The 57238-nt window shown below is 73.0% G+C and carries 51 protein-coding genes and 1 riboswitch (1 of these 52 running past the window's edge); of the genes, 19 read left to right on the forward strand and 32 right to left on the reverse strand.

Annotated elements, in window-relative coordinates:
• Nucleotides 1–509, forward strand: partial view of an aminotransferase class V-fold PLP-dependent enzyme gene (locus AB0L21_RS01605; RefSeq protein WP_365781557.1) — the end only. 553 nt of this gene lie to the left of the window's left edge; 509 of the gene's 1062 nt are visible here — the last part of the coding sequence; the start codon falls outside the window, past its left edge; it ends in the stop codon at nucleotides 507–509.
• Between the two features lie 62 nt (nucleotides 510–571).
• Here the strand turns inward: AB0L21_RS01605 and thpD are convergent, their stop codons facing one another.
• From thpD to AB0L21_RS01630, 5 genes are all read right to left on the reverse strand, one after another.
• Nucleotides 572–1465: an ectoine hydroxylase gene (thpD, locus tag AB0L21_RS01610; protein WP_365781559.1), complete on the reverse strand. Its 894-nt coding sequence runs from the start codon at nucleotides 1463–1465 to the stop codon at nucleotides 572–574.
• Nucleotides 1466–1471: 6 nt separating this feature from the next.
• Nucleotides 1472–1876 (reverse strand): ectoine synthase, encoded by a 405-nt coding sequence (locus AB0L21_RS01615; protein WP_351247419.1) that lies wholly within the window; start codon nucleotides 1874–1876, stop codon nucleotides 1472–1474.
• Nucleotides 1877–1896: 20 nt separating this feature from the next.
• Nucleotides 1897–3168: a diaminobutyrate--2-oxoglutarate transaminase gene (gene ectB / locus AB0L21_RS01620; RefSeq protein WP_365781561.1), complete on the reverse strand. Its 1272-nt coding sequence runs from the start codon at nucleotides 3166–3168 to the stop codon at nucleotides 1897–1899.
• Between the two features lie 13 nt (nucleotides 3169–3181).
• A complete protein-coding gene (gene ectA, locus AB0L21_RS01625) occupies nucleotides 3182–3700 on the reverse strand; it encodes a diaminobutyrate acetyltransferase (protein WP_365698874.1) in 519 nt (172 codons plus the stop codon).
• A gap of 330 nt (nucleotides 3701–4030) precedes the next feature.
• Complete coding sequence (locus AB0L21_RS01630; RefSeq protein WP_365781563.1) at nucleotides 4031–5131, reverse strand: aminotransferase class V-fold PLP-dependent enzyme; 1101 nt, start codon at nucleotides 5129–5131, stop codon at nucleotides 4031–4033.
• 138 nt (nucleotides 5132–5269) lie between these two features.
• Here AB0L21_RS01630 and AB0L21_RS01635 point away from each other — a divergent pair, with 138 nt between their 5' ends.
• The 5 genes from AB0L21_RS01635 to AB0L21_RS01655 all read left to right on the forward strand — a co-directional run bounded on the left by AB0L21_RS01635 (nucleotide 5270) and on the right by AB0L21_RS01655 (nucleotide 9915).
• Nucleotides 5270–6118, forward strand: coding sequence for a transporter substrate-binding domain-containing protein (locus AB0L21_RS01635; RefSeq protein ID WP_365698876.1), 849 nt, complete (start codon nucleotides 5270–5272; stop codon nucleotides 6116–6118).
• Nucleotides 6115–6948 (forward strand): amino acid ABC transporter permease, encoded by an 834-nt coding sequence (locus AB0L21_RS01640; protein ID WP_365698877.1) that lies wholly within the window; start codon nucleotides 6115–6117, stop codon nucleotides 6946–6948. The genes AB0L21_RS01635 and AB0L21_RS01640 overlap by 4 nt, the downstream gene beginning before the upstream one ends.
• Entirely contained in the window at nucleotides 6945–7739 is a 795-nt protein-coding gene (locus AB0L21_RS01645; RefSeq protein ID WP_365698878.1) for an amino acid ABC transporter ATP-binding protein, read from the forward strand. The genes AB0L21_RS01640 and AB0L21_RS01645 overlap by 4 nt, the downstream gene beginning before the upstream one ends.
• Nucleotides 7740–7756: 17 nt before the next feature.
• Entirely contained in the window at nucleotides 7757–8848 is a 1092-nt protein-coding gene (locus AB0L21_RS01650; RefSeq protein ID WP_365781565.1) for an amidohydrolase family protein, read from the forward strand.
• A 155-nt stretch (nucleotides 8849–9003) separates the two neighbouring features.
• Nucleotides 9004–9915 (forward strand): SCO1860 family LAETG-anchored protein, encoded by a 912-nt coding sequence (locus AB0L21_RS01655; RefSeq protein WP_365781567.1) that lies wholly within the window; start codon nucleotides 9004–9006, stop codon nucleotides 9913–9915.
• Between the two features lie 299 nt (nucleotides 9916–10214).
• Here the strand turns inward: AB0L21_RS01655 and AB0L21_RS01660 are convergent, their stop codons facing one another.
• Nucleotides 10215–10811 carry an NAD(P)H-dependent oxidoreductase gene (locus AB0L21_RS01660; RefSeq protein ID WP_365781569.1) on the reverse strand — a complete coding sequence of 199 codons (597 nt, stop codon included), beginning with the start codon at nucleotides 10809–10811 and terminating at the stop codon, nucleotides 10215–10217.
• Nucleotides 10812–10924: 113 nt separating this feature from the next.
• Between AB0L21_RS01660 and AB0L21_RS01665 the strand changes: the two genes are divergently transcribed.
• A complete protein-coding gene (locus AB0L21_RS01665) occupies nucleotides 10925–11755 on the forward strand; it encodes a helix-turn-helix transcriptional regulator (protein WP_365698882.1) in 831 nt (276 codons plus the stop codon).
• A 9-nt stretch (nucleotides 11756–11764) separates the two neighbouring features.
• On the opposite strand, the gene cobC is transcribed toward AB0L21_RS01665, so the two are convergent.
• The 6 genes from cobC to cobM are packed head-to-tail and all read right to left on the reverse strand — an operon-like array spanning nucleotide 11765 to nucleotide 18085.
• Complete coding sequence (gene cobC / locus AB0L21_RS01670) at nucleotides 11765–12859, reverse strand: Rv2231c family pyridoxal phosphate-dependent protein CobC (protein WP_365781571.1); 1095 nt, start codon at nucleotides 12857–12859, stop codon at nucleotides 11765–11767.
• Nucleotides 12849–13772 (reverse strand): sirohydrochlorin chelatase, encoded by a 924-nt coding sequence (locus AB0L21_RS01675; RefSeq protein WP_365698884.1) that lies wholly within the window; start codon nucleotides 13770–13772, stop codon nucleotides 12849–12851. The genes cobC and AB0L21_RS01675 overlap by 11 nt, the downstream gene beginning before the upstream one ends.
• Nucleotides 13769–14359 carry a precorrin-8X methylmutase gene (locus AB0L21_RS01680; protein ID WP_365698885.1) on the reverse strand — a complete coding sequence of 197 codons (591 nt, stop codon included), beginning with the start codon at nucleotides 14357–14359 and terminating at the stop codon, nucleotides 13769–13771. Before AB0L21_RS01680 ends, AB0L21_RS01675 begins: the two co-directional genes overlap by 4 nt.
• Complete coding sequence (gene cobJ, locus AB0L21_RS01685) at nucleotides 14356–16038, reverse strand: precorrin-3B C(17)-methyltransferase (protein WP_365781573.1); 1683 nt, start codon at nucleotides 16036–16038, stop codon at nucleotides 14356–14358. The genes AB0L21_RS01680 and cobJ overlap by 4 nt, the downstream gene beginning before the upstream one ends.
• Nucleotides 16035–17270 carry a precorrin-6y C5,15-methyltransferase (decarboxylating) subunit CbiE gene (cbiE, locus tag AB0L21_RS01690; protein ID WP_365781576.1) on the reverse strand — a complete coding sequence of 412 codons (1236 nt, stop codon included), beginning with the start codon at nucleotides 17268–17270 and terminating at the stop codon, nucleotides 16035–16037. Before cbiE ends, cobJ begins: the two co-directional genes overlap by 4 nt.
• Entirely contained in the window at nucleotides 17267–18085 is an 819-nt protein-coding gene (gene cobM / locus AB0L21_RS01695; protein WP_365698888.1) for a precorrin-4 C(11)-methyltransferase, read from the reverse strand. The genes cbiE and cobM overlap by 4 nt, the downstream gene beginning before the upstream one ends.
• 82 nt (nucleotides 18086–18167) lie before the next feature.
• Here cobM and AB0L21_RS01700 point away from each other — a divergent pair, with 82 nt between their 5' ends.
• Nucleotides 18168–18896 (forward strand): ZIP family metal transporter, encoded by a 729-nt coding sequence (locus tag AB0L21_RS01700; RefSeq protein WP_365698889.1) that lies wholly within the window; start codon nucleotides 18168–18170, stop codon nucleotides 18894–18896.
• 11 nt (nucleotides 18897–18907) lie between these two features.
• Here AB0L21_RS01700 and cobI read toward each other — a convergent pair whose 3' ends face one another.
• From cobI to AB0L21_RS01750, 10 genes are all read right to left on the reverse strand, one after another.
• Complete coding sequence (gene cobI, locus AB0L21_RS01705; protein WP_365781578.1) at nucleotides 18908–19657, reverse strand: precorrin-2 C(20)-methyltransferase; 750 nt, start codon at nucleotides 19655–19657, stop codon at nucleotides 18908–18910.
• Nucleotides 19654–21030, reverse strand: coding sequence for a cobyrinate a,c-diamide synthase (locus tag AB0L21_RS01710; RefSeq protein ID WP_365781580.1), 1377 nt, complete (start codon nucleotides 21028–21030; stop codon nucleotides 19654–19656). The genes cobI and AB0L21_RS01710 overlap by 4 nt, the downstream gene beginning before the upstream one ends.
• On the reverse strand, nucleotides 21030–21629 hold the full coding sequence (gene cobO, locus AB0L21_RS01715) for a cob(I)yrinic acid a,c-diamide adenosyltransferase (RefSeq protein WP_014671916.1): 600 nt from the start codon (nucleotides 21627–21629) through the stop codon (nucleotides 21030–21032). The genes AB0L21_RS01710 and cobO overlap by 1 nt, the downstream gene beginning before the upstream one ends.
• Nucleotides 21629–23635, reverse strand: coding sequence for a putative cobaltochelatase (locus tag AB0L21_RS01720; RefSeq protein WP_365781582.1), 2007 nt, complete (start codon nucleotides 23633–23635; stop codon nucleotides 21629–21631). Before AB0L21_RS01720 ends, cobO begins: the two co-directional genes overlap by 1 nt.
• Nucleotides 23632–27282: a cobaltochelatase subunit CobN gene (gene cobN, locus AB0L21_RS01725; RefSeq protein WP_365781584.1), complete on the reverse strand. Its 3651-nt coding sequence runs from the start codon at nucleotides 27280–27282 to the stop codon at nucleotides 23632–23634. The genes AB0L21_RS01720 and cobN overlap by 4 nt, the downstream gene beginning before the upstream one ends.
• Nucleotides 27279–28787, reverse strand: coding sequence for a cobyric acid synthase (locus AB0L21_RS01730; protein WP_365698895.1), 1509 nt, complete (start codon nucleotides 28785–28787; stop codon nucleotides 27279–27281). The genes cobN and AB0L21_RS01730 overlap by 4 nt, the downstream gene beginning before the upstream one ends.
• Nucleotides 28784–29728 (reverse strand): cobalamin biosynthesis protein, encoded by a 945-nt coding sequence (locus AB0L21_RS01735; protein WP_365781586.1) that lies wholly within the window; start codon nucleotides 29726–29728, stop codon nucleotides 28784–28786. Before AB0L21_RS01735 ends, AB0L21_RS01730 begins: the two co-directional genes overlap by 4 nt.
• Before the next feature lie 100 nt (nucleotides 29729–29828).
• Nucleotides 29829–29970, reverse strand: a riboswitch (cobalamin riboswitch).
• A gap of 158 nt (nucleotides 29971–30128) precedes the next feature.
• The gene (locus AB0L21_RS01740) at nucleotides 30129–30356 is read right to left on the reverse strand and encodes a hypothetical protein (RefSeq protein ID WP_365698897.1); all 228 of its coding nucleotides are present in this window, start codon (nucleotides 30354–30356) and stop codon (nucleotides 30129–30131) included.
• A gap of 34 nt (nucleotides 30357–30390) precedes the next feature.
• A complete protein-coding gene (locus tag AB0L21_RS01745) occupies nucleotides 30391–31644 on the reverse strand; it encodes an inorganic phosphate transporter (protein WP_365781588.1) in 1254 nt (417 codons plus the stop codon).
• A 143-nt stretch (nucleotides 31645–31787) separates the two neighbouring features.
• A complete protein-coding gene (locus AB0L21_RS01750) occupies nucleotides 31788–32621 on the reverse strand; it encodes a lysozyme (RefSeq protein ID WP_365781590.1) in 834 nt (277 codons plus the stop codon).
• A gap of 190 nt (nucleotides 32622–32811) precedes the next feature.
• On the opposite strand from AB0L21_RS01750, the gene AB0L21_RS01755 reads away from it, so the two are divergent.
• The 3 genes from AB0L21_RS01755 (at nucleotide 32812) to AB0L21_RS01765 (ending at nucleotide 36464) form a co-directional block, all read left to right on the forward strand.
• Complete coding sequence (locus AB0L21_RS01755; RefSeq protein ID WP_365781592.1) at nucleotides 32812–33567, forward strand: class II aldolase/adducin family protein; 756 nt, start codon at nucleotides 32812–32814, stop codon at nucleotides 33565–33567.
• A gap of 133 nt (nucleotides 33568–33700) precedes the next feature.
• Nucleotides 33701–34828, forward strand: coding sequence for an alpha/beta fold hydrolase (locus AB0L21_RS01760; RefSeq protein ID WP_365781594.1), 1128 nt, complete (start codon nucleotides 33701–33703; stop codon nucleotides 34826–34828).
• Between the two features lie 217 nt (nucleotides 34829–35045).
• Nucleotides 35046–36464, forward strand: a complete 1419-nt coding sequence (locus AB0L21_RS01765) for a hypothetical protein (RefSeq protein ID WP_365781596.1) — start codon at nucleotides 35046–35048, stop codon at nucleotides 36462–36464.
• Between the two features lie 37 nt (nucleotides 36465–36501).
• Here the strand turns inward: AB0L21_RS01765 and AB0L21_RS01770 are convergent, their stop codons facing one another.
• Nucleotides 36502–36918, reverse strand: a complete 417-nt coding sequence (locus AB0L21_RS01770) for a VOC family protein (RefSeq protein ID WP_365781598.1) — start codon at nucleotides 36916–36918, stop codon at nucleotides 36502–36504.
• Between the two features lie 251 nt (nucleotides 36919–37169).
• On the opposite strand from AB0L21_RS01770, the gene AB0L21_RS01775 reads away from it, so the two are divergent.
• From AB0L21_RS01775 to AB0L21_RS01790, 4 genes are all read left to right on the forward strand, one after another.
• Nucleotides 37170–37895 (forward strand): hypothetical protein, encoded by a 726-nt coding sequence (locus tag AB0L21_RS01775; protein WP_365698905.1) that lies wholly within the window; start codon nucleotides 37170–37172, stop codon nucleotides 37893–37895.
• Between the two features lie 59 nt (nucleotides 37896–37954).
• Nucleotides 37955–39553, forward strand: a complete 1599-nt coding sequence (locus AB0L21_RS01780; RefSeq protein ID WP_365781600.1) for an ABC-F family ATP-binding cassette domain-containing protein — start codon at nucleotides 37955–37957, stop codon at nucleotides 39551–39553.
• A gap of 335 nt (nucleotides 39554–39888) precedes the next feature.
• Nucleotides 39889–40110, forward strand: a complete 222-nt coding sequence (locus AB0L21_RS01785) for a helix-turn-helix domain-containing protein (RefSeq protein ID WP_004002281.1) — start codon at nucleotides 39889–39891, stop codon at nucleotides 40108–40110.
• Between the two features lie 117 nt (nucleotides 40111–40227).
• Complete coding sequence (locus AB0L21_RS01790; RefSeq protein ID WP_365698907.1) at nucleotides 40228–41031, forward strand: enoyl-CoA hydratase/isomerase family protein; 804 nt, start codon at nucleotides 40228–40230, stop codon at nucleotides 41029–41031.
• An 876-nt stretch (nucleotides 41032–41907) separates the two neighbouring features.
• Here AB0L21_RS01790 and AB0L21_RS01795 read toward each other — a convergent pair.
• From AB0L21_RS01795 to AB0L21_RS01820, 6 genes are all read right to left on the reverse strand, one after another.
• Nucleotides 41908–42663 carry an SDR family oxidoreductase gene (locus AB0L21_RS01795; RefSeq protein ID WP_365781602.1) on the reverse strand — a complete coding sequence of 252 codons (756 nt, stop codon included), beginning with the start codon at nucleotides 42661–42663 and terminating at the stop codon, nucleotides 41908–41910.
• Between the two features lie 5 nt (nucleotides 42664–42668).
• A complete protein-coding gene (locus tag AB0L21_RS01800; protein ID WP_365781604.1) occupies nucleotides 42669–44453 on the reverse strand; it encodes a glycoside hydrolase family 15 protein in 1785 nt (594 codons plus the stop codon).
• Nucleotides 44454–44704: 251 nt separating this feature from the next.
• On the reverse strand, nucleotides 44705–45535 hold the full coding sequence (locus AB0L21_RS01805; protein WP_365698910.1) for an SURF1 family protein: 831 nt from the start codon (nucleotides 45533–45535) through the stop codon (nucleotides 44705–44707).
• A 16-nt stretch (nucleotides 45536–45551) separates the two neighbouring features.
• A complete protein-coding gene (locus AB0L21_RS01810) occupies nucleotides 45552–45785 on the reverse strand; it encodes a hypothetical protein (RefSeq protein WP_365698911.1) in 234 nt (77 codons plus the stop codon).
• A 99-nt stretch (nucleotides 45786–45884) separates the two neighbouring features.
• Nucleotides 45885–46868 (reverse strand): DEDDh family exonuclease, encoded by a 984-nt coding sequence (locus AB0L21_RS01815; RefSeq protein ID WP_365698912.1) that lies wholly within the window; start codon nucleotides 46866–46868, stop codon nucleotides 45885–45887.
• A gap of 165 nt (nucleotides 46869–47033) precedes the next feature.
• On the reverse strand, nucleotides 47034–47360 hold the full coding sequence (locus AB0L21_RS01820; protein ID WP_365781606.1) for a hypothetical protein: 327 nt from the start codon (nucleotides 47358–47360) through the stop codon (nucleotides 47034–47036).
• 1011 nt (nucleotides 47361–48371) lie between these two features.
• Between AB0L21_RS01820 and AB0L21_RS01825 the strand changes: the two genes are divergently transcribed.
• Together AB0L21_RS01825 and AB0L21_RS01830 are read left to right on the forward strand one after the other, a co-directional pair.
• Nucleotides 48372–49082: a VIT family protein gene (locus AB0L21_RS01825; protein WP_365698913.1), complete on the forward strand. Its 711-nt coding sequence runs from the start codon at nucleotides 48372–48374 to the stop codon at nucleotides 49080–49082.
• A 174-nt stretch (nucleotides 49083–49256) separates the two neighbouring features.
• Nucleotides 49257–50303 carry a zinc-dependent alcohol dehydrogenase family protein gene (locus AB0L21_RS01830; protein ID WP_365781608.1) on the forward strand — a complete coding sequence of 349 codons (1047 nt, stop codon included), beginning with the start codon at nucleotides 49257–49259 and terminating at the stop codon, nucleotides 50301–50303.
• A gap of 44 nt (nucleotides 50304–50347) precedes the next feature.
• Here the strand turns inward: AB0L21_RS01830 and AB0L21_RS01835 are convergent, their stop codons facing one another.
• From AB0L21_RS01835 to AB0L21_RS01845, 3 genes are all read right to left on the reverse strand, one after another.
• Nucleotides 50348–51730, reverse strand: a complete 1383-nt coding sequence (locus AB0L21_RS01835; RefSeq protein WP_365781610.1) for a CoA transferase — start codon at nucleotides 51728–51730, stop codon at nucleotides 50348–50350.
• A 63-nt stretch (nucleotides 51731–51793) separates the two neighbouring features.
• A complete protein-coding gene (locus tag AB0L21_RS01840) occupies nucleotides 51794–53311 on the reverse strand; it encodes a S8 family serine peptidase (RefSeq protein ID WP_365781612.1) in 1518 nt (505 codons plus the stop codon).
• A gap of 96 nt (nucleotides 53312–53407) precedes the next feature.
• Complete coding sequence (locus tag AB0L21_RS01845) at nucleotides 53408–54934, reverse strand: S8 family serine peptidase (RefSeq protein WP_365781613.1); 1527 nt, start codon at nucleotides 54932–54934, stop codon at nucleotides 53408–53410.
• A 284-nt stretch (nucleotides 54935–55218) separates the two neighbouring features.
• Here AB0L21_RS01845 and AB0L21_RS01850 point away from each other — a divergent pair, with 284 nt between their 5' ends.
• Nucleotides 55219–55575 (forward strand): DUF485 domain-containing protein, encoded by a 357-nt coding sequence (locus AB0L21_RS01850; RefSeq protein WP_365698918.1) that lies wholly within the window; start codon nucleotides 55219–55221, stop codon nucleotides 55573–55575.
• Nucleotides 55572–57227: a cation acetate symporter gene (locus AB0L21_RS01855; RefSeq protein WP_365781615.1), complete on the forward strand. Its 1656-nt coding sequence runs from the start codon at nucleotides 55572–55574 to the stop codon at nucleotides 57225–57227. Before AB0L21_RS01850 ends, AB0L21_RS01855 begins: the two co-directional genes overlap by 4 nt.
• Nucleotides 57228–57238: the final 11 nt, after the last annotated feature.

Consider the following 57238-nt stretch of genomic DNA (forward strand, 5'->3'; position numbering starts at 1 on the left):
ACGCCTACGACTTCACCGCCAGTGTCTCCTTCAAGTGGCTGCTGGGCCCGCACGGCGCCGCCTTCCTGACCGTCCCCGAGGACTTCGGCGGGCTGACCCCGCTGCTCGCCGGCTGGGTCGCGGCCGAGCGGCCCTGGGACAGCTGCTACGGCCCGGTCGCCGAACTCGCCCGGTCCGCCCGGCGGTTCGACCTCACCCACGCCCTGTTCACCTTCGCGGGTCTGCGGCGCTCGCTGGAGCTGATCGAGGAACTCGGTGTGGACGCCGTCCACGCCCATGACATCGCCCTCGCCGACCGGTTCCGCGCGGGTCTCGCCGATCTCGGCCACGAGCCGGTGCCCGCCCCGGGCTCGGCGATCGTCTCGGTCCCCGGACTCGGCTCCCGGCAGCCCCAGTTGAGCGAGGCGGGTATCGAGGTCTCCAACCGCGCGGGCAACCTGCGCGCGGCCTTCCACCTCTACACCACGGCCGCCGACGTGGACCGGCTGCTGGAGGCGCTGTCCGGCTGACACGACCGGGCCGGGACCCCCGTCCCACACGAGGAGGTCCCGGCCCGGTGATCGAGGGGCGGCTACCGCACCGGAGTGAAGTCCCTCGCTCCGATGAACTCCGGCCGCCGCACCGGTGCCGCGAACGGCTCCACCGCCGTGTTCTCCACGCTGTTGAACACGATGAAGACGTTGCTGCGCGGGAACGGCGTGATGTTGTCGCCGGAGCCGTGCATGCAGTTGCAGTCGAACCAGGTCGCCGAGCCGGCCTTGCCGGTGAACAGCCGGATGCCGTACTCGCCCGCCAGCGCCGTCAGCGCCTCGTCCGACGGCGTGCCCGCGTCCTGCATCTGCAGGGACTTCTTGTAGTTGTCCTTCGGCGTGGCACCGGCGCAGCCCAGGAACGTCCTGTGCGACCCCGGCATGATCATCAGACCGCCGTTGGTGTCGTGGTTCTCGGTCAGCGCGATCGAGACGGACACCGTGCGCATGTTCGGCAGGCCGTCCTCGGCGTGCCAGGTCTCGAAGTCCGAGTGCCAGTAGAAGCCGCTCGCGCCGAAGCCCGGCTTGACGTTGATCCGGGACTGGTGGACGTACACGTCCGAGCCGAGGATCTGCCGGGCGCGGCCGACCACGCGCGGATCGCGCACCAGGTTCGCGAACACCTCGCTGATCTTGTGCACCTCGAAGACCGAGCGGATCTCCTTGGACTTCGGCTCCACGATCGAGCGCTCGTCGGCACGGATCGCCGGGTCGGTGACCAGCCGGTCCAGCTCACGCTTGTAGACCTCGACCTCGTCCGGGCCGATCAGCTGGTCGACGGCGAGGAAGCCGTCCCGCTCGTACGCCTGGAGGTCGGCCGTCTCGATCGGGCCCGGGGTGTCCGGGGCGCCCCAGACGACGGGGTCCTGGCGGGGGACGGTCACCTCGGTGGTGCCGCGGGTCGGGTAGAGATCCTTCACGGTGGCGGTGGTCATGGGTTCTCACACCTCCTCGGGCTCGGTGAGCAGCGGGTAGACGCCGTTCTCGTCGTGGTCCTCCCGGCCGGTGACCGGCGGGTTGAACACGCAGATGCAGTGGAAGTCCTCCTTGACGCGCAGCGTGTGCCGCTCGTGCCCGTCGAGGAGGTACATGGTGCCGGGGGTGATGGTGTACGTCTTCCCGGCCTCGTGGTCGGTGAGTTCGGCCTCGCCCTTGGTGCAGACGACGGCCTCGATGTGGTTGGCGTACCACATCGACGTCTCGGTCCCGGCGTACAGGACGGTCTCGTGCAGGGAGAAGCCGACGCGCTCCTTGGCGAGGACGATCCGCTTGCTCTCCCAGGTGCCGGACTTCGCCCTGACGTGCCGGTCGGTGCCTTCGATGTCCTTGAACGAACGGACGATCATGGGGGTGCACTTCCTCCTTGCTAGGCGGTTTCGCGGACGGCGCGGGCGAGGACGCTGAGCCCTTCGTCCAGTTCCTCGCGCGTGATGGTCAGGGCCGGCAGCAGCTTGACCACCTCGCCCTGCGGGCCGGACGTCTCGATCAGCAGCCCCAGTTCGAAGGCGCGGCGGGCGACCCGGGAGGCCCGGGACGTGTCGTGGAACTCCAGGCCCCAGACGAGCCCGCGGCCGCGGTACTCCTTCACATCGGCGAGGTTCTCCTCGGTGACGGAGATGAGGGCCTGTTCGACCTGCTCGCCACGGGTGCGGGTCTGCTTCTCCATGGCCGAGCCGTCGGTCCAGTACGTCTCCAGCGCGGCGGTGGCGGTCACGAAGGCCGGGTTGTTGCCGCGGAAGGTGCCGTTGTGCTCGCCCGGCTCCCACACGTCCAGCTCCGGCTTGAACAGGCACAGCGACATGGGCAGCCCGTAGCCGCTGATCGACTTCGACACGGTGACGATGTCCGGCGTGATGCCGGCCTCCTCGAAGGAGAAGAAGGCGCCGGTACGGCCGCAGCCCATCTGGATGTCATCGACGATCAGCAGCATGTCCTGCCGCTCGCACAGCTCCTTGAGCGCGCGCAGCCACTCGGGCCGGGCGACGTTGATGCCGCCCTCGCCCTGCACGGTCTCCACGATCACGGCGGCGGGCTTGTTCAGCCCGGAGCCCTGGTCCTCCAGCAGCCGCTCGAACCACAGGAAGTCCGGGACCGTGCCGTCGAAGTAGTTGTCGAACGGCATCGGCGTGCCGTGCACCAGCGGAATGCCGGCACCGGCCCGCTTGAAGGCGTTGCCGGTCACGGCGAGGGAGCCCAGCGACATGCCGTGGAAGGCGTTGGTGAACGACACGATCGCCTCGCGCCCCTTCACCTTCCGCGCCAGCTTCAGCGCCGACTCCACCGCGTTGGTGCCCGTCGGGCCCGGGAACATCACCTTGTACGGCAGGTCGCGCGGGCGCAGGACCAGGTCCTGGAAGGTCTGGAGGAAGGTGCGTTTGGCCGTGGTCGACATGTCCAGGCCGTGCGTGACGCCGTCCCGTTCCAGATAGTCGATCAACGCCCGTTTCAGGACGGGGTTGTTGTGGCCGTAGTTGAGTGAGCCGGCGCCGGCGAAGAAGTCGAGGTACGCACGACCGTCCTCGTCGTACATGCGGCTGCCCCGCGCGCGGTCGAAGACGGTGGGCCAGCCGCGGCAGTAGCTGCGCACCTCGGACTCCAGGGTCTCGAAGACGCTGAGGTCGGGCTGGGTGATGGTCACGGTGAATCGCTCCTCAGTGGGCGGTGGAGTCGGTCAACGGGCCGATGCGGTAGAGGACTTCGGGGTCGTGCGGGCCGTCCGGGAACAGGTCGGCGGGGAACAGCACCTCGCGGGTCACCCGTGCGCCGTGCCGCTCGGCGAAGGAGGTGAACAGCCGCTCGGAGGCGGTGTTGCCGGGCGTGATGGTGGTCTCCATCCCGGTGATCCCGTGTTCGGCGACGAGCCGGGCGGTCAGCCCGTCCAGCAGCTTGGCGGCGATGCCGCGGCCCCGGTGGGCGGGGTCGACGGCCACCTGCCAGACGAGCAGGGTGCGGGGGCGGTCCGGCCGCAGGTATCCGGTGACGAAGCCGACCGGCTCCCCGCCCGCACCGCGCGCCACCGCCGAGGTGCCGGCGAAGTCCCGGCACCACAGCAGATAGCTGTAGGAGGAGTTCAGGTCGAGGGTTTTCGATTCCTTGGCGAGATGCCAGAGCGCGGCTCCGTCGGTCGTCGCCGGCCGTTCGATGAGCAGGTCTGCGGGTGCGGCAGTCATGCGGCACGAATTTAGCGAGGCGAATTCGAAAATGCACGGGAGTGATCGCGAGGGTTCCTTGCCTGGTCGGTGAAATGTCCGATGTACCCCGCATCAAATCCGTACAAATTGCACGCGCTGTGGAGTGTGTCACACCCCGGAAACCACAGGAAACCTGTCGGCAAACTCCCCTGTTTAGCTCTGCAAAAAGCGGGAAGAAGAAGATGGGAAGCTATCGTCCGGGGAATTGGCAGAGTTTGTGAAAGTAATTGGAATTCAAGATGTGAAAACGGCCCGCGCGGTGTGCGCGAGCCGTTTTCGTTGCGTTCCGGGGTGATGACCGATTGCTGATTACCGCCAGGCGTTCTCCACGGCCCGGCGGGCGGCGGCCGGGTCCACCGGCAGACCCTGCTCCGCGAGCGCCGCGCCCAGGGCCGCCAGGGAGTTGTGGACCGCGTCCCGCGTCGCGTCGGAGCCGTAGTGGTTGACCCGGATCATCTCCCGGGCCAGGGCGCCGCCACCCGCGGCCAGCGGCAGGGCGGGGTCGGCCGCCAGAGCGCGGGCCACCAGGTCGGAGGCCACCACACCGGCCGGCACCCGGAGGGTCGTGGCGACCGGCGCCGCGTCCCTCTCCTCGTACACATACGGCTCCAGGCCCCCGCCCAGCGCCACCGCGCCGGCCCGCGAGGCCAGCGCCGCGCGCCGGTGCCGGGCCATCACCGACTCCAGGCCCGCCGACTCGATCCGCTCCAGGCACGCCTGGAGCGCCAGCATCTCCAGCTGCGCCGGAGCGTGCGGCAGCGCCTTGCGGCCGGCGTCGATCCAGCGCTCCTTCCAGTCCAGCAGGGAGAGGTAGGAGCGGCGCGGGGCGTGCGGGTTCGCGGCCATCCGGGCCCAGGCCCGCTCGCTCACCGAGATCGCCGACACTCCCGCCGGGCCGCCCATCGCCTTCTGCGCCCCGATCACACACAGGTCCACGCCCCACGCGTCCGGGAGCACCGGCTCCGCGCCCACGGAGGCCACCGCGTCCAGATAGAAGAGGGCGCCCTGCTCCCGTACCACCTCGCCGATCTCCGCGACCGGGTTGGTGTTGCCGGTCGCCGCCTCGGCGTGCACCAGCGACACGAAGTCGATCTCCGGGTGCTCGGCGAACGCCTCCCGGATCTGCTCGGCGCTCACCGCCGTGTGGAAGGGGACGGAGAGGTCGTACACCGTGGCGCCGGCGTCACGCAGCCAGGCGCCGAAGGTCTGCCCGTACGGGCCCGTGATCACGTTCAGGGCCACCGTGCCCGGGCCGGCCGCCGCGCGGATCGCGCCCTCCAGCGGCAGCAGCGCCTCGCCCTGGGTGACCAGGACGTCCTGGCGGGTGTCCAGGAGCCGGGCCACGCCGTCCTCGATGGCGGCGAAGCGCTCGGCACTCAGCGGGGGCAGGTCGAGGAAGGGGTGGGTCACGGCGGTGCTCTCTTCGTTTCTCGGGGGCCGACTCCCCCGATCTTAGGTCGGGGGCCTGTATGGCCATGGGTTTGATTTGAGAGACTCAAACACTTCCTTATAATCGGAACCCTTAGTTCCCCGACAGGAGATCTCCCCATGAAAACGCTCGTCGGGCGCCGGACCCGCCTTCTGGCCGCCACCACCGCGACCGCCGCACTCGTGCTCGTCGCGGCCGGCTGCTCCTCCAGCGACTCGGGGAGCGGCAAGACCACGGTCAAGGGCGTCCACCTGGTCAAGGGCGGTCAGCTGACCACCTGCACCCACCTGCCGTACCCGCCGTTCCAGTCGGAGGTGAACGGCAAGGTGCAGGGCTTCGACGTCTCCCTCATCGACCTCGTCGCCAAGGATCTCGGTGTCAAGCAGCAGATCCTCGACACCCCCTTCGAGAACTTCAAGACGGGCGCCTTCCTGAACTCGGGCGAGTGCGACCTGGCCGCCGCCGGCATGACCATCACCGCCGAGCGCAAGAAGAACGTCGACTTCTCCGACCCGTACTTCGAGGCCACCCAGGCCGTCCTGGTCGACAAGAGCAGCGGGATCGACTCGCTCGCCGACGTCAAGGCCAAGGGCAAGAAGCTCGGCGCCCAGGCGCAGACCACCGGCGAGGACTACGTCAAGGGCAAGGGCTACGACCCGATCTCCTTCGAGTCCTCCGACGCCGTCCTCAACGGCCTGCGCACCGGCCAGGTCCAGGCCGTCGTCATCGACTATCCCGTAGTCCAGGGCTGGCTGAAGGACAAGGCCAACGCGGACAAGTTCAAGGTCGTCGACAACCTCAAGACCGGTGAGCAGTACGGCTTCACCGTCAAGAAGGGCAACAAGGCCCTGCTCGACGCCATCAACAAGGCGATCAAGGACGCCAAGGCCGACGGCACCTACAAGAAGATCTACGAGCAGTGGATCGGCCCGTACGAGGCCTCCGTCGCCTCTCCCGCCGCCTCATGACCGATACGGACACAACCCTCCAGCCGAAGAAAAAGGGACTGACCCGGCGCCAGAAGCGCAGCCTGTCGCGCGGCATCCAGTACGCCGTCTTCGCCGCCGCCGTGATCGCCTTCGCGGTCACGGCCGACTGGGACCGGCTGCAGAACCAGTTCGCCCAGGCCGACATCGCCCAGCGGATGTTCCCGGACGTCATCACGCTGGCGCTGAAGAACACCGTGCTCTACACGCTGTCCGGCTTCGTCGTCGGCCTCGTCCTCGGCATGGTCATCGCGCTGATGCGGCTGTCCTCCGTCGGCCCGTACCGCTGGCTGGCGGGCGTCTACATCGAGATCTTCCGCGGCCTGCCCGCCCTGCTGATCTTCATCTTCGTCGGCGTGGCCGTCCCGCTCGCCTTCCCGGGCACGGAGATTCCGGGCGGCACCTACGGCAAGGTCGCCCTCGCGCTCGGCCTGGTCTCGGCCGCGTACATGGCGGAGACCATCCGCGCCGGCATCCAGGCCGTGCCCAAGGGGCAGATGGAGGCGGCCCGTTCGCTCGGCTTCTCGCCGGCGAAGGCCATGGTCTCCATCATCGTCCCGCAGGCCTTCCGGATCATCCTGCCGCCGCTCACCAACGAACTCGTCCTGCTCTTCAAGGACTCCTCGCTGGTGCTGTTCCTCGGCGTCACCCTGGAGGAGCGGGAACTGTCCAAGTTCGGCCGCGACCTCGCCAGCACGACCGCCAACTCCACGCCGATCCTGGTCGCGGGCCTGTGCTACCTGCTGGTCACGATCCCGCTCAGCTTCGTCGTCCGCCGTATGGAATCCAAGGCCCAGGAGGCGATCCGGTGAGCCGCCCCGAGATCGAGGTCCGCGGACTGCACAAGTCCTTCGGCGACAACGAGGTGCTGCGCGGCATCGACCTGGAGATCGGCCAGGGCGAGGTCGTCTGCGTCATCGGCCCCTCCGGCTCCGGCAAGTCGACGCTGCTGCGCTGCGTCAACCTGCTGGAGGAACCCACCAAGGGCCAGGTCTTCGTCGGCGGCACCGAGGTGACCGACCCCGACGTCGACATCGACGCCGTACGCCGCCGCATCGGCATGGTCTTCCAGCAGTTCAACCTCTTCCCGCACCTGAACGTCACCGAGAACCTCACGCTGCCGCAGCGCCGGGTCCTCGGGCGGGACAAGGAGACGGCCGCGCGCGTCGCCGCCGAGAACCTCGCCCGCGTCGGCCTCGCGGAGAAGGCGGACGCCTACCCGTCCTCCCTCTCCGGCGGCCAGCAGCAGCGCGTCGCCATCGCCCGCGCCCTCGCCATGGGCCCCGAGGTGATGCTCTTCGACGAGCCGACCTCCGCGCTCGACCCGGAACTGGTCGGCGACGTCCTCGCCGTCATGCGCCGGCTCGCGCGGGAGGGCATGACGATGATGGTCGTCACCCACGAGATGACCTTCGCCCGCGAGGTCGCCGACCGGGTCGTCTTCATGGACGGCGGCGTGATCGTCGAGGACGGCACCCCGGACCGGGTGATCGGCGACCCGCAGCACGAGCGCACCCGGCACTTCCTCTCCCGGCTGCTCGACCCGGCGATGGCCGAGGTCGAGGAGGAGACCTCCGACCAGGTGGGGAAGTCCGAGCCGTAGGTCGTTAGGGTGCCAGCATGAGCGATGGTGCGGTGCTGCACGTGAAGGGCCGGGTCCTGGCGGGGCCGGACGACGTCCGTAACGAACTGTGGGTGGTCGGGGGCCGCGTCTCCTACGACCGCCCCGCCGGGGCCCGCGACATCACCACCGTCGAGGGCTGGGCGCTGCCCGGCCTGGTCGACGCCCACTGCCACGTGGGCCTGGGCGCCGACGGCCCGGTCGACGCGGACACCGCCGAGAAGCAGGCACTCACCGACCGCGAGACGGGCACCCTGCTGATCCGCGACGCGGGCTCGCCCTCCGACACCCGCTGGATCGACGACCGCGACGACCTCCCGAAGATCATCCGGGCGGGCCGGCACATCGCCCGCACCCGCCGCTACATCCGCAACTACGCCTGGGAGATCGAGCCCGACGACCTCGTCGCCCACGTCGCCCGGGAGGCCCGGCGCGGCGACGGCTGGGTCAAGCTGGTCGGCGACTGGATCGACCGCGACCTCGGCGACCTCGCCCCCTGCTGGCCCCGCGAGGCGGTGCAGGCGGCCATCGCCGAGGCCCACCGGCTCGGCGCCAGGGTCACCGCCCACTGCTTCGCCGAGAACTCCCTGCGCGATCTGGTCGAGGCGGGCATCGACTGCATCGAGCACGCCACCGGCCTCACCGAGGACCTGATCCCGCTGTTCGCCGAGCGCGGCGTCGCGATCGTCCCGACCCTCGTCAACATCGCCACCTTCCCCCGGCTCGCGGACGGCGGCGAGAAGAAGTTCCCGCGCTGGTCCGCCCATATGCGCCGGCTGTACGAGCGGCGCTACGACACCGTGCGCGCCGCCTACGACGCCGGCATCCCGGTCTTCGTCGGCACGGACGCAGGCGGCACACTGCCGCACGGGCTGGTCGCGGAGGAGGTCGCCGAACTGGTCGCCGCCGGCATCCCGCCGGCCGACGCGCTCGCCGCCACCAGCTGGGCCGCGCGCGCCTGGCTCGGCCGGCCCGGGCTGGAGGAGGGCGCCCCGGCCGACCTGGTGGTGTACGAGGCCGATCCCCGGGCGGACGTGCGCGTACTGGCGGCACCCCGGCGGGTCGTGCTGAACGGGCGCGTGGTCGAGTAGGCGTTCCCGTGACCCCCTCGATCTCGCCCTGCAATCGAATCGACGTGCGGGAAATCCACGTTTGAGTGAAGTAAACCTGGATCGCTGACCGTTCACCCACAGTGGGGACAAGGTTGACGGGTCCCAAGCATGTTCCGTCTGGGGGTCCCACCGCCTTGAACAGCAACAACTTCCGCATGCCCGCACGCCGTCTCACCGTCCTCGCGACGGCCACGGCCCTCGCCTCGGCGCCCGTGGTCCTGGGGGGCGCGGGCGCCGCGCACGCGACCGGTGACCACGGTCGCGCCTCCGCCGTCGTCCTGCGCACCGGGCTCGACGTGTCCCTGCTCAACAAGACCGTGAACGTCCCGCTCGCGGTCTCCCTCAACGAGGTCCAGGCACCGCGGAGCGCCGACCGGACCGCGCTGTCCGCCCGGCTCGACGGCGTGAACGGCGGCAAGCCGTTCACCGTCCTCGGCGCGGACCTCGCCCAGGCCAAGGCCACGACGACCGCGCGGCGCGCCGAAGGCTCGGTCCGGGTCGCCCACGCCAGGCTGCACGTCCCCGGCCTGCCCCTGCTGTCCCTGATCGAGGCCGACACGATCACCGCCAAGGCGACCTGCGAGGTCGGCAAGGCGCCGGTCGCCTCCGCGAACGTCCTGGGCGCCGTCACCGTCCTCGGCCAGCGCGTCACCCTCACCGCCGGCGGCCCGGCCGAGGTGAAGGTGCCCGGCGTCGGCAAGGTCCGCCTCGACCTCTCCCAGCGCAGCACCACGACCCGTACGGCCGCCGCGACCGCCCTCGAACTCAAGGTCGCGGTCAATCCGTTGAAGCTCAACGTGGCCGACGTCGAGGGCACGGTCACCCTGGCCAAGGCCACCTGCGAGTCCCCGATGACCCCGCCCACCAAGACCCCGGTACCGAGTCACGACCCGGCCGCCGGCCCCCGACCCCAGGGCGCCCCCGCCGAAGCGGACCTCGCGGAGACCGGCGGCAGCTCGGCGACCCCGTACATCGCGGGCGGCGCACTGACCCTGCTGCTGGCCGGCGGGGGAGCGGTGGCCGTGGCCCGACGCCGGAAGAGCTGACGGGGGGCGGTGGCTCGGCTGGTACCGGGTCCTGCCGGGGGCTTGCGGTCAGCCGGGGCGGGGAGGGGAGGGGGTCGGTGATGGCCGGCGCCGGTCAGGCCCGGCTGGTGTGGCGTTGCGCGGCTGCGCTGCGCGGCCGGCTGACGTGGCGTCTCCCGGCTGCCCCGGCGCTCTTCCTCGGCGGCCCCGCGTTCCCCGGCCGCCCCCGGGCACTCCCCACCCGTGCCGGGTCCTTCCGGGCCGCTCCGTGGTCCCTCCCTCCCTCCCTCCCGCTGCCGCTGCCGCTTCCCGTCCGGTCCTCACCCCGGGTAGGGCGCCGTCTCCCGGCCCGCCCGGAGCGTGGACGCCCACCAGGCCAGTTGGTCCAGCAGGGTCTTGGCGTAGCCCGGGGTCCCGGGGTCGACGGGCGCGCCGTCCTGCCACGCGGTGAAGTAGTCCGGGAAGGCCAGCCCGTCCCGGACGGTCACCGCGTGCAGTTCGGTCAGCACGTTCTCCAGGTGCAGCACGGCGTGCCGGCCGCCGGCCGCGCCGCCGTAGCTGACGAAGGCGACGGGCTTCGCCGCCCACTGCGTGAAATGCCAGTCGATGGCCGCCTTCAGTGAGGCCGGGTAGCTGTGGTTGTACTCCGGGGTGACGACGACGAACGCGTCGGCCTCCTCCAGGGCCGAGGTCAGCCTGCCCATCCCGGCGGGCCGGGGATAGTCGTCACCGGCCGACTTCGGCGAGGCGGCGGGCAGCGCCAACGGCAGGTCGATGTCGGCCAGATCGACGACGTCCACCTCGAACCCGCCGTGGGCGCGGGCCTGTTCGGCCACCCATGACCCCACGACCGGGCCGAACCGCCCCTGCCGGACGCTTCCCACAAGGATCAGCAACTTGTGCGTGGTGTTCTCCATGCCCACCACCATCGGCCCCCCCGCACCCGGTGACCAGGCCGGGCCCAGGCCGGCCCCCGCAGGGCCACGCTGAGCCCTCCCTCCGTGGCGAACCGCGGACCTATCCTCGCCCCATGGGCACGCCACTGGGGGACTTCATCCGGACCAAGCGCGACAGCATCCAGCCGGAGACGCTGGGGCTGCCGGAGCGAGGCCGCCGCCGGGCACCGGGCCTGCGCCGGCTGGACCTGGCCGCGCGGGCCGGCATCAGCGTCGAGTACCTGACGAGGATCGAGCAGGGCCGGGACCGCAACCCCTCGATCGCGGTGGTCAACGCCCTCGCCGACGCGCTCAGCCTCGACCCGGCGGAACGCGGCCACCTGCGCTACCTAGCGAAGATCACCGGCGGCGAGTGCACCGCCCACACCCGCCCCGCACCGGCCCGCCGGGACGTCCGGCCCTCGGTGCTGCGCACCCTGCGCCTCCTGGAGCCGGGTATTGCCGTGGTGACGAACCGGCTGGGCGACATCCTCGCCCACACCAGCGGCTACGCGACGCTGACCGGCGGCACCGGGCTGCTCGACGCCGACGCCCCGAACCTCACGCGGTACGTCTTCACCGACCCGCGCGCCCGCGCGTTCTTCGCCGACTGGGACGCCGTCGCGGACGAGCAGGCCTTCGACCTGTGGCTCGGCCCGGCCGTCGAGAACTCGGAGTGGCTGACCGCCGAACTGGCGCCCGTGGCGGGCCCCGAGTTCACCCGCCGCCTGAACCGGCATGTGGTGCCCCGGCGCGGGACGCTCCGGCTGCACCACCCGACGGGCCCCGAACTCCGCCTCACCCGCGAGACACTGGACATCTCGGACGATGCCCAGCAGCTCGTGGTGTTCCTGGCGGCCGACGAGGAGACGGAACGGGCGCTGGAACACCTCCGGGACCGCCCGAGACTGCGGGTGATCTCCTGACGGGGCCTGTCAGCCAACCGAGACCGGTGGGCGGGTGGGAGAATCCAGTGCGGCGGACAGCGCCTTCAGGAAACCGTTCACCGTCGCCCGGTCCCGCACCGCGACCCGCACCCACTCCTGTCCGAGCCCCGGGAACGTGTCACCCCGCCGCACCGCGTAACCAAGCTCCCGCAACCGCCGCCGTACCCCGGCCGCCCCCGGCATGCGCACCAGCAGGAACGGGCCCTCCGCCGGCTCCACCACCCGTACTCCCCGAGCGGCAAACGCGGCCAGCCCCGCCACCAGATGCGCCCGGTCCCCGGCGATGCGATGCGCCGCGTGCCCCGCCTCCGCCAGCGCCCTCGGCGCCACACACGCCTCCGCGGCCGCCAGCGCCGGTGTCGACACCGGCCACAACGGCTGGGCCCGCTCCAGCTCGGTGATCACCTCGGGCGCGGCCAGGACGTACCCGATGCGCAGCCCTGCCAGCCCCCAGGTCTTGGTGAGGCTGCGCAGCACGACGAGCCCCGGCACACCGGTCCGCCCGGCCAGCGCCTCCCGCTCACCCGGCACCGCGTCCATGAACGCCTCGTCCACCACCAACGTCCGCCCCGGGCGCGCCAGTCGGACGATCGTGTCCGCCGGATGCAGTACCGACGTCGGATTCGTGGGGTTGCCGATCACCACAAGGTCGGCATGCTCCGGCACGGCCGCCGGGTCCAGCCGGAACCCGTCCTCCTCCCGCAGCAGCACCCGGTCCACGGTGTGCCCGGCGTCCCGCAGCGCGGCCTCCGGCTCGGTGAACTGCGGGTGCACGACGACCGGCCGGCGGACCTTCAGCGCGCGGGCGAGCAGGACGAACGCCTCCGCCGCCCCCGCCGTCAGCAGCACCCGCTCCACCGGCAGCCCGTGCCGCGCCGCCACCGCCGCCCGCGCGGCCCGCCCGTCCGGGTAGGCCGCGAGGGACGACAGCGAGCCGGCGATCTCCTCGCGCAGCCACGGCGGGGGCGTGTCCGCGCGGACGTTGACGGCGAGGTCGACCAAGGCGGCCCCGTCGTCCCGTACTTCGGCGTCCCCGTGGTGCCGCAGATCGTGCCCGGACCCGCCGGTCGCTTCAGTGCGCATGGCTGTGCGAGTGCCCCCCGTGATGGTGGTGCCCGTGACCGTGCCCGTGGTGGTGGTCGTCGTCGTCCGGGTGGAAGTGCGGCTGCTGCGGCAGCCCGACCTTGTCCTCGAAGCCCGGCAGCGCGATCCGGTACACGCACGAGTCGCAGTTCATGCGCAGATCGCCCTTGACGGCCTCCTCGTACCGCTCCATCACCAGGTCCAGCAGCTCCGGCTCGGGCCCGATGACATCGGCGGACCGCACCTCGGTCCCCGGGTGCGCGGCGGCCCACTGACCGGTCTGCTGCCGTACCCGGTCGGGCAGGATGCCGGTGAAGAGGAAGTAGGGGAGTACGACGATCCTCCGCGCCCCCAGTGCCGCGCACCGGTCCAGCCCGCTCGGCACGTCCGGCGCCGCGAGCGACACGAACGCCGTCTCCACCCCGGCGTACCCCCGCCCCTCCCACAGCAGCCGCGCCGCCTTGAACACCTCGGCGTTGGCGTCGGGGTCGGTGGAGCCGCGCCCGACCAGCAGCACGGTCACCTCCGCGCGGTCCACGCCGTCCAGGACCTCGTCCAGCCGCCGCTCCAGCACGTTCAGCAGCGCCGGGTGCGGGCCCAGCGGGCGGCCGTAGGTGTACGAGATGCCCGGGTGCCGCTCCTTCTCACGGGCCAGCGCGGCCGGGATGTCGCCCTTGGCGTGCCCGGCGGACACCAGCATCAGCGGCACGGCGGCGAACCTGCGTACGCCCTGCTCGACCAGCTCGGTGACGGCCTCGCCCAGCGGCGGCGGGGACAGTTCGATGAAACCGCCGGCGACGGGCAGCTCGGGGTGGCGGCGCCCGAGTTCCCGGACGAAGTCGCGGAACGCCTCGGCTCCGGCGTCGTCACGGGTGCCGTGTCCGGCGATGAGCAGGGCGGGCGGGGTGGTCACGCGTTCTCCTCGGAGTGTGAAGCGGGGTGGTACAGCAGGGCGTTGAGCGCGGCGGACGCGACCGCCGACCCGCCCTTCTCGGACACGTTGCTCACGGCGGGCAGCCCGCTCTCGCGCAGCGCGGCCTTGGACTCGACCGCGCCGACGAAGCCGACGGGCAGTCCGATGACGAGGGCCGGGGCGGCGTCCAGGGTCAGCAGTTCCTCCAGCGCGGTCGGCGCGTTGCCGATCACCCAGAGGGCGCCGGGCCCGACCTGCTCGTACGCGAGCCGGATCGCGTGCGCCGAACGGGTCAGACCCGGCCCGCCCACGGCGTCCCTCAGCCGGCAGACGGTCTCCCGCCGGGTGATCCCGGCGGCCACCATCTCGACGTCCACGACCACCGGCGCCCCGGAGTGCAGCGCCGCGTGCGCCGTCACCAACTCGCCCTCGTCCATGACGAGATCGTTCGCGTACTCCAGGTCGGCGGCGGAGTGGATGACCCGCTCCACCACCGCCCGGGTCAGCGGCGGGAAGTGCGAGGTGTCCAGGCGGGCGCGCAGCCGCCGGTAGGACTCCTGCTCGATCGGGTGGACGACACGGTTCACTTCGGGTCCTCCTGCCAGCGGTAGCCGCGCGGCGTCACCATGCGCCCCGCGATGATCCGGGTGGCCGTGTTGCCGACGGTGACGACCGTCATCATGTCGACCGTCGCCGGGTCCAGTGCGGCGAGCGTCGTGACCCGGCCGGCCTCGTCCGGCCGGGAGGCGTTGCGGACGACGCCGACCGGCGTGGTCGGCTCCCGGTGCCCGGCGAGGATCGCGAGCGCCTTGGGCAGCTGCCAGTCGCGGCCCCGGGAGCGCGGGTTGTAGAAGGTGACGACGAGGTCCGCCTCGGCCGCCGCGCGCACCCGGCGCTCGATGACCTCCCACGGTGTGTGCAGGTCGGACAGGCTGATGGACACGTGGTCGTGGCCCAGCGGCGCGCCCAGGACCGCCCCGGCGGCCAGTGCGGCCGTCACCCCGGGCACCCCGACCACGTCGATGTCGTCGGAGGCCTCGGCGAGGGCGGGGGAGGCCATGGCGTACACGCCCGCGTCCCCGCTGCCGATCAGTGCCACCGCGTGCCCCTTGCGGGCCTGTGCGACCGCCGTCCGGGCCCGCTCCTCCTCCGCGCCGAGCCCCGACTCCAGCACCCGGGTGCCGGGCCGCAGCAGATCGCGGATCTGGTCCACGTACTGGTCGAGCCCGACCAGCACCGACGCCCGCCGCAGCTCGGCCGCCGCGCGCGGGGTGAGCAGGTCCCTTGCGCCCGGCCCGAGGCCGACCACCGCGAGCCGCCCGCGCCCCGGACGCCGTACGACCGCACAGGTGGCCATCGCGGGCCGCGCGGCCGACTTCTTCTTGGGAACGAGGAGTTCACCGCCCCGGACCAGGGCGGCGGCCTCGGCGACCGACGGGGTGCCGACGGCCGCGAGGGGCGCGTCCGACGGGTTGGGTACCTCGACCGCCGCCAGCTCCTCGGCGGAGTACGTCACCAGGGGCACCCCGAGGCGTTCGGCGGCGGCCACGATGCCCGGCTCCTCCGCCTTGGCGTCCACGGTGGCCAGCTCGGCGACCGACCGCGGCGACAGGCCCGCCTCCCGCAGGGCCTCCTCGACCAGACCGATGACCTCCTCGGCCGGCGCGCCCTTCGACGCGCCGACCCCGACCACCAGCGAGGGCGGCCTGAGCAGCACCTCCCGCTCGCCCGGCGCGACGGCCCGGTCGGTCACCCGGACCGTGTACGAGCCCTGGGGCGCGACCGGCAGCGGCGGCAGCGGCCACGCCACCTCGGCTTCCAGCGCGACCGGTTCGCCGTCCAGCAGCGCCCGGGAGACCGCCGCGACCGACCCCTCGTACGGCAGGCCGAGCGTGTCCAGGCCCGGCAGCCCGACGGCGTCCGTCGCGGTCGTCACCACCGGCTCGGCGCCCAGCACCTCCCCCACCTCGCGGGCGAGCGCGTTGGCGCCGCCGCCGTGCCCGCCGAGCAGCGACACCGCGAACCGGCCGCCCTCGTCCACGCACACCACGCCCGGGTCGGCCGCCTTGCCGGCGAGCAGCGGCGCGAGCAGCCGTACCACCGCCCCGGTCGCCAGGAAGCACACCAGTTGCTCGCACTCCGCGAACGCGGCCCGTACGGCCTGACCGACGGGACCCTCGTAGACGCGCGTACGCTCCGGCCAGGCCGCGGCCAGCCGGTCCCGCGCCGCCGCCCCCGCCGCGGTGGCGGAAATCAGGCCGATCACTGGACTACTCCTTCACTAGACGCCGGGGTTCTCACGCCCCACAGCAGAAACACAGGATTGGTGGCCGCGAGCCGGGTCACGTCCCCCGGCAGCGGAGCGAGGCGCGAGGACTGCAGCAGCACCCCGTCGCAGGTGAACCCGGCATCCGTCAGCGCCTGCCGGGCCGCCGGCACCCGGTCCAGCGCGGCCATGGCGACGACGACCGTCCGCCGGGCCCGCCGCGCGCAGGCGGTGACCACGGCGGGCAGCTCCCGCCCCCCGCCGCCGACGAACACCGCGTCGGGATCGCCGGCCAGCCCCTCAAGGGCGTCCGGCGCCGAGCCGTACACCACGTCCACGTCGACGCCGTGGGCGTCCGCGTTGGCACGGATGCGCGCCACCCCGTCCGGGGTCTTCTCGACGGCGACGACGGCGGCACCGAGCCGCGCGCACTCCACCGCGACCGAGCCCGACCCGGCGCCCACGTCCCACACCAGGTCCCCGAGGCGCGGCCCCAGCCGGGCCAGGGCCAGCGCCCGCACCTCGAACTTGGTGATCATCGAGTCCCGGTGGGTGAACGCGTCCTCCTCCAGGGCCCACCGGTCCGGCGCGCCAGGCACCCCGGCCACCGTCCGCACCGCACCGAGCGCCCGCGCCTCGTCCAGGCACAGCACCACGCTCACCGCCGTACCCCAGTCCCGGGCCGCGGCCTCCGCGGCCGTCACCCGCTCCACGCGCTCGCGCTCCGGATCGCCGAGCGCGCTCGCCACGACCAGGGTCCGGTCACCGGGGAGCGCGGCCCCCAGCTCGGCCGGACCGGCGCCCGGCCCGGTCAGCACGGCCACCTTCGGCCGCGCCCGGCACACGTTCACCGCCGTCCGCAGCTTTCTGCCGTGGGCGCTGACCACCACCGCGTCGTCCCAGGGCAGCCCGATCCGGGCGAAGGCGGTGGCCACGGAGGACACCCCCGGCCGCACGTCCAGCAGCCCGGGCCCGAACCGTTCGGCCAGCGCCCGCACGATCCCGAAGAACCCCGGGTCCCCGGACGCCAGCACGATGACCGGCAGCTCCTTGCCGACGTACCCGGCGATGGTGTCCAGCGCGGGCGCCAGCGGACCGAGCACCACCCGCTGGGCGCCCTCCGGCAGCCGTACGGCGTCCAGGTGCCGCCGCCCGCCGACGACCAGCGCGGCCCCGGCCAGGACGTCCGCGGGCACCGGCGCCCCGGTTCCCGTACCGACGACCGTGATCAACTCTTCGCCCTCTGCTCGCGCAGCGCGCGCCGCGCCTCGGGGTCGGCCTTCCGGTAGCCGTGGAAGTGACCCGGGTGGTACAGGTGCGAACGCGTCCCGTGCGCGTCCAGCGCCGGGCCGACCAGGAACAGCGTGTGCTTCCAGAGCCTGTGCTCCTTGACCGTCTCCTCCAGCGTGCCGATCGTGCACTTCACGACCAGTTCCTCCGGCCAGGTCGCCTGGTACGCGATCACCACGGGCGTGTCCGTCGGGTAGCCGCCCTCCAGCAGTTCCCGCACCAGCTGCCCGCTGCGTGCCGCCGACAGGAAGATCGCCATGGTGGTGCCGTGACGGGCGAACTCGCGCACCTCCTCACCGGGCGGCATCGGCGTCTTGCCCCCGCCCAGCCGGGTCAGCACCACGGACTGCGCGACCTCGGGAATCGTCAGCTCGCGCTGCGCGAGCGCGGCCACGGCGGAGAAGGAGGACACGCCCGGGACAACCTCGGTCGCGATGCCGATCTCCCGGCAGCGGTCCAGCTGCTCCTGCGTGCCGCCCCACAGCGCCGGGTCACCGGAGTGGATACGGGCCACCTTCAGCCCCTCCGCGAACGCACGCCGGTACACCGCGACGACGTCCTCCAGCGACATGGTCGCCGAGTCCAGGATCTCGGCGTCCTCGCGAGCGTGTTCGAGGACCTCCGCCTGGACCAGGCTCGCGGCCCAGATCACGACGTCGGCCTCGGCGATGGCCCGCGCGGCACGGAACGTCAGCAGATCGGCGGCGCCGGGGCCGGCACCGACGAAGGTCACCTTGCCGGTGGGGGCATCGGCCATGGGAATCGGTCCTCTCCTACGAGTACTGCGGTTGTGGCTGTCGGACGTGCGGGAACGCGGGTCGATCCGATAGCAAGGGCCTATGGCGGTCTTCGTCGCGCTCGGCGCGTTCCTGATGACGCTGGCCGGCGGCTGGACGGCACAGCGCGTGACCGACCGCCGTCATCTGGTGCTGGGCCTGGCCGGCGGGCTGATGCTCGGCGTGGTCGGCCTGGACCTGCTGCCGGAGGCGCTCCGGGCGGCGGGCACCGAGGTCCACGGCGTCCCGGCCGCGCTCCTGCTGTTCCTGGCCGGCTTCCTCCTCGCCCATCTGGTGGAACGCCTGCTGGCGGGCCGCCGTGCCGCCCACGGCGCCGCCGAACACAACCACCGGGCCCCCGAGGTGGGCCTGACGGCGGCCGCGGCGATGGTGGGGCACAGCCTGATGGACGGCGTGGCGATCGGCGCGTCCTTCCAGGTGGGCGGCGGCATGGGCACCGCGGTCGCGGTCGCCGTCATCGCCCACGACTTCGCGGACGGCTTCAACACCTTCACCCTCACCAGCCTGTACGGCAACGCCCGCCGCAAGGCCCTCGCCATGCTCTTCGCGGACGCCGTCGCACCCGTCGCCGGAGCCGCCGCGTCCGCGTTCCTCACCGTCCCGGAGGGCGTCCTCGGCGGCTATCTCGGCCTGTTCGCCGGCGCACTGCTGTACCTCGCCGCGGCGGAGATCCTCCCCGAGGCCCACCATGAGCACCCCGCCCGTTCGACCCTGCTGTGCACGGTCGCGGGCGCGGCCTTCATCTGGCTGGTGGTGAGCGTCACGGGGTGACCCGGGCCGTGTCACAGCTTTCCGCCCCGGCCGCCGTCCCGGCGCGGCGGCGCGATCAGGGTCGACAGATACGGCAGCGGTGTCCCGTCCAGCTCGGCGGCCGGCCGTACCGACTCCTCCGCCAGCCCCAGCGCCGACCCCCACACCGCGTCCCCGAGCCGCCCGGTCTCCCGCAGCGCCTCCGCGACCTCGGCGGCCTGCCGCCCGAACTTGTACGCCACCACCGTCCCCGGCCCGGCCAGCGCCTCCTTCAGCACCGCCGACCCGGCCGTCACCGGTACGAGGGTCAGCGGCTCGGTGCCCTCGGTCAGTACGGCCCCGGACCGCGCCGCGAGATCCTGCATGGCGGTGATCCCGGGCACGGTCTCCACGCTGACACCCGGCACCAGTTCCACGATGGTCTGCGCGAGATAGGTGAACGTCGAGTAAACGTTCGGGTCCCCGATGGTGGCGAACGCGACCGACGCGTGCGCTTCCAGCAGTTCGGCGACCCGCTGCCCGGCCGCGTCCCAGGCCGCCTCGCGCCGGGCCCGGTCGTTCCGCTCGTTCAGCGCGAACACCACCCGGACGACCTTCTCCCCGGGCACGTAGTGCAACACGGTCGCCTCGGCGCGCCCGGGCTCCCCCCCGTCCTTTCCATCAGCCGCAGCCATGACGGGTACGACGACGACATCGGCGGCCCGCAGCGCGTTGACCCCCTTCACGGTCACCAGCTCCGGATCACCGGGACCGACCCCGACTCCGACCAGCCTGCTGCTCATGACGTCCGGCACCTCTCCACGAACCGACGGGCGACACCGGGCTCGGACGCCCAGTGCGTGTGCAGATAACTCGCGTGCACGCCCTGCTGTACGAAACCTTCGACCCGCCGGACCGGGGCCCGTACACCCCAGGCGGGGGCGGCACCGGCGCCCGGCTCGACGACGGTGCGATGGAACTCGTGGCCCCGCATCCGCGTCCCGGCCGCCGCCAGCACACTGTCGCCGACGGCCACGGCGTCCCGGTAGCCGAGGGTCAGCCGTTCGGTCATCCGCGCGGTGGCATCGAGCACGCCGCACATGGGTCGGCCGTCCAGCTCCCGGCAGAGGTAGAGCAGTCCTGCGCATTCGGCGGCCATGGGGGCGCCGGAGGACGCGAGGTCGGCGACGGCCTTGCGCAGTGGCTCGTTGGCGGACAGCTCGGCGGCGTACACCTCGGGGAAACCGCCCCCGATGACCAGCCCGGCAGTGTCTTCGGGCAGTTGCTCATCCTTGACCGGATCGAAGGGGACGACCTCGGCACCGGCGGCGGTGAGCAACTCGGTGTGCTCGGCGTAGGAGAAGGTGAACGCCTTCCCGCCGGCAACGGCGACTACGGGCCCGCGCTTCTCGGCCGACCGAGACGGGTGGTCGTGGGTGGACGACTCGGGGGTCCAGGGGGCGGAGCCCCCTGGGAGGGCACCGGCACTCCGGGCGAGTGCCTCCAGCGCGTCCAGGTCACACCCTCGTACCACCTGGTCAGCCATCGAAGCCACCGCTTCGACCGCCGCAGCACGCCGTTCGGCGACCGGTACCAGCCCCAGGTGCCGCGACGGCGTCTCCACCTGGGCCACCCGTCGCAGCACCCCGAGAACGGGCACCCCCGCCGAATCCAGCGCCTCCCGGAGAAGTTCCTCATGCCGATCGGACCCGACCTTGTTCAGGATCACCCCCCCGACCCGCACCTCCGGGTCCCAGGAAGCGAACCCGTGTACCAGCGCCGCCACCGACCGCGACTGCGACGAGGCGTCCACGACGAGCACCACCGGCGCCCGCAGCAGCTTGGCGACGTGCGCGGTGGACGCCAGCTCACCTTCGCCGGCGGCCCCGTCGTACAGCCCCATCACGCCTTCGACCACGGCGAGGTCACACCCCCGCGCCCCGTGCAGGAACAGCGGTGCGATCAGCTCCGGCCCGCACAGGTACGCGTCGAGGTTGCGCCCCACCCGCCCGGTCGCCAGGGCGTGGTACCCGGGGTCGATGTAGTCCGGCCCGACCTTGTGCGGGGACACGGCGAGTCCCCGCGCGGCGAACGCGGCCATCAGCCCCGTGGCGACGGTGGTCTTGCCGCTGCCCGAGGAGGGCGCGGCGATGACCAGCCGAGGCACCGACGACATCACCACTCGATGCCCTTCTGGCCCTTCTGTCCCACGTCCATGGGGTGCTTGACCTTGGACATGTCGGTGACGAGGTCGGCGAAGTCCACCAGTTTCTCCGGCGCGTTCCGCCCGGTGATCACCACGTGCTGGGTGCCGGGACGGCCGCGCAGCACGTCGATGACCTCGTCGGTGTCGACCCAGCCCCAGTGCATCGGGTACGCGAACTCATCGAGCACGTACAGCCGGTACGTCTCGGCGGCCAGGTCCCGCTTGACCTGCTCCCAGCCCTCGCGGGCCTTCTCCTCGTTGTCCATCTGCGCGTCCCTCTGGACCCACGACCAGCCCTCGCCCATCTTGTGCCAGTCGACGGTGCCGCCCTCGCCGGAGGCGCCGAGCACCCGGAGCGCGTTCTCCTCGCCGACCTTCCACTTCGCCGACTTGACGAACTGGAACACCCCGATGGGCCACCCCTGGTTCCAGGCGCGCAGCGCGAGCCCGAACGCGGCGGTGGACTTGCCCTTGCCGACGCCCGTGTGCACGACGACCAGCGGACGGTTCCGTCGCTGACGGGTCGTCAGCCCGTCGTCCGGTACGACACTCGGCTGTCCCTGCGGCATTACGCGGCCCTCCTCGACGTCCCCTGCACATCCCTGACCAGCCCGGCGATCGAGTCGGCCCGCAGCTCGTCCAGCGTGACGGCCGTACCGCCCAGCTCACCGGCCAGCTGCCCGGCGAGCCCGAGCCGCACCGGTCCCGACTCGCAGTCCACGACCACCGAGGCGACCTGCTCGGCCGCGAACAGCCGCGCCGCCCGCCCGGCGAGGGCCACCGGCTCCGGGCCACCGGTCGCCCGGCCGTCGGTCACCACGACCACCAGCGCCCGGCGCGCCGGGTCCCGCAGCCGCTCCACGCGCAGCACCTCGCGCGCCTTCAGCAGCCCGGCGGCGAGCGGCGTACGCCCTCCGGTCGGCAGCGACTCCAGCCGCGCGGCGGCGGCGTCGACGGAGGACGTCGGCGGCAGCGCGACCTCGGCCGCAGCCCCCCGGAAGGTCACGAGCCCCACCTTGTCCCGCCGCTGGTAGGCGTCCAGCAGCAGCGACAGCACGGCGCCCTTCACGGCACTCATCCGCTGCCGTGCCGCCATCGATCCCGAGGCGTCCACCACGAACAGCACGAGGTTCCCCTCACGCCCCTCACGGACCGCCTGCCGCAGATCGTCCCGCCGCACCACCAGCCCCGGCCCGGACCTGCCCCGCGCCCGCTGATGCGGCGCGGCGGCTTGTACGGTCGCCGCCAGATGCAGCTTGGTCAGCGTCCCCTGGGGCCGCCGGGCCCCGGTGGTCCGCCCGTGCTCGGTCCGCGCCCGCGACCGCCGTCCGGCGGCACCCTCACCGATGCCGGGCACCGTCAGCGCCTTGGCACGGAAGGGTTCGGCGGCCCGTACGGCCGACTGCTCCTGCCCGCCGGACGTCTGCGGCTGCCCGCCCTCACCGGCCTCGGGCCGCGCGGCGCCGCCGCCGTCGTCCTGCGGGCCGCTGTCGGGCGCCGGCTGCCCGCCGCCCCCGCCCGGACCGCCCGGGTCGTCGTCGCCGTCCCCGTCGTCCGCGTCGTCCCCGGAGAACTGCTCCAGCGTCTCGTCCAGCTTGTCCTCGTCCAGACCCGGCGCGTCGAACGGGTTCCGCCGCCTGCGGTGGGGGAGCGCCAGCAGCGCGGCCTGCCGCACGTCCTCCGCGAGCACATCGGTGCGCCCGGCCCACGCGGCCAGCGCGGTCGCCGTACGCGCCATCACGATGTCGGCGCGCATGCCGTCCACCTCGAAGGCCGCGCATGTCGCGGCGATCTGCCGCAGCGCCCCGTCGCCCAGCCGCACCTGCGGCAACAACTCCCGCGCCGCCACGATCCGCTGCCGTACGGCGGCCTCCTCGCCGGCCCAGCGTGCGGCGAAGGCGGCCGGATCGTCGTCGTACGCCAGCCGGCGCCGGACGACCTCCACCCGCTGCTCCGGCTCCCGGGAGGCCGCGACCTCCACGGTCAGCCCGAACCGGTCCAGCAACTGCGGGCGCAGTTCGCCCTCTTCGGGGTTCATGGTCCCGACGAGCAGGAACCGGGCCGCGTGCCGCACGGACACACCCTCGCGTTCCACGTACGAGGCACCCATCGCCGCCGCGTCCAGCAGCAGGTCGACCAGGTGGTCGTGGAGCAGGTTCACTTCGTCGACGTAGAGGATGCCCCGGTGCGCGTCGGCCAGCAGGCCCGGCTCGAAGGCCTTCACGCCCTCGGCCAGCGCCCGCTCGATGTCGAGGGCGCCCACGAGCCGGTCCTCGGAGGCGCCGACGGGCAGCTCGACCATCCGCGCGGGCCGCTCCACGCCGTCGCCGGCCTCGTGCGGCCCGTCCGGGCAGCCGGGGTCGGGGGAGGCCGGATCACATGAGAACCGGCACCCGGGGACCACGGCCACCTCCGGCAGCAGCGCTGAGAGCGCCCGTACCGCCGTGGACTTCGCGGTGCCCTTCTCACCGCGCACCAGCACACCGCCGACCGCCGGCGACACGGCGTTCAGCAGCAGCGCGAGCCGCAGATCGTCCTGGCCGACGACGGCCGTAAAGGGGAACGGGGTGGTCACTGGTCGCCCTCCAAGTCGCCTTCCAGCTCCAGATAGGTGGCGCGCAGCCGCTCCAGCGTGTCCGCGTCCGGCTCCGCCCACAGGCCACGGTCCGCCGCCTCCAGCAGCCGCTCGGTGATCCCGCGCAGCGCCCACGGGTTGGACTTCTTCATGAAGTCCCGGTTCTCCGGGTCGAAGACGTACTCGGCGCTGAGCTTCTCGTACATCCAGTCGTCGACCACGCCCGCCGTCGCGTCGTAGCCGAACAGGTAGTCCACGGTCGCCGCCATCTCGAAGGCGCCCTTGTAGCCGTGCCGGCGCATGGCCGCCATCCAGCGCGGGTTGACCACGCGTGCCCGGAACACGCGGTGCGTCTCCTCGCCCAGCGTCCGCGTCCTCACCTGGTCCGGTACGGCCGAATCGCCCACGTACGCCTCGGGGTTGGCGCCCGTCAGGTGCCGGACCATGGCGACCATGCCGCCGTGGTACTGGAAGTAGTCGTCGGCGTCGACCAGGTCGTGCTCACGGGTGTCGACGTTCTTCGCCGCCACCGCGATCCGCTTGAACGCCGTCTCCATGTCCCCGCGCGCCGCCCGCCCGTCGAGCCCGCGCCCGTAGGCGTAGCCGCCCCAGACGGCGTACACCTCGGCCAGGTCCGCGTCGCTGCGCCAGTTCCGCGCGTCGATCAGCGGCAGCAGACCGGCGCCGTACGCACCCGGCTTCGAGCCGAAGATACGGGCCGTGGCCCGGCGCCGGTCGCCGTGCTCGGCCGCGTCCTCCTCCACGTGCGCCCGCACATAGTTGGACTCGGCCGGCTCCTCCAGTTCCGCCACCGCCCGCACCGCGTCGTCGATCAGCCCGACCACGTGCGGGAACGCGTCGCGGAAGAATCCGGAGATGCGGACGGTGACGTCGATGCGAGGGCGCGCCAGCTCCGCGAGCGGGACCACCTCGAAGCCCGTCACCCGGCGCGAGGCGTCGTCCCACACCGGACGGCAGCCCAGCAGCGCCAGGATCTCGGCGATGTCGTCACCCTGGGTGCGCATCGCGGACGTGCCCCACACCGTGAGCCCCACCGACTTGGGGTACTCCCCGGTGTCGCTCAGATAGCGCTGCACCAGCGAGTCCGCCAGCGACTGGCCGACATCCCAGCTCAGCCGGGACGGGATCGCCTTGGGGTCGACCGAGTAGAAGTTGCGGCCCGTCGGCAGGACGTTGACCAGACCACGGGTCGGGGAGCCCGACGGGCCCGCCGGGACGTAACCGCCGTCCAGGGCCCGCAGGATGTGCCCGATCTCGTCGGTGGTCCGCGCCAGCCGGGGGACGACCTCGTCGCACGCGAACTCCAGCACGGCGACCGCGTCGGGGAGTTCGGCGCCGAGCACGCCCCGCAGGACGGCGGGGACGGCCGTACGGTCCCACGCCCGCGCCTCCATGCCCTCCGCGATCCGCCGGCACAGCTGCTCCAGCAGGTCGATGGTGTCGGCGGCGGTCCGGGACGGCCCGTCGACCAGGTCCGTCAGCTCGACCGGCACCTTCACCGGGGCGCCCGGCTCGGCCAGCAACTCCTTCTCCACCAGGCCGAAACGCGCCGCCAGCGCGGCCCGCAGACCGGGCAGCGCGTTCGCCTGGCCGCCCCACACCTGGGAGGCGCGCAGCACCGCCAGCACGAGGTTCACGCGCGGCTCGCCGACCGGGCCGCCGCCGAGGATGTGCAGGCCGTCGCGGATCTGCACGTCCTTGATCTCGCACAGATAGCCGTCGATGTGCATGACGAACTCGTCGAACGCGTCGTCGTCCGGCTGCTCGTCCACGTGCAGGTCATGGTGCAGCTCCGCCGCCTTGACCAGGGTCCAGATCTGGGCGCGGACCGCCGGGGCCTTCACCGGGTCCAGGTCGGAGACGAGCGCGTACTCGTCCAGCAGCTGCTCCAGCTTGGCCAGATCGCCGTAGGTGTCCGCGCGGGCCATCGGCGGCACCAGGTGGTCGACCACCGTGGCGTGTCCGCGCCGCTTGGCCTGGGTGCCCTCGCCGGGGTCGTTGACGATGAACGGGTAGACGAGCGGCAGGTCGCCGAGAACGGCGTCCGGAGCGCAGCCCCGGGACAGCCCGAGTCCCTTGCCCGGCAGCCACTCCATCGTGCCGTGCTTGCCCATGTGCACGATCGCGTCGGCGCCGAAACTGTTCTCCAGCCAGCGGTAGGCCGCCATGTAGTGGTGGGAGGGCGGCATGTCGGGGTCGTGGTAGATGGCGATCGGGTTCTCGCCGAAGCCGCGCGGCGGCTGGATCATGACCACGACGTTCCCGTACTGGAGCGAGGCCAGGACGATGTCGTCGCCGTCCACGTAGAGGCTGCCCGGCGGCTCGCCCCACGCCTCCCGCATGGCTTCCTTGAGTGCGGGGTCGAGCTTCTCGAACCACGCCCGGTAGTCCGCCAGCGGAACCCGCGCCGGCGCCGCCGCCAGCTGGTCCTCGGTCAGCCACTCCACGTCGTGACCACCGGCCTCGATCAGCCGGTGGATCAGCTCGTCGCCACCGGAGGGGTACTCGGTGACCCCGTACCCGGCGTCCCGCAGCGCGTCCAGCACCCGGACCGCCGACGCGGGCGTGTCCAGCCCGACCGCGTTGCCGACCCGTGAGTGCTTGGTCGGGTACGCCGTGAAGACCAGTGCGATCTTCTTCTCCGCGTTCGGCTTGTGCTTCAGCCGGGCGTGCCGGAGGGCGATCCCGGCCACGCGGGCGGCCCGCTCGGGGTCGGCGACGTACACCGGCACGTCGTCGGGGCCCTGCTCCTTGAAGGAGAACGGCACGGTGATCAGCCGGCCGTCGAACTCCGGGATCGCGACCTGCATGGCCGCGTCCATGGGGGACAGGGCCGCGTCGGAATCCTCCCACGCGGCCCGCGAGGAGGTGAGGCAGAGCCCTTGCAGCACGGGGACGTTCAGGTCGGCGAGCGCGCCGATGTCCCAGGACTCCTCCTCGCCGCCCGCCGACGCCTGGGAGGCGTGCGTGCCGCCGGCCGCGAGCACCGTGGCCACGAGCGCGTCGGCCCGGCCCAGCAGCTCGTACAGCGCGGGGTCCGCGCCACGCAGCGAACCGCAGTACACCGGAAGGGCGTTGCCGCCCCGCGCCTCGATCGCCTCGCACAGGGTGTCCACGAAGGCGGTGTTGCCGCTCAGTTCGTGCGCCCGGTAGAAGAGCACGCCCACGGTCGGCCGGCCGTCCCGGATCCCGTACGCCCCGTGCACGCCGAACTCCGGCATCCGGCGCGGCTCCTCGAAGCCCTCACCGGTCAGCAGCACGGTGTCCGACAGGAACCGGGACAGTTCCAGCAGGTTCTCGGGACCGCCCTCCACCAGGTACTTCAGCGCCTCCGCGACCACGCCGGCCGGCACGGACGACTCCGCCATCAGCTCGGCGTCCGGTACGGCCTCGCCGCCGAGCAGCACGGTCGGGACACCGGACGCCTTCAGCGCGGCCAGCCCGTCCTCCCAGGCCCGCTTGCCGCCCAGCAGCCGTACGACGGCGAGGTCCGCGCCCTCGATCAGGCCCGGCAGCTCCCCGGAGACGTCGACACGGGTGGGGTTGCCGATGCGGTAGCCGGCGCCGGACGCCCGGGCGGCCAGCAGATCCGTGTCGGCGGTCGACAACAACAACACTGTGCTCATGCGGGCGCTCCCGGTGGAATGAAAGGCAGTCCTTGCGGCGCGCCCGACTCGATGAGCCGCCACAGCGCGTCCGTGTCCGCGTGCTGTTCGATCAGGTCGCCGAGCCGGTCGAGCTGTTCCTCGCGCAGCGCGGCGAAGGAGGTGTCCGGCGCGGGCACGAAGCGGCGGCCCGCGGCGGCGGCCACCTCGCGCAGGAAGGCCCGCCGGAAGCCGTCCGACTCCAGCGAGCCGTGCCAGTGGGTGCCCCAGGTCTGGCCGACCCGGCAGCCGTCCAGGAAGGCTTCGCCCCCGTCGACGGTGGCCACCCCGTGGTGGATCTCGTAGCCGTCGACCCGTTCGCCGAGGGCTTCGCCGCTGGGCCGGGTGAGGGTCTTCTCGCGGGCGAACCGCACCCGGACGGGCAGGATGCCGAGCCCGTCGACATGGCCGCGCCGGCTCTCGACGTCGTCCTCGATGTGCTCGCCGAGGATCTGGAAGCCGCCGCAGACGCCGAGGACGGGGCGTTGTTCGGCGGCCCGGCGGACGAGCGCGTCCGCCAGCCCGCGTTCCCGCAGCCACTCCAGCGCCCGTACGGTCCCCCGTGTGCCCGGGACGACGACGAGATCGGCGTCCGCGAGCTCCTCCGGGCGGTCCACGAACCGCACCACCACACCCGGTTCGGCGGCCAGCGCGTCCACGTCGGTGAAGTTGGACATCAGCGGGATCGCGCACACGGCGACCCGCAGCACGTCCTCGCCGACCGGGGGCGTCACGGCGGACTCGCGGACCGTGCCCCGCAGCGAGACACGCAGCCCGTCCTCCTCGTCGATGCCGAGCCCGTGCCGGAAGGGCAGCACGCCGTACGTCCGCCGCCCGGTGAGGTCCCGGAGCATGTCCAACCCCGGCTCCAGCAGGCTGACATCGCCCCGGAACTTGTTCACCAGGAACCCGGCGACCAGCTCCTGGTCCTCCGGCGAGAGCAGGGCGACGGTGCCGAAGAAGGAGGCGAACACGCCGCCGCGGTCGATGTCGCCGACGACGAGCACGGGCAGCCGCGCGTTGCGCGCGATCCCCATGTTGACGATGTCGGTCCGCCGCAGGTTGATCTCGGCCGGACTCCCCGCCCCCTCACAGATCACCGCGTCATACGTGCCCCGCAACTGAGCCAGGCAGTCCAGCACCGTGCCCAGCAGCCGCTGCTGGCGCCCGCCGTGGTACCCGCGTGCGCTCAGCTCGCCCACCGGCTTGCCCAGCAGCACCACCTGGCTGCTCTGCTCACCGCCGGGCTTGAGCAGCACCGGGTTCATCAGCGCGGTCGGCTCGACGCGGCACGCCTGCGCCTGCATGGCCTGCGCCCGGCCGATCTCCGCGCCCTCGCGCGTGACGAACGAGTTCAGGGACATGTTCTGCGCCTTGAACGGCGCGACCTTCACGCCCTGGCGGACCAGCCAGCGGCAGATGCCGGCCGTCACGACGCTCTTGCCCGCGTCGGAGGTGGTGCCGGCGACGAGGAGCCCACCGTTCACTTCCCACGTCCTTTCAGGAGGGCGCGCGCGGCGAGCGTGGTGCCGAGCGCGAGCAGGCCGACGCGGCGGGAGAGCCGTACGGCCCGGTCGATGTCGGTGACCCGGACCGGCCGTCCGGTGGCGCCGTTCAGCACCGGGCGGTGTTCGACCCGGCCGCCGTAGGAGAGCGTCCCGCCCAGGCGCACGCCGAGAGCGCCCGCGAAGGAGGCCTCCACGGGCCCGGCGTTGGGGCTCGGATGCTCCCGCGCGTCCGCCCTCCAGGCGCGCACGGCGCCCCGCGGATCGGGTCCGGCCACCGCGGCGAGTACGGCGGTCAGCCGGGCCCCCGGCCAGCCGGCGACGTCGTCCAGGCGGGCGGAGGCCCAGCCGTAGCGCCGGTGGCGGGGCGACTTGTGACCCACCATCGCGTCCAGGGTGTTGACCGCCCGGAACCCGAGCAGCCCCGGCACCCCGGCCACGGCACCCCAGAAGAGCGCGCCGACCACGGCGTCGGAGGTGTTCTCGGCGACCGACTCGACCACGGCCCGGGCGATGCCGTCGGCGTCCAGCGCCTGCGGGTCCCGGCCGCACAGATGCGGCAGCCGGGCCCGGGCGCCCTCGACGTCCCCGGCCTGAAGGGCGCGCCCGATGGCGCGGGCCTCCCGGGCGAGCGAGGTGCCGCCGACGACGGACCAGGTGGCGGCGGCGGTCAGCGCGGCGGAAGCGGTGGGGGAGGAGCGTACGGCGCGTGCGGTCAGCGTGCCGAGGGCGACGGCGCCGCCGGCGCACACGACGGTGTGCAGGGCGCCCCAGCCACGGTGGTCGTGCCACAGCGCGCGTTCCACGGCCCCGGCCGCCCGGCCGAACACGGCGACCGGATGCCCGCGGCGCGGATCGCCGAGGAGCAGGTCACCGAGGACGCCGGCGGCGGCGCCGTACGCGTATGTGCGATCGGCACCCATCGGCTCAGCCGGCCGTGGGGACAGGAACGGTCCTGGTGCGGGTCCTCGATCGGCAGCCGAGCATGGCGAAATGTGTCCTCACTCAGGGTGTCCGCGCCCTGGTTCGACGTGAATCGGCGGTGAGAGTTCCTGGCTCCCGGGGGTTCTTCCCCGGTGACAGTGGCGGGACCGCGCCGGATTCGCACCGGCTTCCTCTCCTGCCGCCTACATGGCCTGGGCAGTCCACCACGCGCCCGGAACGGCCGTCAACTTGCCTTTGACCTGGGACGCCGGACTGTGCTGAGGCCCACATCGCCGGCCCGCCGGACGGCACCGGAGGACCGGTTCGACGCCATGCGTCGGCCCCGCCGGTCCCGCTGGAGCGGGTGGCCCGGCGGGGCCGATGTCGGGTTTCGAACCGTCAGGGCTTGACGACGATCAGGTAGATCCCGTACGCCACCGCCGCCGCGCAGGCCGCGAAGCACACGTACGCGCCGGTGACGGCGAGGGCGGCGGACCCGCCCTGCGCCGCGGCCTTCTCCCGGCGGGACAGGCCGTTGATGCCGAGGGTGAACAGGGCCACCAGGCCCACCGTGAACGCGAGGCTGACGCCGAAGACGGAGCCGAGGGCCGCCCAGTCGATCTTCATGGGGGTGCTTCCTTCAGTAACCGTGTGCTCGGGGTCAGACCGCGGCGGCCGGCGGGGCGGCCGGGGCGGCGGGGGAGGGCTCGGTGGCCGGGGCGGGGATGGTGGCCGTCAGATCCTCGGTGACCATGCCCGCCGGGGGCGGGGTCACGGCGGCGATGGCGGTGGTGACCACGCCGACCGGCTCGCCGGTCTCCTCGACCACGTTGGTGTGGTCGACGACCTCGCGGCGGGAGATCTTCCAGATCGCGGCGCTCGCGGCGACCAGGAAGACGGCGACGACGGCGGTTCCCCCGTCACCGAGGTCGGTGACGGACTCGGCGACCGCGCCGACCAGCGCGGCGGCCGGGAGGGTCAGCGCCCAGGCGACGAACATGCGGGTCGCGGTGGACCAGCGGACCACACCGCCCTTGCGGCCGAGACCCGCGCCCATCACCGAGCCGGAGACGACGTGCGTGGTGGAGAGGGAGAAGCCGAGGTGGGAGGAGGCCAGGATGGCGGTCGCGGCGCTGGTCTGGGCGGCGAAGCCCTGGCGCGGCTCCAGGTCGGTCAGGCCCTTGCCCATGGTGCGGATGATGCGCCAGCCGCCGATGTAGGTGCCGAGCGCGATGGCCATGCCCGCGGACAGGATCACCCAGGTGGGAGGGTTGGAGCCGGGGGCGATGGAGCCGCCCGCGACGAGGGCGAGGGTGATGATGCCCATCGTCTTCTGCGCGTCGTTGGTGCCGTGCGCGAGGGAGACCAGGCCGGCGGAGGCGATCTGGCCGGCGCGGTAGCCCTTGCGGGTGGCCTCGCCGTCGGCGGTGCCGCCGATGCCGTAGGAGAACCGGGTGGCCAGCAGGGAGGCGAGGCCCGCGACGACCGGCGCGGCGACGGCCGGCAGCAGCACCTTGGTGACCAGGACGTCACCGTGGACGGCGCCGAAGCCGGCGGAGGCGACGGTGGCGCCGACCAGGCCGCCCATCAGGGCGTGCGAAGAGCTGGAGGGCAGGCCCACCAGCCAGGTCAGCAGGTTCCAGAGGATCGCGCCGACCAGGGCGGCGAAGATGACCTCGGGACGGATGCCGGTCTCGTCGACGAGACCCTTGGAGATCGTGTTCGCGACCTCCACGGAGAGGAAGGCGCCCACAAGGTTGAGGACGGCGGACATGGCAACCGCGATCTTCGGCTTCAGGGCGCCTGTGGAGATGGTGGTGGCCATCGCGTTCGCGGTGTCGTGGAAACCGTTCGTGAAATCGAACGCGAGAGCGGTTACCACCACAATCGCGAGGATCAGCGAGAAGCTTTCCATTTACCCAGGCAATCGTTCGAGGTCATTGGCTGGACGAACGTAGGCAACCTGGGTGAACGGAAGATGAACTGAGGCGGGCGTGAGGGTGTCAGTAACGCGCGTGTGAGGTTCCGCTTCGCGTCGTCGGCCGAAGCGGGCCTTGGCTAGTGGCCTCGCGCGAAGATCCGCAGCCGGCTCAGGGAGCCGTTGAAGAGATTCTGGTCACCCGGCAGCCTGCCCTTGACGGCGTGCTGCCAGAACGTCCAGTACCGCCAGCCGCCCGGCAGCGCCCCAGGTCGCGAGGTGCCGTGGCGGGCGATCCACAGGGCGTGCGAGGAGGAGAAGGCGCGGCTGTTCCCGGTGCACAGCTTCCACCACTGGGTTGTGGTGTAGATCACGGGGTGGCGGCCGGTCTCCTTCTCGATCTCGTCGCTGAACGACCGGATCCAGCGGACCATCCGGGCCTTGCCCAGTCCATAGCACTTGTGCTTCGCGTCGTACGGGTTGTACTCGATGTCCAGCGCGGGCGGCAGCGTCCAGCCGTCCGCCCGCCAGTCGCCGCCGTGCCGCACGAAGTACGCGGCCTGCTCGGCGCCGGAGGACCGGTCCGGCCGGGCGAAGTGGTACGCGCCCCGGATCAGGCCGGCCTCGCGGGCCCCGGCGTACTGCCCGGAGAAGTAGGGATTGCGGTAGTTCGTGGACTCGGTCGCCTTGACGTAGACGAACCGCGCGCCCTTCGCCCGGGCGGCGGCCCAGTCGACCCGCCTCTGGTGGGACGACACGTCGTGGCCTCTGGGCAGGGTTCCGGCCAGGGCCGGCAGCGCGGGCAGCCCCGGCACCACCGACAGCGCGAGCGAGGCCGGGGGTCCGTCCTTCTCCGACCCTCCGGCCGGCCTCAGGGGTCCGGCCGACGCGGTCGTGGCGGCGAGGGCGAGGACCGCCGTGGCCGCCGTGAGGACACCGGCGCGGCGGCGGACAAGGGTGCGTTCACGGGCCATGCGGCTCCCCCGGGGTGGACGTCCAGTCGGCAAGAGGGATCATTGAAGGCCCGCCCATCACCGCATCTGTGCCGATTTATGGCGTTTCGGCATGAGGTCCGCCCGTTCGGCCGTATCGTTTCGGCGCGGAACCACCGGCCCAACCGCTCTTCGCCGGTCCGGCTGGCAGGATCGCTGGCAGGATCACGGCATGGCTGAAGCGCTGCGGAACGCGGACGACGGGCACCAGGGCGGGCGGCAGGACGTGCCACAGGGCGTGGGACAGGACAGCGGGCAACGGGACGTGCCCCAAGGGGAGGTACGTCAGGACGAGGCGCGGCTCTGGGCGGAACTGACCGCGACGGCACGCCGGACCGTCGCCGACGGACTGGTCGTCGGCACCTCCGGCAACGTCTCCGCCCGTGTCGGGGACCTCGTGCTGGTCACCCCGTCCGGAGTTCCCTACGACCGGCTCACCCCGGACGACATCACCGGCGTCGACCTCACCGGACGCCAGGTGCTGGGCACGCTCGTGCCGACCAGCGAGCTGCCCCTGCACCTCGCCGTCTACCGCACCACCGACGCCCGCGCCGTCGTCCACACCCACGCCGTGCACGCGACGGCGGTCTCCACGCTCCTGCCCGAACTACCGCCGGTCCACTACATGACCGTCGCCCTCGGCGGCCCCGTCCGGGTCGCCCCCTACGCCACCTACGGCACCGGCGAACTGGCCGAGAACATGCTCCGCGCCCTCGCCGGCCGCTCCGGCTGCCTGCTCCAGAACCACGGCACGATCACCTACGGCGCCACCCTGGACCAGGCCTACGACCGCACCGCCCAGCTGGAGTGGATGTGCCGCCTGTGGCTGACGGCGTCCTCGGTGCCGGGCATGACCCCGTCCCTGCTGACGGAGGCACAACTGGCCGAGGCCGGGGAACGCTTGAAGGGGTACGGCCAACGGAGGTGACCCCTTGCTGTCCTCGATCCGCCGCGACGGCGCCCAGCCACGACGTACCCACCCGGTGGTGCCGCACCCGCCCGCACCCCGGCGGTCCTCCCCTCCGCTGGCCGGTGGCCGCGGCCCCGCCGACACTGGACCCGTGCGCACCGTCAAAGCCACCGCCGCCGGACTCACCGCGGTCCTGGCCGCCGGGATGGCGTCCGTCGCCGCCGGCCGGCTCGCCAGCGACGTCGCACTGAAGGCCCCGGCGGGCCGCCCGCTGCCCACCGAGCCCCGCCTCACCGTGCACGGCACGGCCGCCGGCCAGATCACGCTCACCCGTGACCTGGCCGCCCTGCGCCCCGGCACCTACGGCCTCGCCGGCGACGGTTCCCACGCGGTCGTCGGCCCCGTCCTGGAGGCGGCCCAGCACACCGCCGACACGGTCGTACGACGTCTGGAACGCGTCACCCACGGCACCTTCGCCCCCGGCGACGCGGTACGGCTCACCCCCAACCTGTACGTCGGCGACCCCGGCGCCGCCCTCGGCCTCGATTACGCCGACGTCGACGTGCCCGGCGAGCTGGGCGCCCTGCCCGCCTGGTTCGTGCCCGGCCAGCGGGACACCTGGGTGATCGCCGTACACGGCCTCGGCGCCACCCGGGAACACGCCATGAACGTGATGGGCTTCCTGCACGGCCGCCGGCTGCCCGTCCTCGCCCTCGCCTACCGCGGCGACCTCGGCGCCCCGCGCCCGCCGGACGGCCTGAACCACCTCGGCGACACCGAGTGGCGGGACGTCGAGGCGGCGATCCGTCACGCCGTCCGCCACGGGGCCCGCCGGGTCGTCCTGCTCGGCTGGTCCACCGGCGCCACCATGGCCCTGCGCGCCGCCGAGCACTCCGCGGTCCGGGACCGCGTCGCCGGACTCGTCCTGGACTCGCCGGTGCTCAGCTGGGAGGCGACGCTGCGGGCCCTGGCCAGGGCCCGCCACACCCCGCGGCCGCTGCTGCCGCTCGCCGTGCGGGCCGCGCAGGGCCGGGCCGGACTGCACGCCGACCGGCTCGCCGAGACCGCCGACCCCGACCGGCTCCGGGTCCCCACCCTGGTCATCCACGGCCCGGACGACCGCGTCGCCCCCTGGGAGTTCTCCCGCGGGCTCGCCCGGCGCCGCGCCGACCTGGTCGCCCTGCACACCGTCGCGCACGCCCCGCACGCGGCGATGTGGAACGCGGACCCCGAGGAGTACGAGGAGCGGCTGCGGCGGTTCCTGACCCCGCTGATGTGACCCCAGGGGCCGACAGGTGACTCCCCGGGCTTCCAGGCCGATGCGCCCCCCCGGCTCCCGGCCCGCGGACACCGGCGCGAAACATTCCGTTTAAGGCCGTACGACTGGCGGGATCGTGCCTCTCAGGCCCTTCCCGCACCCGGTGCGTTGGCCAGCCCCGTCGCCCGCCGTGACATTCCGTTTGGGTTTTCGGACCGTCAACCGGAAGACTGCACCCGTGACGTCCCGTATCCCGCGCGACTCCAGGCTCCGACTCGTCCGACCGCGACCCCTGGCCGCCGCCCCCAGAGCTGTGAACCAGCGGCGCCCACGCCGCCCCGCACCCCGGCCGCCGGAGGGCACCCCCGCCCCGGCCGAACTGGCCGGAATGGCCCGCGCCGGTCTGGCCGGCGCGGTCCGCGTCGCCCGCTGGGCCGACGCCGCACTCGGCCCCGGCCGCGCCGGTGCCACCGCCGACGGCAAGGCCACCCTCTCCGACGCCACCGCCGAACGCGCCGCCGCCGACCTCGGCCTGAGCGCCGCTCAGATCCGCGCCGACTGGGACACCGCCCGCCTCGCCGGACTCGTCGAGGTGCACGGCGACAGCGCGCGCCCCGGCTGGCGGCTGCGCGCCTGGGACCGCGACGACAGCGCCGTCCTGCGCGGCTGGGTCGCCCTCTTCGACGCCTGGTCCCTGGCCTGTCCCGAACCCGACGGGCACGAGCCGGCCGCTGTCGCCGAGGTCGTCTCGGCCATGCCCCAGGTGCTCTCCTTCCTCCAGCTGTCCGCCGGACCGGTCCCCGTCGAGCAGCTGCTCGACCTGCTCCAGCAGCGGGTCACCGAACTGCGCACCGAACGCTGCGAGGTCGCCTACGAACCCGGCACCGGACAGCCCGCCGGAGCCCCGGGCCCGGCGGACCCCGGCCCCGCCGCGGACGCCCCGCTCGCCCCCCTGCTCGACTGGGCGCTGCGGGCCCTGGCCTCCGTCGGCGCCCTCACCTACGGCGACGGCCAGGCCACCCTCACCCCGCTCGGCAACTGGGCGGTCTGGGTCAAGCTGGAGCAGATCTGCGTGGCCGCGCAGAGCCCCGCCGGCAACATCGAGCAGTCCGCCGAGGACATGCTGCGCGGCTGCGCCCAGCTCCGGCCCAACGCGGCCCGCGCCGAGTACCGCGCCTGGCTCGCCGCCCGCCCCGTCGGCAGCGCCGTCACCGAGCTGATCGCCGCCGCCCGCGGCGACGACGCCCTGCTGCGCGGGCTGGCCTTCGAGGCGCTGCGCGTCGTCGGCGCCCCCGCCGAGCCCGACGTACGGTCCGTCGTGGACGAGCCGGCCCTGCGGCCGTACGCCCTGCTGTGGCTCGCCGAGCACGACGGCGTCGACCCGGAGGACGCCCACGAGGCGCTCACCCGGGAGGAGGCCACCTGGCTGTGGGTGGACACCGCCGCCGCCGTCGCCGACCACGGCGAGGCGCCGATGCTGGTCCGGCATCTGGAGTCCGCGGTGCAGCCCACCGTGCCCCAGCTGCTCGACGAGGTCCGCGCCGTCGGCCACCCGCGCACCGTGCAGGTCCTGGTCGCGCTCGCCGCCGCCCACCCCGACCCGGCCCTGGCCAAGGCAGTGCGCCGGGCCGCGTTCCAGGTGCACACCGGGGGCTGAGCGGGAGCTCGCGCAGGAGGTGCGGCGGGGGAGCGGCTCAGACGCCGATCTCGGGGGCGTACGTCCCGAAGCTCCAGATGTTCCCCTCGGCGTCCTTGGCCATGTAGTCCCGCGAGCCGTAGTCCTGGTCCGTCGGGGGCATCAGGATCTCCACCCCGTGCTCCACGGCCCGCTGGTGGTGGGCGTCCACGTCGTCCACCACGACGTACACCCCGGCGGGTCCCGCGTCCTTCATCGCCGTGTCGAAGAGGCCGCCGCGCCCCTTGGAGCCGATCATCACCACGCCGCTGCCCTGGACCAGCTCGGCGTGCATCACCGTGCCGTCCTCCGTCTCGTACACCGACAGCTCCGTGAAGCCGAGGGCCTCCGTGAGCTGCCGGATCGCCGCCCTGGCGTCCGTGTACAGCAGCGTGGGACAGATGCCCGGCCGTGCGCCGCCACCCGTGCCTGCCATGCCGATCACTCCTTCGTGCATCGGTTCCGCCGTGCTCTTCGAGTCTCGCAGCCGCCACCGACAACGCCCCGGCGCAACGGGACGCAGCACGCCGTGGCGCCGGCCGGGTACGGCGGCGGACGAGCCGGCGGACGATCGCCCCGCCGAACGGGGGGACTCGCCGCCCCGCCCGCCCGGCCACCGCGCCGACCCGGCCGGCGGTGACTACGCTCGGCGGCTGATCCGGGACGGTGGTACCCAAAGGGGGTGAGGTGGCACTTCCACCCGTGGGCCGCCTCTCCGTCGCCCTCCTCCTCGCCGTCGTCACCCTCGGCCTCCTCGGCACGGCCCGGCAGCTGCGGCCGGTTCCCTACGGCGACCGGCTCCTCTCCGCCGGGCCGGACGCCGGGGCCTGGGCGACGCGCGTGCGGGACGGCGCCGTGGCCGGCCACGACAGCCGTACCGGCGCGCTCCGGTGGCGGTACGCGCGCGCGGGGCACCGTCCCGTCGACGTGGTGCACGCGCGCGGGGAGGTGATCGCGCTCTGGGACGACGGTCTGCTCACCGACACCGACGGCCGGTCCGTGCGCTGGCACCGGGCCCTGCCCGACGCGGCCGAGTGGCTCCCGGCCCAGGGCGGCACCGGCGTGCTGCGCCCCCTCGGCCGGGGCATCCTCGCCGTCGTCACCCCGCGCCGCGTCACCGCGTACCGCACCGCCGACGGCGACCTGCGCTGGGTGCTGCCCGCCCGGAACGGCTGTGCCTTCCGTCCCGAGGGCGCCGTACGCCGGGGCGCGGCCCTGCTCCTCGCCCAGCCCTGCGCGGACGCCGCCTGGACCGGTCAGCTCGTGGCCCTGGACGACCTGGGCCGGATCGCGCCCGGCCGCACCCCGCTGGGCAACGATCTCCCGAGCCCGTACCCCGGACGCCTGGACGCGGAAAACCGCTTGCACGGCCCCGTTAGACTTTCCCCCATGGCCATTCTCCTCGCGCATTAGACGGCGGGAACGTCCTCAGCCGCCCACCCGCCAACCCCTGTACGCCCTGGAGTCTGTCCGTGATCTCCGCCTCCGGTATCGAGCTGCGCGCCGGTGCGCGCGTCCTCATCGAGAACGCCACCTTCCGTGTCGCCAAGGGCGACCGCATCGGCCTCGTCGGCCGCAACGGCGCAGGCAAGACCACTCTCACCAAGTGCCTGGCCGGCGAGGGCATCCCCGCCGGCGGCACGATCACCCGCTCCGGCGAGGTCGGCTACCTCCCGCAGGACCCCCGTACCGGCGACCTGGACGTCCTCGCCCGCGACCGTATCCTCTCCGCGCGCGGACTCGACGTGCTGATCCGCAAGATGCGCGAGAACGAGGAGCGCATCGCCAACGGCAAGGGATCCACCCGCGAGAAGGCCCTGAAGCAGTACGAGCGCCAGGAGACGGAGTTCCTCACCAAGGGCGGGTACTCCGCCGAGGCCGAGGCCGCCACGATCGCCGCCGCCCTGAACCTGCCCGACCGGGTGCTCGGCCAGCCGCTGCACACGCTCTCCGGTGGCCAGCGCCGCCGTATCGAGCTGGCCCGCATCCTGTTCTCCGACGCGGACACCCTGCTCCTGGACGAGCCGACGAACCACCTCGACGCGGACTCGATCATCTGGCTGCGGGACTACCTGAAGACCTACCGCGGCGGCTTCATCGTGATCTCCCACGACGTCGACCTGGTCGAGACGGTCGTCAACAAGGTGTTCTACCTGGACGCGAACCGGTCCACGATCGACATCTACAACATGGGCTGGAAGCTCTACCAGCAGCAGCGCGAGGCCGACGAGAAGCGCCGCAAGCGTGAGCGCGCCAACGCCGAGAAGAAGGCCGCGGCGCTCAACGCCCAGGCCGACAAGATGCGCGCCAAGGCCACCAAGACGGTCGCCGCGCAGAACATGGCCCGCCGCGCCGAGAAGCTGCTCTCCGGTCTCGAAGAGGTCCGGATGTCCGACAAGGTCGCCAAGCTCCGCTTCCCGGAGCCCGCGCCCTGCGGCAAGACCCCGCTGACGGCCGAGGGCCTGTCGAAGTCGTACGGCTCGCTGGAGATCTTCACCGACGTCGACCTGGCCATCGACAAGGGGTCCCGGGTGGTCATCCTGGGCCTCAACGGCGCCGGCAAGACCACCTTGCTGCGGCTGCTCGCGGGCGTGGAGACCCCGGACACCGGCCGGGTCGTCCCCGGCCACGGGCTCAAGCTCGGCTACTACGCGCAGGAGCACGAGACCCTGGACGCCGACCGCACGGTCCTGGAGAACATGCGCTCGGCCGCCCCCGACATGGACCTGGTCGAGGTCCGCAAGGTGCTCGGCTCGTTCCTGTTCTCCGGCGACGACGTCGACAAGCCGGCCGGTGTCCTCTCCGGCGGCGAGAAGACCCGGCTCGCCCTCGCCACGCTCGTCGTCTCCTCGGCGAACGTGCTGCTCCTGGACGAGCCGACCAACAACCTGGACCCGGCCAGCCGCGAGGAGATCCTCGGCGCGCTGCGCACCTACAAGGGCGCGGTCGTCCTCGTCACCCACGACGAGGGCGCCGTCGAGGCGCTCCAGCCGGAGCGGATCATCCTGCTGCCGGACGGCGTCGAGGACCTGTGGGGCTCCGACTACGCGGATCTCGTCGCCCTGGCGTGATCGAAAGGCTGATCCACTGCGTATGGATCATTCGGCCCATCGGTGATCCATCATCTGTGTGAGATCTCCTCGTACCGGGGTGTGTCGTACACGGATTTTCCGGCCGATCCCCCAGCTGTCGGGGGATCGGCCGCTGCGCGTTCCTGACCTGGGACTTCGCGAATCCACCCGGACGGCCCTATGCGCCGCACCTCATGGAATCTCTTGTTCCGCTTGTGGGGATGCCCTCCTGTCGTCACAACGATGTCTCACGGACCTTGCCGAATGGGTGGCCATCACGCCCAAGAGGGGTGATCATGAGGAGACCAGAGCGCACTTCCCATGAGGAGGCACGGGTGGCCGAGACTCTGAAGAAGGGCAGCCGGGTGACCGGCGCCGCGCGCGACAAGCTCGCGGCAGACCTGAAGAAGAAGTACGACTCCGGTGCGAGCATCCGGGCGCTGGCCGAGGAGACCGGCCGCTCGTATGGCTTTGTGCACCGGATGCTCAGCGAGTCGGGCGTCACGCTCCGTGGGCGTGGCGGAGCGACCCGGGGTAAGAAGGCCGCTTCGTCCTGACTCCGGGCGGCCCATCGGCTTCGATGGTGGCCACCCGGTCGGCTGACCGACCGGCCGGGTGGTTACTGTGCAGTCACTTAGCTTCGCTCTGCTGACCGCACCCATCGGAGGCGCCCCATGGCTTCGCCCGAGCAGGACCTCGCTCCCGCACTCGACAAGGACGGCGTACGGCTCACCGTCGACGACGCGCTCGCCACGGTGACGCTGACCAACCCGGCCAAGCGCAACGCACAGAGCCCCGCCCTGTGGCGGGCGCTCGCCGAGGCCGGGCGGCTGCTGCCGGGCTCCGTCCGGGTCGTCGTGCTGCGTGGCGAGGGCAAGTCCTTCTCCGCCGGGCTGGACCGTCAGATGTTCACCCCGGAGGGGATCCCGGGCGAGCCGACCTTCATCGACCTCGCGCGCCGTGACGACGCCGGGATCGACGCGACCATCGCCGAATACCAGGAGGCGTTCACCTGGTGGCGGCGGACCGACATCGTGTCCATCGCCGCCGTCCAGGGACATGCCATCGGGGCCGGCTTCCAGCTCGCGCTCGGCTGCGACCTCCGGGTCGTCGCCGACGACGTGCAGTTCGCCATGCGCGAGACCAGCCTCGGCCTCGTCCCCGATCTGACCGGCACCCACCCGCTGGTCGGCCTCGTCGGGTACGCCCGCGCGCTGGAGATCTGCGTGACCGGGCGGTTCGTCGGCGCCGAGGAGGCGGTGTCCAGCGGACTGGCGAATCTCGCCGTGCCCTCCGGAGAACTGGACGGGGCGGTGCGGGACTTGGCGGCGGCGATCATGGCCGCGCCGCGCGATGCGGTGGTGGAGACCAAGGCGTTGCTTCGCGGTGCCCCCGACCGGACGTACGAGGAGCAGCGCGCGGCCGAGCGGGCTGCTCAGGCTCGACGGCTGCGGGACCTGGCCGGCCTCGGCGAATGAGCCGTCGGCCGGTCAGGCACCCGGCGTCGGTCGGGGCACCGCGGTGACCAGCACGGCCACCGTCGGGCCGTCCGGCAGGGCGTCCCGTACGGCCGCGTGGACCTGCCGGGCCACGTCCACGGCTCGGTGCTCGCGTCGGTCGTCAGTTCCCCAGGGATGTGACGCCGCGACAGGGCGGCTTCGTCGGCGTGCTCCCCGATGTGCGCCGCCCGGCCCAGGCCGCCGCCCAGGGACCCCGTCCGCCGGACCGCCCCGGGGACGGCCAGGGCCGCCAGGGCCGCCTCCGCCACCGTGGTCCCGTGCGTGCCCGCCGGCTCGTGGGCGCGAGGCGGTTGCCGTGCGCCACCGCCGGGACGGCCGGCTCGAGCAGGCCCGTCGTCCGTGGACCGATCTCCGTGACCGCGAGGCCGAGCCGTTCCGTCGCGGCGCGCCCGCCAGGGCGAGCCGCAGGCGGGACGCCGCCTGGCGGTGGCCGGCGGTCATCGCGCCCTGACCGTCCTCGTCGTGCTCGCCCTGGCGTGGCTGACGGCGACCCTGCGCCGCCGCCGGCCGGCCGAGTCGCGATCGACACCGGCGACGGCGCGGGCGCGCGTCTGCGGGGCGTGGCTCTGGAGAGCGCCCTGGCGCCGAAGCGCCCGCCCAGGCGGGCGTGGCCCAGGCGCACGTCCCCCCCCCGCGGGGCCGCCGTACGGCTCCGGCGGTACGGGCCTGGCTCCAGCCGGACCCGACGCGGTCCCGGCGCAGACCCTGACCACGTTCACCACCGGAACGCTGACCCACGCGCGCGAGCCGGCGGGCCTGGCGTCACTTCCGGCGGAGGTCCGGCTGGGCGAGGTGCAACACCGCGCGGAGAGGGTGACGTGACGGCTGCGGTTCCTAGAACCCGTGCCGCGTTCCCCCGTCCACCGGCACCATGACCCCCGTCACGTAGGAGGCCGCCGGGGACAGCAGGAACGCCGCCATCCGTCCGAACTCCTCGGGTGCCCCGTACCTCCGCAACGGGATCCGGGACTCGTTCGCGGCCCGGGTGGCCTCCGGATCCGCGGACAGCCCGTCCAGCTCCCGCAGGCGATCCGTGGCGATCCGTCCCGGCAGCAGGCCCACCACCCGGATCCCGCGCGGACCCAGCTCGTCGGCGATCGACTTGGCGAACCCGGCGAGTCCGGGCCGCAGCCCGTTGGACACGGTCAGCCCCGGGATCGGCTCGTACACCGAGCCCGACAGCACGAACCCGATGACACCGCCCTCCTCCAACTCGGCCGCCGCCGCGCGGGCGACCCGTACCGCGCCGAGGAACACCGACTCGAACGCGGCGCGCCACTGCTCGTCGGTGTTGTCGGCGACGAACCCCGGCGGCGGCCCGCCCACGCTCACCAGGACGCCGTGGAAGCCGCCGAAGTTCTCCCGGGCGGCGGCGATCAGCCGCTCGGGAGCCTCCGCGTCGGCGTTGTCCACGGCCACGCCCACCGCGTTCGGGCCCAGTTCGGCGGCCGCGTCGGCGACCCGCTGCTCGTCCCGGCCGGTGACGACCACCTTCGCCCCGTCGGCGACGAGTTCCCGCGCGGTGGCGTTGCCCAGCCCGCGCGTCGCTCCGGTGACGACGTACACCCGGTCCTTCAGTCCAAGATCCATGGCCCCTATCCTGCCTGGTCGTCCCCGTAGAGGATCAGCGCGGTGTTCACCAGGCCGATGTGGCTGAACGCCTGCGGGAAGTTGCCCAGCTGGCAGCCGTCCACGGGGTCGTACTCCTCGGCCAGCAGGCCCACGTCGTTGCACAGGCCCACCAGCCGGTCGAACAGCTCCCGCGCGTCCTTCGTCCGGCCGGTCAGATGCAGCGCGTCGGCCAGCCAGAACGAGCAGGCCAGGAAGGCGCCCTCGCCACTCGGCAGGCCGTCGATCACCGAATCCTCGGTGTCGTAGCGGCGCAGGAAGCCGCCGTGGCCGAGGTCGTCGCGGATCGCGTCGACCGTGCCGACCACCCGCGGGTCGTCCGGCGGCAGGAATCCGACGCGCGGGATGAGCAGCAGGGAGGCGTCGAGCTCCCGGGAGCCGTAGTACTGGGTGAAGGTGTTGCGCTCCCGGTCGAAGCCCTTCTCGCACACCTCCCGGTGCACCTCGTCGCGCAGCCTGCGCCAGCCCTCCAGGTCGCCCCGCAACTCCCGGTGCCGCTCCAGGGTCTTCACGGCCCGGTCGGCGGCCACCCACACCATCACCTTCGAGTGCACGAACTGGCGCCGGCCGCCGCGCACCTCCCAGAGGCCCTCGTCCGGCTGCCGCCACGCCGACTCCAGGAACGTCATCAGCGAGCGTTGCAGGGCCCACATGTGCGGCTTGGGGGACAGGCCCGAGGAGCGGGCCAGCGACAGCGAGTCCATCACCTCCCCGTACACGTCCAGCTGGAGCTGGTCGACGGCGGCGTTGCCGGTGCGTACGGGGGAGGAGCCGGCGAAGCCCGGCAGCCAGGGCAGCTCGGTCTCCCGCAGCCGCCGCTCGCCCGCGACGCCGTACATGATCTGCAGGTCGGCCGGGTCGCCGGCGACCGCGCGCAGCAGCCAGTCGCGCCAGGCCTCGGCCTCCTCCTGGAAGCCGGCCGAGAGCAGCGCGCCGAGCGTGAGGGTGGAGTCGCGCAGCCAGCAGTACCGGTAGTCCCAGTTGCGTACGCCGCCCGGCTGTTCGGGCAGTGAGGTGGTCGCCGCGGCGACGATCCCGCCGGTCGGGGCGTAGGTGAGGGCCTTGAGGGTGATGAGGGAGCGGACGACCGCGTCCCGGTACGGGCCGTCGTAGCGGCACCGGCGGGCCCAGCGCCGCCAGTCGGTGACGCTGCTCTCCAGTGCCTCGTACGGGTCGATGAGCGGTGGGCGTTTCTCGTGCGAGGGGTGCCAGGTGAGCACGAACGCGATCCGCTCGCCCTCCGCGACGGTGAACTCCGAGTGGGTGCCGTAGTCCTCGCCCCAGGTGTGCACGGCCGGCTCGGCGCGCAGCCAGACGGAGTCCGGTCCGGCGATGGCGACCCGGTGGCCGTCCGCGCGGCGCACCCACGGCATGACCGAGCCGTAGTCGAAGCGCAGGCGCAGCGTGCTGCGGACGGTGACCCGGCCGCTGACGCCCTCCACGATCCGTACGACGTCGGGGGCGTGCTCGCGTTGCGGCATCAGGTCGGTGACGCGCACCACGCCGTCGGCGGTCTCCCACTCGGTGTCGAGCACGAGGGTGTCGGCCCGGTAGGCGCGGCGGGTGCAGACGTCCGCTCCCTCGGGCGCGATCCGCCAGTGGCCGTGGTCGTCGTCGCCCAGCAGCCGGGCGAAGCATGAGCCGGAGTCGAAGCGCGGCAGGCACAGCCAGTCGATCGAGCCGTCCTTGCCGACCAGGGCCGCGGTCTGCTCGTCGCCGATGAGGGCGTAGTCCTCGATGCGCGCGTTCACGGGATGCGGTTTCCCGGCGGACCAGGGGGCCAATCAGGTGGTGCGCCGGGGGAGTGACGTTTCCGCGGAGAAGCCTGTGGTCCGCGGGGAGGCGCTGTGGTCTGGAGGGGGACTGTGGCCGGTTCGCCGGGGGATGCTGCCCGCTCGACCGGCCGGCGGACTGCGGGGAGGCGTTGCGGCTCCCACCGTGGCGGACTGCCGGGAAGCGGTGACCGCTCACACCTGGCGGACTGCCGGGAAGCGGTGCCCGCTCACACCGTGGCGGGTTCGGTCTCCTCCGGCTGTCGCTGCGCCGCGGCCTCCTCCCGGTCGCGGATCTCCCGCCGGACCAGGAACCACCAGCCGACCGGAACGGCCGCCGCGAACAGCCACCACTGGATCATGTACGCGTAGTTCAGCGGGGCGTCCTCGCTGCCCGGGTCGGAGATCTGCTCCGGGGAGCCGCCCTTGGGCTCGGGCGCCGTCTGCTGGATGTAGCCGCCGAGCACCCGCGCGCCGAGCCGCCGGGACTCCTCCGCGCTGTTGATCAGCATGATCTGCCGGTCGGGGAGGCCTTCGACGTTCTTGATGCCGCTCGCCGAGGTCGTCTCGTCGGCCATCAGCCGCCCGGTGACGGTGGTCCGGCCGGCCGGCGGGGCGGGGATCTTCGGAAAGGCGGTCTGCGCGCCGTTCGCCGGGATCCAGCCGCGGTTGACGAGCAGCACCTTGCCGTCGTCGAGGACGAACGGGGTGAGGACGTGGAAGCCGACCTCGCCGTCGGAGTTCGTCCGGCGCCGGACCACGACCTCCTTCGCGGTCTGGAAGGTGCCGGTCGCGGTGACCGTGCGGTACTTGTCGGCGCGGGTCACGGAGTGTCCGGGGGAGGTCAGCCGCTCGACCGGGACCGGTTCGGCGTGCAGCGCGGCCGAGACCAGGTCGTTGCGGGCGGTGCGCTCCTCGTAGCGGTGCTGCTGCCAGAAGCCCAGCCTTGTCATCGTCGGGATCAGCGCGATCGCGACGAGGGTGAGGATCACCCACTGGCGGGACAACAGGAAGCGGTAGCGGTGCACCCCACGACGGTACCTCCGGGCCGTGGGGCGCATTCGGGCGGGTACGGGGTCAGACGTGGTCGACGATCCCCGCCTTCCCCTGGGCCCGGGCGCAGTGGGCGCCGCAGTAGAACATGCCGTCGGCCTCCACGCCCTGGCCGATGATCGAAACCTTGCAGTTCTCGCAGACCGGGGCCATGCGGTGGATCGCACAGGAGAAGCAGTCGAACACGTGGACGGCGCCCTGTGCGTGGACCTCGAAGGTCATCCCGTAGTCATTGCCGCAAACTTCACATTTCGCCATGCGCCACAGGGTGAGCCGTCGCCGATGCCCCGGCGAGCGCGCGCCGGGTGAGTCGCGGGGCAATCACCCGATCGTACGACGACTCGGCACGGGTGCCCCCTACTCGTCGGCGGGCTCGACATCCCCCAGCAGTTGCCCGAACGCGGCCTCGTCCACGATCGGCGTGCCGTACTGCCGGGCCTTCACCGTCTTCGACGTGCCCGAGTCGGGGTCGTTGGTCACCAGCAGGCTGGTCAGCCGGGAGATGCTGGTGGCGACGTGCAGCCCGGCCTCCACGGCCCGGTCCTCCAGCAACTCCCGCTCGGTCGAGGTGTCGCCGGAGAAGGCCACCCTCATGCCCTGTTTGAGGCGTTTGCCGGCTTCGTAGCGCCCTGGGTTGGGATAGGGGCATGCGGGCCTTTTACGGGAGGGGCGCCAACCGCCGGTCCGGTAGCCGCCGTAGCCACCCGACGCCTGTCGGGGCACGGGCCGGTCCGACCACTCCGTCAGCGGCCGGCACTCCAGCAGCGGCAGCCGTACGCCGCCCGCCGCCGCGGCCCGCAGGCTGGGCCGGAACGCCTCCGCCAGCACGCGCGCGTCGTCCAGCGCGTGATGCGCCCGCTGCTGCACGACCCCGAAGTGCGCCGCCAGCGACTCCAGCTTGTGGTTGGGCAGCGGCAGCCCCAGCTCCTTCGACAGCGCGATGGTGCACAGCCGCTGCCGTACCGGCGCCTCGCGCCGCACGCGCGCGTACTCCCGCGCGATCATCTGCCAGTCGAAGACGGCGTTGTGCGCGACGAGCACCCGGCCCTCCAACCGGGCGGCGAACTCCTCGGCGATGTCCGCGAACAGCGGCGCGCCGGCCAGCGTCTCGCTCGTCAGACCGTGTATCCACACGGGGCCCGGATCCCGCTCCGGGTTGACCAGCGTGTACCAGTGGTCCTCGACCTCACCGCGCGCGTCCAGCCGGTAGACGGCCGCGGAGATGATCCGGTCGTCCCGGGCCAGGCCGGTGGTCTCCACGTCAACGACCGCGTATCCCTGCGGATACGCGGCCGGCCACTGGGTGGGGGAGGACACTGCGGTCGCACGGTCTTCGAGCATGGTCACTGAGGATACGGGCCACGACTGACAGCGCGGTCCCTCAGGTCCCGTTCGCACGCCCCGGGCTCGCCCTCCTGCTCGGCCGCCGCACACCCATGCCCAGGGGTCGGCGAGTTCAGCGCTCGTACGGCGCTCACCCCAGCGCCGCCACCAGGTCCCCCGCGGTCAGCGGCGCCAGCCACCCGCCGTCGGCGGGCCGGGCAGCAGCCGGTACACCTCCCCGGTCGCGCCCTGCGGTGCCACCCCGCCGCGCACCAGGGCCGGCAACACGCGCTTCTTCGCCGCCGCTTCACCCGCACGGGCGTCGGCGTCCGCGGCGCTCCCCGCGGGCTCCCGCCGCTCCGGCGCCTCAAGGGCCCGTATCCGGGCGGCGAACGCGCTGTCCGCCTCCCCGTCCCGGCGCCGGTAGTGCCACAGCTCGTCGGCGGTGTGCGCGGCGGGCGCGCGTCGGACGACCAGCACCTCGTCGCTGCGCGCCGCCGCGTGCCGCACCGTGAGTAGATGGAGCCGGCGTCAGATCGCCGGAGTGGACGGCCCACCGGTCGCCGTACACGAGGTTCGTGTAGTCGTACGGACCGGCGAACTCCCCGTCCTCGTCGTACAGCGCCACCGACAGGTCCAGGTCCACCCGGGTCTTCTCGGGCCCCGTCCAGTGCAGGAACAGGCGCAGGACCTCACCTGCGGGCGGGGGCTGGGCGCTGCCGCGCGGCACCGGCACCGGCACCGGGGCCTTGGCGGCGGCACGCTCGGCGGACGGCACCGCGAGCCCCGCGAGCGCCGAGTCCGGCACCGCCGGGTCGGACCGGGAAGCGACGGCCAGGCGGCGCAGCGCCTCCGCCTCCAGAAGCGCGCACACGCGCGTGGTGACCGCCTCGGCAAGCGGCGTGGGCGTGTCGTCAGCCGTGTACGCGTGCGTGACCTGCCCGCGCGGGAAGAACACCCGTCGCCCGGCGGGGAGATGACGGACGCGCGGACGGCCCAGGGAGGCCGGCAGCGGGCCGGGACCGGCCCGGGCAGTGCCCGCCGCAGCACCTCGGCGAACTCCTCCGGCGGTACGCCGAGTTGGCGCAGCCGCAGCAGATGGTCCAGTCGGCGCAGCAGTTCGTCCGGCCACTGTCCCAGGAGGGCGAGCGCGGCGCCGGTGCCCGCCCGGCCGGCGCCTGCTCCGCACGCGCACCAGGTGGCAGCCCGGATCCGGCCGTCCGCGACCCGGACGGCCTCCGGGTGGGCGGCGGCCGTACGCAGCAGGGCCTCGCCGGGGCGCAGGGTCTCGGCGGCCCGCTTCCCCGCGGCCGGGTGCCGCAGGACGTCCTCCACCAGCGAGGCACGCCAGTTCGGACAAGCGGAATCCCCCGGTGCGGAAAAGAGGACGAGGCGGGGGCGGGGAGCGGGCGCGCTGTGGGTTCCGAGGGTGGGAAGAGAAGGAAGCACGCCGGCGGCCCGGTGCTCGCGCGCGGGGCGTCGGCGCGGCGGGCGTGACCCCGGGATGCGATCCTGCCTGCCGTGACGGAACCCACCCATGACGAGCCCCACGGCGGCACGCTCGGTGCCCGGCTGAACTGGCTCCGGGCGGCCGTGCTCGGCGCGAACGACGGCATCGTGTCCACCGCGGGACTGGTCGTCGGCGTGGCCGGCGCGACCGAGAGCCGCGGCGCCCTGCTCACCGCCGGACTGGCCGGCCTGCTCGCCGGCTCGATGTCCATGGCGGCCGGCGAGTACGTCTCCGTCTCCACGCAGCGCGACTCCGAGATGGCCGCGCTGGCCGTGGAGAAGCGCGAACTGCGCGAGCAGCCGGAGGCCGAACTGCGGGAGCTGACCGAGCTGCTGGAGCGGCGCGGCCTGTCCCGCGAGGTGGCCCGCGAGGCCGCCGAACAGCTCACCGCGCGGGACGCGCTGAGGGCCCACGCGCGCGTGGAGCTGGGCATCGACCCGGACGAGCTGACCAACCCCTGGCACGCGGCCTGGGCGAGCTTCCTGTCGTTCACCGTGGGCGCGCTGCTGCCCCTGCTGGCCATCGTCCTGCCGCCGGCCGACCGGCGGCTCGCCGTCACCGTCGTCTGCGTCCTGGCCGCCCTGACCCTCACCGGCTGGAGCAGCGCCCGCCTCGGCGCGGCGGCCCCCAGACGCGCGGTCCTGCGCAACGTGGCGGGCGGGGCCCTGGCGATGGCGGTGACGTACGCGGCGGGGAGCCTGCTGGGGGCGGCCGGGGTGTGACCGGGCGGGCCACCCCTGGCCGCGCGGACCGCGGTGGCTCCGGCGTACGGTGAACTGGGCCCGGCACCCCGGGACCCGACGACCGTACGACTGCGCACGACCCTGTGCCATTTCGCACCACCCTGTGCGACTCCGCACGCCCCTGTACGACCCCGCACGAGAAGGAACCCCGCCATGCGCGCCACCACCATCCACGCCCCGTACGAGCTGCGCGTGGAGGACGTGCCCGAGCCCGTGGTGCAGTTGCCCACCGACGCGGTGGTGCGGGTGCTGCGGGCCTGCATCTGCGGCAGCGACCTGTGGGCCTACCGGGGCGAGGCGGCCCGGCAGCCGGGGCAGCGGATCGGGCACGAGTTCCTCGGCGTCGTGGAGGAGGCCGACTCCGAGGTGAGCACCGTCCGGCGCGGTGACCTGGTGGTCGCGCCCTTCATGTGGTCCGACGGCGTCTGCGACTACTGCCGGGAGGGCCTGACGACGTCCTGCGAGCACGGCGGCTTCTGGGGCTCCGTCGGCTACGACGGCGGCCAGGGCGAGGCCGTCCGCGTGCCGTTCGCCGATGGCACCCTCGTCCCGCTCCCCAAGGACGCGGCCTGCGACGACCACCTGCTGTCGGCCCTGCTGACCCTCTCCGACGTCCTCGGCACCGGCCACCACGCGGCCCTGGGCGCGGGTGCCCGGCCCGGCGCCACGGTCGCCGTCGTCGGTGACGGCGCGGTCGGCCTGTGCGCCGTCCTGGCGGCCAAGCGGCTCGGCGCCGAGCGCATCATCGCGCTCGGCCGGCACGAGGTGCGCACCGACATCGCGCGCCGGTTCGGCGCCACCGACGTCGTCGCCGAGCGCGGGGACGCGGCCGTGGAGGCCGTCCGCGAGCTGACCCGCGGGCAGGGCGCCCACGCGGTCGTGGAGGCGGTCGGCACCGAGCAGTCCATGCGGACGGCTGTCAACATCACCCGCGACGGCGGCGCCATCGGCTTCGTGGGCGTGCCCCACGGCAGCGGCACCGGCCTGGACCTCGGCGTGATGTTCGACCGGAACATCGCCCTGCGCGGCGGTGTCGCGCCGGTCCGCGCCTACATCCCCGACCTGCTGCCGGACGTGCTCGACGGCACGATCGACCCCTCGCCGGTGTTCGACATGACCGTCGACATCGAGGGCGTACCCGCCGGCTACAAGGCGATGGACGAACGCACGGCGCTCAAGGTGCTGGTGACCAACGGCTGAATCAACACCGGATCCAGGCCGCATCGACACCGTCAACCCCTGAATCAACCCGTCATCGGCCACTTTGCCGGGTCCGACCCCCACGGAACCGCAGGCCGCGCCCAGCCGGCGGGGCCTGCGGTGAAGGACACGGCCGGGCGGGCGTGCCGGAGGCGGCCCAGGGGGCTGTCCGTCTCGGTCAGCCAGGCGTCCGGTCCCGCGTACGGCGCCCCCTCGGCCGCCGTGGACAGGGTGCCGTCGGTCAGCCAGTGGGCGGTCCGTGCCAGCGCCAGCCGGACCAGCCGGCTCCCGCCGTCGTACGACTGCTCGGTCAGCGCCCGCAGCACGGCCGCCGCCAGCAGATAGCCGGTGCCGTGGTCCAGCGCCTGCGCGGGCAGTGCGCCGGGCCGCTCCACCGAGCCCTCGGTGACCGCGATGCCGGTCGCGACCTGCACCAGGCTGTCGAAGCCGCGCCGCCCGCCCCACGGCCCGTACGCGCCCCACGCCGACACCTGGGCCACGACCAGGCCGGGACGCCGCTCGGCCAGCGCGCGCGGTGCGAGCCCGAACCGGTCGAGCGCCCCCGGCCGGTACCCGGTCACCACGACGTCGGCGGTGCGCAGCAGCTCCTCGAAGGTGTCCCGGCCGGCGGCCAGGTCGAGCGTGGCGGACCGCTTGCCGAAGCCCGTGTCGGCGTGCTGGTCCGGCAGTTCCGGCAGCCAGGGGGCGTCCAGGCGCAGGACGTCCGCGCCGAGCAGGGCCAGGGTGCGGGTGGCGACCGGGCCCGCCAGCACCCGGGTCAGGTCCAGGACACGCAGACCGGCGGCGGGCAGGACGGCGGCGGCCGGGGCCGGCGGAGGCAGCACGCGCGCGGGTGCCGAATCCAGCCGGGCGCGCTCGACCAGGGGCCGTGCGGCCACCTCGGCGGCCTGCGGGTGCGCCTGCCACTCCGCGGGGGTGCGCAGGGCCACGGCGAGGCCGCCGGCGGCGTGGACGGTTTCCTCTGCCTCCTGGGCGGACGTTTCGGCGAGCCGGCCGGCGACCTCCTCGGCCGAGGCGTCCGCCGGCAGGCCCAGCGCGCCGAGCAGCCGGGCCCGGTGGTGCGGGTAGTTGGCGTGGGTGCGCACCCAGCCGTCGGCCGTGCGCCAGAACCGCGACAGCGGTGCGAAGACGACCGGCGCCCGGCCGTCCACCCGGAGGAGTCGTTCGCTGTGGAAGGCGGTGGCGACCGGGCCGTCGTCGACCCGGACGCAGGGCACCTCGGCGAGTCCGGCCCGGTGGGCCGCCAGTTCCGCGGCGGCCAGGGAGCACACGCCGACGCACGCCCGGGCGAGCTGCCGTACGGGAAGGCGCGCCGGGAGCGCGCCTTCCCGCGCGACGGTGGTGAGCCGTGCGAGACGGGCGGGATCGCCGCCCAGAGCGGACCACGCGTACGTGATAGCAGTCATGACTGCACTATGCAGTATTGACTCAATCAATATACGAAGTGTGGCCACGTGGTCCTCAAAGATCTACCGGGTCACCGCGGCCAGCGCGTCCGCCGTGCCCCGTCCGTAGAAGCCGTTGTAGTTCTTCGACCCCTCGCACACCGCGTCCACCTTGCCGTCACCGTCGATGTCGTACGGGTCCGCGCACGGCGTGGCGTTGGCCTCCGCGTACAGCAGCGCCTTCACGAGGGCCGCGGAGGCGTGCGGATGGGTTGACTTGATCAATGCGGCAACACCGGCGACATGCGGGGTCGCCATGGACGTGCCGGCCATGTAGCCCCACTTGCCGCCCGGCAGCGGACCCAGGATGAGACCGCTGGTCGCCGGCGGCTCGGGCTTCTGGTAGGCGGTCGAGTCGCCGCCGGGCGCGGCGATGTCGATGACGCCGAGACCGTAGTTGGAGAAGGACGACTTCAGACCCTTGGCGCCCGTCGCCGCCACCGTCACGACACCCGGCAGCTGGGTCGGTATGTCGTAGCACTCGTGCGGGTCGATCACCCGGTCCGAGGGCGTGCCGTCGTTCGGGGAGACCGGGTCGGTGATCGAGTCTGACGCGAGGTCGTAGCTCTCGTTGCCCGCCGCCGCGACGTTGACCGCGCCCTTGCGCTCCGCGTAGCGCGAGGCCCGGGTGATGGCGTCCACGAGCGCCTTCTGGTCCGGGTCGGTGGTGCAGTTGAAGTACCACGGGTCGGTGTAATAGCTGTTGTTGGTCACGTCGACGTGGTGCTCGGCCGCCCACACGAAGCCGCAGACCACGGCCTCCGTGTAGAAGTAGCCGTCCGGGTTGGCGACCTTGATGCCGGCGACCTTGACGCCCGGTGCCACACCGGTGACGCCCACGCCGTTCTTCGCGGCGGCGATCTCGCCCGCCACGTGCGTGCCGTGCGGGCTCTCCGACGCGCTCGGCCGCCAGGCCCCGTCCGCCGTGTCAGGCTTGCCCGACACACAGTTGGCGGACGCGGCACGGTCGAAGTTGGGCGCGATGTCCGGGTGGGTGTCGTCGACGCCCGTGTCGATGACGGCGACCGTGACGTCCCGGCTGCCCAGCGTCTTCTCGTGCGCCTTGTCGGCCTTGATGGCGGGCAGGTCCCACTGGAGCGGTTCCAGCGGGTCCTGGCCGTCGGCCGCCGTCACACGGGCGGCCTCCTCGGCGCTCAGTGTCTTCGGCGTGCCCATGTCGGTGGTGGACTGGGCGGGCAGCGGCGCGTTGCGCGTGGCCCCGGCCGAGTCCACTCCGCGTACGGAGCGGATCCGCTGGGCGAAGCCGGGGTTCGCCGAGTGGGCCACGATCACGCCGATCCGGTCGTACGCGATCACCACCGAGCCCCCGGCCTCGGCGATCGCCCGCTGGACGCGCGCCGACACGGCGTGTCCGGGGCGGACGTTGACGACATAGCTGAGCGTGGGTCCGTCGGCGGAGCCCGCCGGGGCGCCGGTGGCGGCGGAGGCGGTGGCGCCGGGCAGGAACGTGAGTGCCGTCGCCAGGGCCATCCCGGCGGGGAGGGCGAGGGCGCGGCGGTAGCGCGGCTTGGGCGCTGTCATGGGTGTTCTCTCCAGTTCGGTCGCGGTACGAGCGCGTCGTGCGGGAAGTCTGGTGAAGCGCCGTCACATGACGGCGGCGTGCGGGCTGCCGGCCGGCTACTCGACGGCGCGCAGCGCGTCGACGACACCGAAGCCGTAGAAGCCGTTGACGCGCTTGCCGCCGGCGCAGGCCGCGTCCACGATCCCGTCGCCGTCACCGTCGTACGGCCCGGCCGGGCAGCCCGGGTTGTCCGCCTGGGCCTTCAGCAGCGCCCGCAACTGGGCCGGAGTGGCGTGCGGGTGGGCCGACTTGAGCAGCGCGGCCACCGCGGCCACGTGCGGGGAGGCCATCGAGGTGCCCTGGAGGAAGCCGTACTGGTTGTTCGGCATGGTGGACAGGATGCGGCCGTTCTTCGACGGCGTGTCCGGGATCTGGTACTTGTCGCCGCCCGGTCCCGCCACGTCGACCACGCCCTGGCCGTAGCTGGAGTAGTACGACTTGGTGCCCTTCACGCCCACCGCGCTCACGGTCACCACACCGGGCAGCTGGGTCGGCACGTCGAAGCACTCGTGCGGGTCGACCGTGCGGGTCTGGGCCGTCGAGTCGTCGGGGCTGGAGTCGTCCACGAGGGCGTCGGCGTCCAGGTCGTCGTTGGAATTACCCGCCGAGGCCACGTTGAGCGTGCCCTTGCGCTGGGCGTACAACTGGGCCCTGTTGACCGCGTCGACGATGGCACGTTGATCGGGGTCGTCCATGCAGTTGTACAGCCACGGATCAACGTAGTAGCTGTTGTTGGTGATCTCGATGCCGTGGTCCGCGGCGAACACGAACGCGCAGACCACGCTCTCCGGGTAGAACAGCGACGTCTCGTCCGGCTGCGCCACCGTGATGCTCGCGACCTTCACTCCTGGCGCCACACCGGCCACGCCGATGCCGTTGCGGGCGGCGGCTATCTCCCCGGCCACATGGGTGCCGTGGTAATGACCGGCGTCCGCCGGCCGCCACGCGCCGTACGTCGTGTCCGCCTTGCCGCTCACGCAGTTCGCCGACTGGGACGCGGAGAAGTTCGGGGCGATGTCCGGGTGGGTGTCGTCCACGCCCGTGTCGATGACCCCGACCGTGACGTCCCGGCTGCCCGGATTCACCTTCGCGGCGCGGTCGGCGCCGATCGCCCGCAGGTCCCACTGGTCCGCCTCCAGCGGCTCCTGGCCCGCCGTCGCGCTCGTTGCGAGCCGCGCCTGCTCCGCCCGGGACAGCACCTGCGCCGCGCCCTCGTCCGTCGTCCCTGCCGTGCTGAGCGGCGCGGTGCGGGTGGCGCCCGCGGAGTCGACCCCGCGCACCGCCCGCATCCGCGCGGCGAAGTCCGGGTTCGCGGAGTGGACGACGATGACGCCGATCCGGTCGTAACCAGCCACCACCGTCCCGCCGTTGCGCGCGATCTCCCGCCGTACGGACGCGATCGTGCCGCCGTCCGTACGGGTGTTGACCACGTAGGCGAGACTCGGGCCGTCCGCAGCCCGCGCCGCCGTGCCCGCGGCTGGTGCCGCCGAGGCCACCGACGGCAGGAAGCCGAGCGAGGCGGTCAGCGACAGCACGACCGGCACGGCGAGCGCGAGCCGGCGTCTGGAGCGCAGATGAGCCATGGGATCTCCACATCATCCGGATACGAAACCGCCCGGACACGGTCGTGTTCGGGCAGGTACAAGACGGGTGGTGCAGGCCGAAGCTATCTGCCGCGCCCGATCTCCGAAAGAGCCCAACGCACTTGAACCGGTCCGCGCGGGGCGCCGTGACCGTGGACGGGGGGCCCGTCGAACCCGGTGCCCCCTCACCGGGATCACGCAAGGGAGTCGCACAGCGACTACCGGTAACGTAAGCCCGGTTCTGTGAAGCCAGACAGCGCATGCCCGTCACGCGAGGAGAGCCCGTGGCCACCGAGACACCGCCACCCGCGAAACCCCCAGCTTCCCTTCCCTCCACCGAGGAGTTCACCGAGGTGCAGCAGAGCGCGGAGTTCGGTGAACTGCGCCGCGCCCACCGCTCCTTCGCCTTCCCGCTGACCATCGCCTTCATCGCCTGGTACCTGCTGTACGTCCTGCTGTCCAACTACGCGGGCGACTTCATGGGCACCAAGGTCGTCGGCAACATCAACGTGGCCCTCGTCCTGGGCCTGGCCCAGTTCCTCACCACGTTCCTCATCGCCTGGTGGTACGCGCGGCACGCCGCGGCCAGACTCGACCCGAAGGCCGAGGCCATCAAGTCCCGGATGGAGGGCGGAGCATGAGTCCCGCGCAGTACACCCTCTCGGCCGCCGGCCGGGCACCGCACACCCTGCTCGCCGCCGGCGAGGCCAGCGAGCACCGGACGCTGATCATCACCCTGTTCGCGGTGTTCGTCGCCGCGACCCTCGTCATCACCGTCTGGGCCGGCCGGCAGACCAAGGACGCCGCCGACTTCTACGCCGGCGGACGGCAGTTCACCGGTTTCCAGAACGGCCTCGCCGTCTCCGGCGACTACATGTCCGCCGCGTCCTTCCTCGGCATCGCGGGCGCCATCGCCCTGTTCGGCTACGACGGCTTCCTGTACTCCATCGGCTTCCTCGTCGCCTGGCTCGTCGCGCTCCTCCTGGTCGCCGAGCCGCTGCGCAACTCCGGCCGCTACACCATGGGCGACGTGCTGGCCTACCGGATGCGCCAGCGTCCCGTCCGCACGGCCGCCGGCACCTCCACGATCGTCGTGTCGATCTTCTACCTGCTGGCCCAGATGGCCGGCGCCGGCGTCCTCGTCTCGCTCCTGCTGGGCATCACCAGCGACGGCGGCAAGATCGGAATCGTCGCCCTGGTCGGCGTGCTGATGATCGTGTACGTCACCATCGGCGGCATGAAGGGCACCACCTGGGTCCAGATGGTCAAGGCGGTCCTGCTGATCATCGGCGCCCTGCTGCTGACCTTCCTGGTCCTGCTGAAGTTCGACTTCAACATCTCCGACCTGCTCGGCAAGGCCGCCGACAACAGCGGCAAAGGCAGCGCCTTCCTGGAGCCGGGCCTGAAGTACGGCGCCACCGGCACCACCAAGCTGGACTTCCTCTCGCTCGGCATCGCCCTGGTCCTGGGCACCGCCGGCCTGCCGCACATCCTCATCCGCTTCTACACGGTCCCCACCGCCAAGGCCGCGCGGAAGTCCGTCATCTGGGCGATCGGCCTGATCGGCGCCTTCTACCTGATGACCCTCGCCCTCGGCTTCGGCGCCGCCGCACTGATCAAACCGGACGAGATCACCACCTCCAACAAGGCGGGCAACACGGCGGCACCGCTCCTGGCCCTGCATCTGGGCGGCGTCGACTCCAACTGGGGAGCCGTCCTGCTCGCCACCATCTCCGCCGTAGCCTTCGCGACGATCCTCGCGGTCGTCGCCGGCCTGACCCTGGCCTCGTCGTCCTCGTTCGCGCACGACATCTACGCGAACGTCATCAAGAAGGGCAAGGCCACCGACAAGCAGGAGGTCAGCGCGGCACGCTGGGCGACCGTCGGCATCGGCGCGGTCTCCATCGTGCTCGGCGCCCTGGCCCGCGACCTGAACGTGGCCGGCCTGGTCGCCCTCGCCTTCGCGGTCGCCGCCTCCGCCAACCTGCCGACCATCCTCTACAGCCTGTTCTGGAAGCGGTTCACCACCTCGGGCGCCCTGTGGTCCATCTACGGCGGCCTGGTCACCGCGGTCGGCCTGGTGCTGTTCTCCCCGGTGGTCTCCGGCAAGCCGACCTCGATGTTCCCCGGCGTCGACTTCCACTGGTTCCCGCTGGAGAACCCCGGGATCATCTCCATCCCGGTCGGCTTCCTGCTCGGCGTCGTGGGCACCCTGCTGTCGAAGGAGACCCCGGACGCGGGCAAGTACGCGGAACTGGAGGTGCGGTCCCTGACCGGCACCGGAGCGCACTGACGCAAGCCCAC

This window comes from Streptomyces sp. NPDC052721, assembly GCF_040678315.1.
Lineage (GTDB): Bacteria > Actinomycetota > Actinomycetes > Streptomycetales > Streptomycetaceae > Streptomyces.

Coding starts and splice junctions, on each gene's coding strand:
- AB0L21_RS01835 (WP_365781610.1), bottom strand. CDS start 51,730: ATGACTGCTATCACGTACGCGTGGTCCGCTCTGGGCGGCGATCCCGCC.
- ectA (WP_365698874.1), bottom strand. CDS start 3,700: ATGACTGCCGCACCCGCAGACCTGCTCATCGAACGGCCGGCGACGACC.
- AB0L21_RS01755 (WP_365781592.1), top strand. CDS start 32,812: ATGGCTGAAGCGCTGCGGAACGCGGACGACGGGCACCAGGGCGGGCGG.
- AB0L21_RS01790 (WP_365698907.1), top strand. CDS start 40,228: ATGGCTTCGCCCGAGCAGGACCTCGCTCCCGCACTCGACAAGGACGGC.
- AB0L21_RS01700 (WP_365698889.1), top strand. CDS start 18,168: ATGGCGGTCTTCGTCGCGCTCGGCGCGTTCCTGATGACGCTGGCCGGC.
- AB0L21_RS01735 (WP_365781586.1), bottom strand. CDS start 29,728: ATGGGTGCCGATCGCACATACGCGTACGGCGCCGCCGCCGGCGTCCTC.
- cobN (WP_365781584.1), bottom strand. CDS start 27,282: ATGAGCACAGTGTTGTTGTTGTCGACCGCCGACACGGATCTGCTGGCC.
- AB0L21_RS01665 (WP_365698882.1), top strand. CDS start 10,925: ATGGGCACGCCACTGGGGGACTTCATCCGGACCAAGCGCGACAGCATC.
- AB0L21_RS01840 (WP_365781612.1), bottom strand. CDS start 53,311: ATGACAGCGCCCAAGCCGCGCTACCGCCGCGCCCTCGCCCTCCCCGCC.
- AB0L21_RS01815 (WP_365698912.1), bottom strand. CDS start 46,868: ATGCTCGAAGACCGTGCGACCGCAGTGTCCTCCCCCACCCAGTGGCCG.
- AB0L21_RS01615 (WP_351247419.1), bottom strand. CDS start 1,876: ATGATCGTCCGTTCGTTCAAGGACATCGAAGGCACCGACCGGCACGTC.
- AB0L21_RS01805 (WP_365698910.1), bottom strand. CDS start 45,535: ATGCGCCCCACGGCCCGGAGGTACCGTCGTGGGGTGCACCGCTACCGC.
- AB0L21_RS01855 (WP_365781615.1), top strand. CDS start 55,572: ATGAGTCCCGCGCAGTACACCCTCTCGGCCGCCGGCCGGGCACCGCAC.
- AB0L21_RS01650 (WP_365781565.1), top strand. CDS start 7,757: ATGAGCGATGGTGCGGTGCTGCACGTGAAGGGCCGGGTCCTGGCGGGG.
- AB0L21_RS01795 (WP_365781602.1), bottom strand. CDS start 42,663: ATGGATCTTGGACTGAAGGACCGGGTGTACGTCGTCACCGGAGCGACG.
- cobI (WP_365781578.1), bottom strand. CDS start 19,657: ATGAGCAGCAGGCTGGTCGGAGTCGGGGTCGGTCCCGGTGATCCGGAG.
- AB0L21_RS01635 (WP_365698876.1), top strand. CDS start 5,270: ATGAAAACGCTCGTCGGGCGCCGGACCCGCCTTCTGGCCGCCACCACC.
- AB0L21_RS01660 (WP_365781569.1), bottom strand. CDS start 10,811: ATGGAGAACACCACGCACAAGTTGCTGATCCTTGTGGGAAGCGTCCGG.
- AB0L21_RS01710 (WP_365781580.1), bottom strand. CDS start 21,030: ATGTCGTCGGTGCCTCGGCTGGTCATCGCCGCGCCCTCCTCGGGCAGC.
- AB0L21_RS01640 (WP_365698877.1), top strand. CDS start 6,115: ATGACCGATACGGACACAACCCTCCAGCCGAAGAAAAAGGGACTGACC.
- AB0L21_RS01745 (WP_365781588.1), bottom strand. CDS start 31,644: ATGGAAAGCTTCTCGCTGATCCTCGCGATTGTGGTGGTAACCGCTCTC.
- AB0L21_RS01810 (WP_365698911.1), bottom strand. CDS start 45,785: ATGGCGAAATGTGAAGTTTGCGGCAATGACTACGGGATGACCTTCGAG.
- AB0L21_RS01845 (WP_365781613.1), bottom strand. CDS start 54,934: ATGGCTCATCTGCGCTCCAGACGCCGGCTCGCGCTCGCCGTGCCGGTC.
- thpD (WP_365781559.1), bottom strand. CDS start 1,465: ATGACCACCGCCACCGTGAAGGATCTCTACCCGACCCGCGGCACCACC.
- cobC (WP_365781571.1), bottom strand. CDS start 12,859: ATGCGCACTGAAGCGACCGGCGGGTCCGGGCACGATCTGCGGCACCAC.
- AB0L21_RS01740 (WP_365698897.1), bottom strand. CDS start 30,356: ATGAAGATCGACTGGGCGGCCCTCGGCTCCGTCTTCGGCGTCAGCCTC.
- AB0L21_RS01750 (WP_365781590.1), bottom strand. CDS start 32,621: ATGGCCCGTGAACGCACCCTTGTCCGCCGCCGCGCCGGTGTCCTCACG.
- AB0L21_RS01770 (WP_365781598.1), bottom strand. CDS start 36,918: ATGGCAGGCACGGGTGGCGGCGCACGGCCGGGCATCTGTCCCACGCTG.
- AB0L21_RS01830 (WP_365781608.1), top strand. CDS start 49,257: ATGCGCGCCACCACCATCCACGCCCCGTACGAGCTGCGCGTGGAGGAC.
- cobO (WP_014671916.1), bottom strand. CDS start 21,629: ATGCCGCAGGGACAGCCGAGTGTCGTACCGGACGACGGGCTGACGACC.
- cobM (WP_365698888.1), bottom strand. CDS start 18,085: ATGGCCGATGCCCCCACCGGCAAGGTGACCTTCGTCGGTGCCGGCCCC.